The following is a 56,614-nucleotide window of genomic DNA, read 5'->3' on the forward strand; positions in this document are numbered from 1 at the left end:
GATGTGGTCAGGCAGCCGGAACGCGCAGCGCGTCCCACGTCTTGGCTCCGGGCCACCCGTCCGCGTCGCCCCCCGAAAAGCCCTGCTTTCGCTGCCATGCTGCGTACGAGTTCCGGTCCGAGTCGGTCCACTGCGGGCCCGGACCGTCCGAGTAGCGCCCGCAGCCCTCGGTGACCAGCCGGCGACCCATGGCAGTGATCAGCGCGCTACGCGGCTCGTCCCGGAACCAGTCGCTACCCGGGAACGGGGCGAACCCGCCCGCGCTGCCGCCGAACTCACTCAGCAGCTTGCGGAGTTGGAGCGGTCCGGGGATTCCGTCGGCGTTCGCGGTGTCGCCGATCTTGAGCTGGTAGGCGCGCATGGACTCGGTGTCGGCGCTCGTCCAGTTCGGCCCCGGACCCTCGGAGTAGTGCGAGCAGCCCGCCCGGACGAGCGCGCGGCCCATGCGGGTGATGTGCTCGCCGGACGAGCCCGGACCGTAGCTCTCGCCGTCGATGGTCACGGCCCCGCCCCCGGACGGCTCCGGGACAGGCTCGCCCCCGGCGGCCCGCACGATGCCGGGAAAGATCACGTTGCGGAACTGCGCCTGTCGCGCGTCTCCGGGGCACGCAGTTCCGCCGTCCGACCACTGCGAGAACATGCGGTGCGTACCAAAGCCCGGGTCGTCGTGGCTGCGGCAGATGCGCAGCGGTACGCCGTGCGTCTGGTGCATCCACACACCGAGCCGGATCAGCGCGGCAACCTGTGCATCAGTCCACGCGTCGGTGTGGTCCATGTTGCTCGCGGACTCGACCGAAACGGCCCCGGACCCGTCGCTGCGACGGTTGGCGTACATGTTCGCGTCGGCCCTGGTCTCGGTGCCGATGTACTGGAACATATCTCCGCCGAACTCGACAAAGAAATGGCTCTCAAGATTGGTCGAGTCACGCCAGTATTCGTAAGTGCGCTGCCCGGTCCACGGAGCCGCAACACTGTGCAAAATCAACTGTGTTGGGCGGATGGCGGGCTGCGCGTCGCTCTCCGGCTGTAGCTCCCACTTGCGTGCGTTGGGATACCAGGCCATATGTGTTTCCCCCTCGTTTGGGCATGAAAAAGCCCCGCCCGGTAGACCCGGAACGGGGCTGGTATTCGGTGTGGTGGCTCTAGCCAGCCACCTTCGCCACGGTGAGACCCGCGGCAACTACGGTCGCCACAGCGGTAATCAGGGCGACGGGCAACACGAACTTGCCTCGTTCGCTCTCCAGACCCCGTATGCGGGTCTCGTGATCCTCTAGCGTCTCGTCCACGCTTTCCCCCTGCTGCCCGAGCGACCGCACGTCTTCCCGGAGCCCGATCACTTCGTGATAGATCTCGCGGGCTCCGATGCGGACCGCTAGCGGGTCCTGGTCGTCTTGCACGTCTCCCCCTTACTGGGCTCGTCACGGCGGGGGTACAGCCGGATCAGCAGGTAGATCAGGTGTCAGTCCGGAATCCTGCGGCACACCGTTAAACGCGGTACCGCGAAGTGTGAGCGTCTGCGTCACCCGTCCGCTGCTCCCCGAGGTCTTTATCCCAATGACCCATGCAAGGGTGTCAAGTTGGGCCCCGGTCGTGTCTTTCACCCGTACTACGTCCCCGAGTTCAATCCGCGGGTCGGGCAGGATTTCAACGGACTGCATCAGAGGGATGGGGAATGCGGCAGCATTCCGCAGTGCTACGGCCAACTCCATGGCCGAGCCGAGATCCTGCACCCAGCCCTTAACATCGTGCTCATATACCTGCGTCCCGTACAGGCGCCGACTTTCGTCGTTCCATGCTGACCACACATACGAGCCCGGGTCCTCGGACGGGGCAATCGTGCTTAGCTGTGCTCCGTGGTAGTAGACCGGGCTCGCCGAAAGGTTGCGGAACCCGAGCGTGATGGCCCCTGGATCACGACGCATGGAGATTTCGACGCTGGACGGTGTGAGCTGCGAGTCTGCGGCGCTGCCGCTACGGATGACCGCATGGCTCGGGGGCAGCTCGCCTGTCGGCATGAGCCCCCGCGGTGTACGGGGGTCGTTCTTCTTTTCCTCGATCGGGAGAGTGCGCACTAGCGTGCCCTGCGGCGCTATTTCTATCGGGGTAGACACGGCGTCTTTGAGAAGTTCTTCCCCGGCACCGACCACGTTGGACCAGTCCGAGACTCTTACGGTGCAGTAGTTCCGGCACGCGTCGATTTCCTCCGTGATGGTGAGGCCGGCTAGCTCGCGGGCCGACGTCACCTCAAGGTCTGCAACGCTTGGCGGTGCACTCCAGCGTCTGTGATCTCGCCATAGAAAGTAGCCGTCGGCTGTGAACTCCGCGGTTGCCATGGTGGCGCGGGCTATCTCAGTAATCACATCCCACGCGCTACCGCGTACAGCAGGAAGCATCCTGAGCGGGAACTGCGGGGCATCGAGCCGGGCACCACGTTTCCACGTTCCCCTCTGCGTCACCTCCGCGGCCGTTCCCGGGCGGAAAAGTTGCGTCGACACCTGAAAGGCTTCCGCCAACAGGTTGGTGAGCCCAAAGCGGACCTTCTCCAGCGTGCATGCCAGCCGCATGGAAGGAGTGGGCAAACTCCCCTCATTAAGGAACGCCGGAACTCCGTCATCAACCGTGACAACGGGCGTGACGGTCATCTGATCCCGCGTCCAAAAGCGCACCCACCACCCGATGTGCATCCGCTTGCCCTCGGTCTTAAGCGGCGTCCATGTCCACCCAACAGTATTGTTCTTCGTCGGATCGGCGTTGGCGCCGCTGCGCGCGGTGAGCGTGCCCTTAGTGAAATTGACGCTCAAGGTAACATAGTGGTTCGGTCCCGCTTCCGTCTGCCATGTGGTGTGCAGTTCCACTTCGGAATCACCCACCGTGGGCCGCTGGTTGGTCACCCAGTACTCGAACCACAAGCCGGGCCCATTATTGGCGGACGGAAGCACCGCGGGGACATAGGTTGCGTAGTAGGGCGGCCCATATCCGCCTTCCGCCGCACACTCGAACGGGGCGCCGGTCTTGTACCACTCGCCCCAGCCACCCTCGGTGGATTCGAGATAGCCCACATTCGCGGCCACCCCGCCATGCAGGGAGGCGTACAGAATGCTGGTCGGCCGTGGGGGCGGCGCCGTGTGGATACCGGCACCCCGTAGCAAGTGGTCCACCACCCATACCGGGCTCGCGGCCCAACGCGACTGCCAGTAGGTGGCTTTCAAGCTGCCCTCGGGGCGGGGCACCCTGGCGGGCATCCGCAGCCGCTCGGCACCGTCCAGCGCAGACAGCCGCACCACATCGGTACCGCTCTCGGCGCTCCGGGCCCGCACCGACCCCCGGAACGTGGCGAGGCTGTTCCCGCCGACTCCCCACTGATGTGTGACCGACTGTCCCGGGCGGGCAATGTCGCCGGTTGCTCGTGGTGCCCACGGACCGTACAGCGCGGGGGCCGGCTGACCGCCCGTGCCCACCAGGTCCGCGGTGAACTGTGCGCTGGAAGAGCCAGAGAACGCCCGCATCGCTTCGGGGAGATCAGTCGCGTACGACCGGTCTACCGCCCATGAAGCGATCTGCGGACCAACCTTCCTGCCCCCGAGTCGAGTTGAGTGTGTTGCGGAGCGCTCTCCGATGGCGAGAGCGGCGACCAGGGCCGGAGGTGCACCCCTCATGCGGTCACCACCTCCACCAGTTCAAGCCCGATATCCCGGTACGCGCCGTCCCCGTCCGTCGCAACATGCGAGTACCGAGTGATACTGAAAGGCGGGGTGCCCTCGCCCGGCGGTAGCTCGCCGGCCAGCAGCGCCGCCGCGATGTCCCCGGCCGCGAACACCGACGGACCCAACTCCCACACGCCCTTCGCGGTGAACGCCACGTAGGGCTGTACGTATGCGGCGTTCACGGGTGCAGCAGCCACCAGCGGGACACCCGCCGCAGGGGCGGCACTCGTGCTCAGGTACGTCCGTGACGCGTCGTACCAGGCAACGCGGGCGCTCATCATGACTGCACCCGATGCGACCAGCCCCGGCGCCCACCACGTGTACGTCTGTCCCGCCACCACGGGGATGCCGTGAAAGGTCGGGTGCCGCCACTGCAAGTTCGTGTAGCCCACGGCGGGCACGGTCTCCACAGACACCGTGTTCGGGACGTACGGGCTGAGCCCGCCGCCGTACAGGATGATTTCCGATCCGGTCACCGACCATTTGCCGCCCGCCGGGCCGAGTCCGGCCGCCTGGTCGGCGGCGAGCAGGTTCCGCGCGAGCGGGTCCAGCACTGTCACGGGCCCGGGACCATCCACACGCCGCGCGAGCCGGTCCAAGTGGGCCACGTCGTCCCGATGCATCGCGGACCAACTCAACTTGAGCCGGCGAGGCCGGACCGGAGGCGCCCACGTCGTGACACCCCCGTCCAGCGAAACGAACTCAGACACGCGCAGCTCCGGCGACCGGTCAAAACTCCGGGCCCCGTCAGTGATCTGCCGCAGCGCGCCCGGCCGACCGATCCACAATTCCCGTCACCTCCTTGCTAGTTGCCGCTGCCCGTACGCCACCGCACGGGCTACTTCCTGCTCACCGATCCGGACCACGATGTCCCGGTCCCGCTCGCCCTCCAGGGCCCGCAGCACGTCCGCAAGCCCCGTATCCACTGCCGACGCTCCGCGGGGAATCCCCACGGCTCCGGCGGCCCGTACGGCCCCGATATCGGGGACCGTGACCATGGACTGCAAACGGGCGTCCAACGTGCTCTGCTCGGAGTCGATACCGGCAACGATTCCTTGCGGAATCCACCGGCCGATCTCGTCTCGCATGAGCCGCGAGGGCGACGCGATTCCGAGTGCCTTGGCAATGGGTCCGGGAATGATGCGCTTCGCCCAGCCGGTCAGTGTGTCGGCCAGCCAACGGCCCATGCCCTTGACACCCTCCCAGATACCACGCACCAGATCGGCGCCCTTGTCGACCAAGAGTTGCCCGAAATCGCCTAGCGAATCCTTGATCCGCTTCGGAAGGCCGCGCACCCAATCGACGAACTCGCCAAACTTCCGGATGGCATTGGACGAGAAATCAGCGACCCACCGTCCCGCATCGCGGATTCCGGTCGCCATGGATGACAGCCAGCCGATCACGTTGCCTATCCAGCCGATCACGGTTCCGAGGGCTGAGAACAGCCCCGAAAAGATCGGCCCCGCGAGTCGGATGATCACCGGTATCACAGCGCCGAGAATGTCGGCCACAAGTCGGCCGAGCCACGACACCACCGACGTCACAACCTCGATAAGCGGACGCGCTTTCTCGACCACACCCTGTAGCTTTTCACCGATCATCTGCGCCGCCGGAACTACCCGTGACGTCATGAACTCGGCCAGAGCGGAAAAGATCGGTTGCAGATTCTCAAGGATGGCCCCATACACCTTCATCACTGCGGGCCATACAACGTCAACGAGAATCGAACCGATCTGCCGGAATATAGGAAGGACAGCACCACCGATAGCAGACTCCATCTGCCAGAAAGCGGGCAAAAGCTGACCGCTAACGACACCCCAGAGCCCCGACAGGGCGGGCATGATTGACGTCTGAAAAATATCGAACAGCCCGCGGGCCTTGAGCCCGATTCCTTCCAGCACGCCAGCAAAACCGCTGGACGTGATGTCATCACCACCCGCCCTGAATGCGGCACCGAATGCGCGGATTCCGCCGGATATCTCGGAGAGAACCGGGCCGACCGCTCGTTGGGTCGCTTCAAAGGCAGGACCGAAAACCGTCTTAAGAAAGTTGGCGCCAGCGGACAGCGCGGGGATTACCTTGTCCCCTATGAAGTTGGTCAGACCGACTTCAAGTCCCCGTTTGAACTGCTCGATCCGGGCGCCCGCATTGTCGTGCAGTGCGTCGCCCATTTTCTCGGCGGCTCCGGCAGTATCGCCGAGTGCCTTTATGGCACTTGACGGGTCCAATGCGAGGAGCGCGGCCTGCATATCCTCTGATTTCGTGCCGAACAACTCGGTTGCCGCGGCAGATCTCTCTACAGGGTCCTTGATGCTCCGCAGCGCATCCAGGGTCATCGAAAGGGCCCGTTGCGCGGACGGGCCCCCCTTCCCGATCATTGCGAACATCTTGTCTGAGTTCAGCCCAACCATTTGAAAGGCTTTGGCGGACTTGTCGGAACCGGCAACCGCCTCAATCGTGAACTCTTTGATGGCGTCGGCTACCTGGTCCGTATCCCGGGCACCCGCCTGCATTCCCTGGGAGATCAGGCCCATGGATGTCTTTGCGTCTAGGCCAATTGCGCGAAATACGGTCGAATACTCATTGAAGGTGTCCATGAGGTCATCGGCGCGGGGGCCGAGCTTCTGCATTCCAGTCGTCAGAATGTCAAGCGCCTCGGCACCGTCCTTCGCCAGACCCGTTTTCAACATCTGCCCGACTGCGTTACTGGTCTGGCCTAGGTCCAACTCAAAGGTCTTGCTTAGGTCAGTTACCCTCCCGGTTATGGATTCGATCTGTGCGTTTGTCGCATCCGGCGGAAGGATTCCGGAGCGCATGACACCTGATATCGCCCCGGCCGCTTCCTCCACGGAGTCCGTGACACCGCCCGCGTAGAGCTGTCCGGCCGCCTTGCCGTAGCGCTTGGCTTCCTCGGGGGTGCTGCCCAATTGGGCTTGGATCTTGCCGTTAATGGCGCCCTGGTCGAGAGCGTCCATGAAACCTTTGGTCAGTACTGCCGCAGCAGCGAGACCGATAGCGGCAAGTCCGCCTTTGAGGACTCCACCCATTTTCCCGGTGAAGCCCTCGCCGGCTGCCTGTCCGCCCTCCTGTCCCGCTGATTCTGCGGGCCCGGTTACTTGCCGTTGGAGTTGCCCGGCAAAACCTTGTACCTCGGGGACGATGGACACATAGCCCATTCCCACTTCGACAGCCATGCCGGATCACCCCCCGTTTTCCGGCTGAAACTTGGCGAGATAGGCCGCTACCTCGCGCACCTCGCGATTCGTGCCACCGATCCGGCCCGAGCGGACACCAGGGCGGGGAATGGGTTTCGGGCGCCTGGTCGGCGTTTTCGAGCCCGCGTTCCCGCGCTGCCAATTGGCCTCGCTCAAGCGGTCATGCACCGCCGCGAGTAGCTGTGTTTCCAGCGTCCAGACCGCATCGGGTCCGGATATTGCTCGGGCCAATGCAGAGTCGGCGGGAAGACCTGTCACCAAAGCGCGCAAGCGGCGCCACGTCAGCCCCGACCCGGGGCGGAATAGGTTGCGCAGATCGGTTGCGTAATACCGCTGCAAGTCTGCTTCTATGGCCTCGCCGTACTCACTCAGGAGTCGGCAGAGGCCGAGGATTCCCCCAGCGGAATGCCCTCGTGCTTCTGCCACTGTCGGAAAAGCTCACCGAGCGCAGCAAGCGGAGCCGGAATAGCATCAAACTTGGACCACTGGTCGCCGAGCCCGGATTTAAGCAGGACCTCAATGTCTCGGGCGCTCGGGCTGTCCACGTTCACCGTGGACAGGACCGACTTATCCAGCTCGCCGGCTGCGGGCATAGTGAATACCAGCCCGGACAGGGTGAACCGAAACGGTTCCTTACGAGCTTCCTTGACCCATACGTCAAGGTCGAATGCATTACTCACGTGCTGTACCTCTTACGATGTAGGCGGAACGTTTCTGCAATGACTTAAGCGGGCGGGGTACTCGTCCACGCAGGGTCATCGCTGTACTTGATGGCAACCGTTCCGTCAGCGCCCGGGTAGGCGGTTACGGTCAGCTCGTACGCAACTGCCTCGTCGCCCTTGTACGTAATGTCTCCGGTCTCGGTGACCTCGCCGTCCGGAATCACGATGCGGATATGAGAGGTACCGTCGATCACGTCGAAACCGAACGTGCGACGGTCCGGTCCCGGGGCCTTAATAGCAAGCACGCTCTTGCCTGAAGTGGTCGTTACCTTCGAGCCCTTGTGGTACAGCTCAAGAACCGTCTTGCTCGTCTCGATGGCCGTGAACTGGAAGGTCATTTCACTGGACGAAATGACCTTGCGGACTGTCTGTCCGCCCTGCCATCCCTTGATTTCTGTGGTATCCGTCGAGTTGGATTCGGTGATCCCGTCATCCGAAATCCACCCGATATCGGTGAACGCAGCGTCCCAAGGGCTCGTCGCATCGGTCGGAAGCTTGGACTTTGGCACCGCTACATAAGCAGCGCCCGTAACCGCTACGCGCACAGCGTTAGCGTTAAGAGACATGGGTGTCCCCCTGTAGTAAAAGAAAAGTGGTGTTTAGAGAGCGCTTCCGCGCATGTGGATTTCCACGGCGAAAGCGAACCGCGCGGCGCTGGTCTGGTTGTCGGGTAGCCACATCGGGCCCCCGACTTCCGACACCCGGTAGACGGTCACCCCGTCGCGCACCCCGGGAATGTCACCGAGCAGTGCACGCGAGAGCGCCACGAGATCATGAGCGGCCGATTCGCTCTCGGCCCAGCAGTGCACATCGAGCCGAGGACGGTCCGATACGGGGGTCTGTCGTGTGCCCCCGATGCGCTGAACCCGAACGAACGTGGGCGGGCGCGGAGTTGGGACGCGCGAGACGACAGGGACGGGCCGACCTGCACCCTTCAGAGCGCCCCGGAGATAGCCCGTCACCACCGCCACGGCGTCCGGCATGACGATGACGGGCTTACTCGCCATGGGCGCCATCCAGACCGCGCAGCAGATCGCGCCGACTGCCCGCGTGCCCGCCCGACTTGGCGAAGTTGTAATTGCCGATCACTGCGGCTCGCCAACGCCGGGAACCTAGCGCCGAGTCAGTGCGGAACTGCCCCTCGGACCCCGCCGCACTGGCAGCGATCCGGCGCGCGATGCGCTCGACCTCGCGCCCGCTCTCGGGCGTCTTCATGAACGAATTGATGTTGGTCCGGTTGGGCCGGAATCTCATCCCGACACCTCCTTGAGTCGTGCTTCGGTGTGGTGGTGTCGGCCCCCGACGACGTACCGCGCAACGTCCCCGTCGGTGTCGAGCACCCGCCCCACGGCAACTACGCGGTCACCCGGGATCAGGTCGATATCGACTCCGCGGCGTGTGATCAGGCGGAGTCCTGTCGTCACCGCTGGGCGGTCGCCGTCGTCCTCGGCGGACTCGGTGGGCTGCACGGACACCCGGCGGACCGTGGTCCTGGTCGCGCTCGTCCAATCCCGCTCGGTGGTCGCGTTGCCGTACCTGTCCACCACGAACGGAGCCCGGAGGATCACGACCGTCTGTGTGTAGTGGATGGTCACCAGGGCCGCCCCTGGTCGAGCTGCACCACCGCAGCGCGGGGGCGGTACCGGGCGAGCTGGTCCCGCTCGATGGGGGCGAGGCTCGCGCCGATCGTCTCGGCCGCATACGTGACGTTCACCGAGCCGACCGACTCTTGCCGAAGATCGGACGGGTTGGTCAGCACCCGGCCGGCGAGCGTCAGCACGATGGCACGCACGTCCGCCGGAACCTCGGCATATCCGTGGGTGTAGGTGACGACCACGGGCCCGAGCCCGAGCGGGACGAGCCACAGTTGGTCCCGCCACACCCGGTACTCATCCGGGCGCAGCACGCGGCCCCCGCGACGGACCAACTCAACTGACACAACGGGCCGTTGGGGCAGTGCGACCACCCGTCCGCGCGGGGACAGTGCAACGGTCGTTGAGCCCCGGGTAAAGCGCTGCCGTGCCTCGCTCCGCACGATGGCGGACGCGGTGTCGAGCACCAGGGCGGCGCCCTCGGGCAACTCGGTCTTGTCTCGCTGTATCCATGCCGCGAGTTCGTCCACGGTGGCCAATGCGGGGAGTGCCATTACGCGTTGCCTCCCCTGATCAATTCACTGTCTGAGCGCCGCACGCCAGACACCGCGCCACGGTCCGCGGGGCCCCGGAGGAATCGAGAACGGGAAAGCTCTCCACTCGTTCCGGGGCGCCGCAGGAATCCGTGTGCGGAATCTTCGGGGCGGACGCTGCTACCCGCTTACGCGGCGGCATTCCGTCCCCTTCCGTTACGCGGCGAGCACGCCGTTAAGACGAGCAGCACCACGGCCACCGAACACCGCAAGTCCTGTGTAGAACTCAATCCGGGTGCGGTAAGAGGGCTTGGACTCAAGCTCTCCCAGGTCCGTAACCTGAATGCCGCCATTGGTGAGACCGGTCACCGCGCGGTCGTCCTCGGCCTGACCGAAGCGCACGGCGTAAATGCTGCTCGCATTGGTTGCGGTGCCCTGCGTCTCCGTCTGCGGAAGAATGTCAACACCCGCCGGGGTCTGGCCCGGGTCAAGCAGCGGAATACCGTTATAGGTGGCGACCATCTTTCCGGTAAGCGCCTCACGGACCATTTCAAAACCACCGATCCGGCGTGCCGCAGAACGCACCTTCGCAATGACCGCGCGGTTTGCGTACAGCGCACCGTTCGCACTGGTCAGGCCCGGTACCTGCGCAACAAGCTGGTCGAGCAGGTCAAAGAACGCGTGGCTGTCGTTCGCCCCCGCACCGACGATCGGGGCGCCATCCTTGCCCGCCGAAATAACCTGCGCGCCAGTCAGACGCTTACGCAGACCGTCAAACCCCTTGGGGTCGGTGGCAACGTCACCGTTGAAAAACGAATCCTGGAACTTGTACGACGCTGCCTTGATCTTCATGCGCGTCTGGATAGCCCGCTGGTCATTCAGGTTGCCGCGGGTCTTAACGATGAACTTGTCAACGTCCGCGTCGCCGCCGAGGATTACAAGGCTCTCGGACTTCTGGTTAACAGCGCCGGTGCTCTCGGCGTACGCCTCATTCACTGCCCGGAACTGCACGCCCGGCAGCGTCGCTTCCTCGTTGTATGCGTACGAATTGCCCTCGATGGTGAGCAGCGGCAGCCGGTCGAGAATGCTCGACTCCTGAACGAACGTCTCAATAACGCCCCGCTGAAGGTCTGTATTCGAGAGCTTGGCAGCCTCGGGAAGAGTAAGTGCCATTGAGTGAATTCCCCCTGATTTTGGGCATGAAAAAAGGGACGGCACTCAATGCGAGTGCGTCCCTGGAACGGGTGCGAATCGTTTCTGCGAAAAGGGCGGAGCCTATGCGTCGTATGCGCGCCGCAGACGGTCAAGCGGTGTGGCGGGCTCGGGCTCGGTAGCCTCGCGCGGACCGGCGCCCACATCCCCCCACGCGGGGGCGCTGCCCTGGTCGGCCGCTAGATATGGCTTGTCCTTGACGAGCTGGTCCACAGCGGCAGCTACCGCGGCAGCGTCGATATCGCCCCCGGAGCCGGCGAGCGCCGCCACGTCCAGCAGCGCGAGCGCGTCCGCCGGATCACGGAGCCGACCAGCGGCAGCCGCTCGCAGTTCCGCGCGGACGAGCTGCGCCGTGAACTCCTGCCGAATCTCCGACCGGAGCGCGTCAAGGTCCGTGCCCTTGGTCGCAGCGTTCGAGCGGCGGAGCCGTGCCGCTTCCTGCTCGGCCTCGCTCGCGCGCTTCTCGGCAGCCTCGCGGGCTGCCCGCTCGGTCTTCACGTCCTCGGCCTGGTCGCCCTCGGTTCCCTTGCCCGCCTCGCCCTGGTGCTCGGTGCCGGTAGCCGTACCGGGCTCGTCCTGGTCGTTCTCGGGGCTGGTACCCGGGACGCTCTGCGGGTCATCTGCCATTGGTTCCCCCTACGTGATGTATCCGTGCTTTCGCAGCATGGCTATTTGGTTCTCGCGGTTGTCACCAGCGAGTTTGAGAATGGTTTCCGGCATGAGCCGTGCCTCTTTGGCTCGCTCGTAGCGCTGCCCGGGACCCTTCTGAAATCCCGAGTCCAGCGACTTACCGGCGATACCGCGTCTGGTGGTGCCCTCGGTCGTGACGCTCATCGGACCCCGCCCCGTGACAGCCGTAGCCATCCCACGGCGGGCATTGACGAGCTGACCGAGATCGGCACCGTTCTCCAGTGCCTTGACGCCAGCCGGCCCGAGCCGCTTCCGCTGTTCCTCGGGACTCATGGAGTGGAACAGGTCCGCGGGGCTCTGCGCCTGGTGCCATTCGTCCTGCGCCATGGGCTGCATGCCACAGTCGCAGCGTGGATGCCGCTTGAACCCCGTGGAATGCGTGTACTGACGCCCCGACAGGACGATGCAGCGGGCACACGCGGGCAGCCGCACCACACGCACGTACGCCACACAGCGAGGGTGTGCAGTCATCGCTACCGACGTTGCAGCCCGCGCAGTGTCCGCGATCTGCGTGCCCGTCATCATCGCCATTTGGTTGAGACCGCGCAGCGCCGCCATTTCGGCACTCTCACCCGCCGCGAGACTCCGCGCCGTAGTGATGGCGGGCAGTTGCAGCAGCGAGGCGAGCGGACGAGCGTCCGACGCGATCCCCACCAACGCCCTCGGGTTGAGCGTGCCGAGCGGCGCCGCCGCAGCACCCTGCGCGAGCATGGACGCACTGACGAAAGCCTGTGCCCCCTCGGCCGCGGAAAGCTGCCCCGCCATCACAGCGTTGAGGATCTGCCGTCCGGTCTCACCCTGCATCGCCGAGAGAATCCGATCGGCGGGCACGTCCCGCCACAGCCCCTGTACCGCCTCCACAACGCCCCGCGAAATCGACTGGACTTGTGTGTACCGATCGGCCGCCAAATCCTCCGCACGGCCCATCTAGGCCGCTTCCGGAACATCGTCGGCGGTCGGATCAGGCTCGCCCTGGTCGGGCTCGGGCTTAGGGCCGAACAGATCGGCCACGTTCCCGCCGAGGATGGCGCCCGCCGCATCCGTGCGCATCGTCTTCCACCGCTCGATCTCGTCCGGAGTCACACCCGGAATGCGCTCCCACAGAGCCTCATCCGGAACCCCGATTGACTTCAACTTCACCAGCGCATCGGAGTATTGGGCATCACTGCGGAACTGCGGGTCACGCCAGATGACCGAGCCGAGCGCGAGCGATTCCGCGCGCCCCGCCTCGCCCTGCGCCAGCGCCTCTAGCCGCATGATCTCGCGCAGCGCCGAACCGAAATGGCGCTGCCTTTCGTTCACCTTGGCAACTAGACCCGCCTCGCTCGCGGCCACGCCATCCGGGGACACGTTGACAAGCTGCCCCGCTAGATAGCTAGGCGGGGTGCGGGTCTGTGCCGCGATGTGCTGCACCGCGACTTCAATAACGCGTAGGTAGTTGTCGAGATCAGCGGCGGAGAACTCGGCAATGGACGCGCCTTGACTCTCAAGCCACAACAGGCGGTCGGACCGGAAGCGGTCTAGCGGCAAATCCTCCTCGCCGACCACTTCCCCTGACTCTGGGTCCACGATTTCCCGGACGGGCCGGTCCATCCCGAGCACCGCCCGAGCGGGCAGCGCGAGCCCATCGGATGCGGTCATGAGGTGAGCCCAAAGGGTGTTCACCGCATCCTGTAGCGGAAGGACCGTCGCTATCTCACTGCGGGGCTTGCCGTGTAGCCGGCTCCGGTTCGGGAGTTCCACCAGCGGCACCACACCGAGCGGGTTCGGAATGTGACTCGGCTCGCCCCGGGCAAGTCCCGCAGTGCGTCCGGTCCACGCTCCGCCCTCGCGGGTCGGGCGCTGCCACCGGTAGACCATGGTCGGCGTGAACAAGGTTGCAAACTCGGTGTCGTAGTCGCGCCACGTCATGAGCCCCGCCTTACGGAGTCGACGACGACCAGGCACGTACTCAACTATCGCGTTGGACGCGTTCTGAAAGGTGATCTCAACCGGCATCGGTGTTATTCCAGACCAGCGCGTAACTGCGCCCCGTAATGAGCGCTTCCAACAGGGCAAGCCCAATCTCTACATCACATTCAGACCGGCGCCACGCTCTACCCGCAGCCTGGTCAACCGTCCCGTCTTCCAGCCGGAAGCCGATCGGCATGAGCCGTTCAACGGTCGCGTCGGGTACCACGGCACACCAGTTGTCAGAGAACTCGTCAAAGAGCCCGCCGGTCTGCGTACTGAACTCCGGCGACGCGAACAACAGCGGGCGGTCACCCTCATACGCATCGGACCACTTCTTAGCGGCGTGTCTGCGGCGCTGCACCTTGCCGTACAGCCGCTCTGTCATCTGTAGTGGCGTCTCCGCCATGCATCCCCCTCGGACTTATGCGCTCGCCGCACGGGCACGCTTGAGCGGTCGGCGGACATACCCGTCCAGCGCCATGACCGTCGCGGCGATACCGTCAATGCGGGCGCTCGACTTCCCGCGGTCCGGTTTCACCGGACGCAAGTTATCGTTGCCATCCCGGTACACCTCAACCACGCTTGCATTCCAGCGGAGAACAGGGTTACCGCCGTGGTGTATTCGGCCCTCGCGCAGCAGTCTTTCCAGTTCCTTACTGCCAGGGCTCATGCCTAGATATGTTTGCGCGACCGGCACCACGTCCACGCCGCGCGTCTTCTGCTCAATGCGCTGGACAAGCTGACCGGCAAACATCCGGTCATAGCTGATGCGCTGCACGTCCAGCCGGCGACAGTCCGCAATGATCTGTTTTTCAATCGCGCCGTAGTCGATGGCGTCACCCTCAGTCAGCGTCAGAAGGCCCTCATCTACCCACTGACGCAAGGGGACTTGTAGCTGTGCCTCTAGCTCGTCTACGCGTTCCTCGGGCAGCCAGAACCGCGAGATCAGTTCCAACTCAACCCCGGGTTTGCGAGACTCGACAGCGAGCACCCATGCGGAAAGGTCAGACACCGCGGACAGGTCCACCCCGCCCCACGCGCGCCGGTAACGGAATCGCTTTTCGTCCACAGCGCCCGCGTTGGCATCCCATACGGGAAGCGGCAGCCACCGCGAGGACGAGCGCATACGGCGATTCAGCGACAAGCGGCAGAAGGTAGGGAAGTAACTCGGTGTGGACTTGGCCTTGTTCGCCTCACGCCGCATGTAAGCGAGCGAGGGCGAGACACCGAGCCCCGGATTTGCCTTTCGCCACGTCGTCTCGTCGTAAGGGTCGTCGCCTTCCTCGGCAGCCCAAATGACCCCGTAATGCCCGGGGTCGGAGATCACATCGTCGGCGCAGCGGCGGGTATATACGTGCTTCTCGTCGTAAATGCTGCCCTCGGTGCCCTCATCAGCAGTCGTGATGAACACGACCAAGGGTTGGTCGCGGGCACCCGTACCGGTCTCGATGGCGTCGATAAGGTCACGCCGCTTGTGCACGTGGACTTCATCAACGATGGCGCCGGACACATTCAGCCCGTGGGCGGTTTCAGCGATTTTGGAGAGGGCTCGGAACACACCGCCCGTACGGGGCACCCGGATAAGCCCGCGTAGAACCTCTACGCGGCCCCGTATGGCCCTACTGGTGAGCGCCATACGCTTAGCGTCATCAAAGACACGCTCGGCCTGTGGAAGGCTGCCAGCAGCCGCGTAGACCTCCGCGCCAATCTCGCGGTCGGCAAGCAGCAGAACCAGACCGATACCCGACGACAGCGTTGATTTACCCGCCTTACGGGGAACCTCAATCCACACCGTACGGGCGACACGAACCGGTCGGCCCAACTCGGGGTCGAACCACAGCCATCCGAAGATCGGGGCAATGATCCACACCTTTTGCCACGGCGCGAGTTTGAGCGGAGTCCCGCCCCAACGACCTTTCGTGTGCCGCATGGACTCGATAGCCGCAATGGCTCGGCGAGCGGCGGGCACGTCGAAATAGGCGCCCTCGCGCTGCGGGGCCTGGTGGGCGAGGACGAGCGGACGGGACTTGACCGCCTCGCCTATCTCGTCCTCGGTCAGCCCGAGTTCTAGCAGCGCGTCATACGGGACCGGCAGATCCTCAGTCGAAAATCCCGTCATCGTCGCCCCCGCTTTCCGGCGGGGTAATCCGCGTGGCTGACGCAGGGCTGAGCCCCAACTCACCGACCAGCGACCGGAAGTGACTCCGGTACTGGTGGGCAATCGTCACCCACGGGGACTTGACGTTCCCGCGCTCCGTCTCGACCACCAGGCCGGTTCGGCTCAACTCCCTTTCGGCCTGCCACAGTCGGGCGACCGTCACGCAATACTCAATGGCTGTCTCTCGCTGCGGGTCGGTCAGACCAGCGGAATGCACCAGGGCGGGCACCGTCCTCGCCCACACGTCCCGGGCCTTAACCCGCACGTCCTCGGCGGAGCCACCCGGCAACAGCTCGGACCAATCCGGCTCGACCGGAGCCAGAGGGGCGAACGACGCGCCCTCGGAATTGCGGTCAGCGCGGAACGTGCCCTCGCGCACCGCCTGAATATGGGGCTTCGGTTTCTGCCCGGGAACCGCCACCGAAACTACTCCTTATCGAGTTCCGCCCGGAACGCGCAGTCCCTTGCTTCAAGCAGCTTGCGCAAACCGGCGGAACGTTCCGCCCCCGGCGGAAGTACATTCACCATCACTTCTGCCGCAATGTGAAAGGCCATGCGAAGCAAGTCCTCCTCGACAGAAAGGCGCTCCTCATTGGCCTTGTAGTCCGTAAAGTGCTGCATGATGGCACGCGGGTCGTACATAGCGACTCCTCTGGTTAAGTGGGAATTCCACGGAAACGCTCAAATGAGCCATGCGAGTTTTTTGCCTCCCTGCCGATCAGCGTGGGGAGGGGGAGGGAGTACCCCCCTGGTCGGGCTGCACCCTATGTCCGAATTGGTTTCGCATTCGCGGCAGCCCAACCACCAGGTTGGCGTTTCGCGGTCTCTTTGTTGTGACACTGCGTGCACAACGGACGAAGCCTGTTCGGCGCGTCAGGATCGGCAGCACCTTGCGCGACCAACTCACGTCGCGACCAAGGGAAATGGTCGGCCACCGTGGCCATGCGACCGCACAGCAGGCACCACGGGTTGCGGTATAGGTAGGCGCGTCGGATGCGCTGCCACCGTGTGTCATAGCCGCGCTCGGCGCTCGTACCGCGCTGTTGCTCGGCCTCGCGTCGGTGAGCCTCACAGCGACCACCACGTGCAGTCAGCTCGGGGCACCCGGGGATGGAGCAAGGGGGGCGGGGTTTACGGGGCAGGGGGGATCACCTCCCAAGGGGTGGGGTAGTCGGACCTGATCAAGGTCAGTACGGGGCGGCGCCTTTGCGCCACCATGTCGAATACCGGCCATCCCTCCGAGAGTCACCGTCCAGTGACGCTGAGTCCTGCGACGCTCTGAGCAGGTCGACATGGCGTCGAGCGAGGAGGGACTGGGAATGTCTGACGAGGAAGTACCGCCCGTACTTTCGGCACGTGGGGTGCTGCCGCCCTCACCGGCGGTGGCTGGTGCCTACTGCCGAATTGGCGAACAAGTGGGCGTAATCCCCGGCACGGACTCAGGAACTGACGTCCCTGACTCGGTTCTCATCCCGGCAACCGAGGTCAAGCCCGAGGATGTCGGCACACTCAGCCTGCGATACGTGGACAACGTGCCCCAACTCGTCGTCAGCGGCGGGACAGTCATCCCGGCAGGGCTCACGGTTGAGGACGGGGCCGGCAATCCCGTCGGGGCGTATTCCCTCTCGGCCGCTGGAGCCATGACCTCGCGGGGAAAGATCATTGGCATCGACCTCGGAACCACCAACTCGTGTGTATCAGTGCTCGAAAACGGCGTCGCAAAGGTCATCGAGAACGCGGAGGGGGAACATCGTGCCTGAGCCCACGCCCAACTCAAAAGGCACAGCCAAGATTCAGTTGCAGACCGAAGAGACTGCCCCGGCGCCCATCCCATCACCGAGGTCAAGCCCGAGGATGTCGGCACACTCAGCCTGCGATACGTGGACAACGTGCCCCAACTCGTCGTCAGCGGCGGGACAGTCATCCCGGCAGGGCTCACGGTTGAGGACGGGGCCGGCAATCCCGTCGGGGCGTATTCCCTCTCGGCCGCTGGAGCCATGACCTCGCGGGGAAAGATCATTGGCATCGACCTCGGAACCACCAACTCGTGTGTATCAGTGCTCGAAAACGGCGTCGCAAAGGTCATCGAGAACGCGGAGGGGGAACATCGTGCCTGAGCCCACGCCCAACTCAAAAGGCACAGCCAAGATTCAGTTGCAGACCGAAGAGACTGCCCCGGCGCCCATCCCATCACCGAGGTCAAGCCCGAGGACGTAGGCACACTCAGCCTGCGCTACGTGGACAACGTGCCCCAACTCGTCGTCAGCGGCGGGACAGTCATCCCGGCAGGGCTCACGGTCGTTGACGGGGCTGGGAACGCTGTTGCGGCGTACGGGGCGGCTCCTATTGATCGCACTGCCCAGGTATCACCATCAATACCGCTCATGTCGAGTACAACAGCACGATCAGGTAGAACGGCGGCGACAGAACGCAGGAGTCTGAACCCCGACACCCTCACCAACGCAGGAGACAGTCATGTCCGACACCACGCCCAACGCCAAGGGTCCAGCCCCGGTCCAGTACACGCCCAAAGCAACCGAACCCGCGCTCGTCCCGGCCGACCAGGTCAAGCCCGAGGATATGGGCGCACTCAGCCTGCGATACGTGGATGACGTGGCCCAGCTCGTCGTCAGCGGTGGAACCGCTGCACCCGCCGCCATTACAATCGTGGACGGCTCCGGCAGCCCTGTAGGCATCTACACAGTGGGGCTGATCCAGGCGCCCACCATCCAGGCGCGCCGCGCGGTACCCGCCCCGGCGACGGATCCTTCGTTTGTTCTCCGGTTCCAGGACGATTAGGGAACCTGATATCAATGCTGGCCTCTACCGTTGAGAGCCCTTTCCGTCCCGCTGCGAACTGCCCAACGCCCGTGCCGGGGTGATGTCAGAACGGCGGACCAGTGGCCCCCAAGTCCTCGCGCGTCTTGAGCTAGCGGCAACCCTGACACCCGCCCTGCCCCGATGCGAGCTAGCCAACGCCCGTACCGTGGCGGAGCCACGTCCAGGCAGCACCCACCAGTCGTCAGCTCGGGGCACCCGGGGACAGAGTAAGGAGGGCAGGGCTTACGGGGCATGGGGGATCACCTCCTGAAGGGGGCGTAGAGAGTGACCTACGCCATACGCTGTGTGCTCTCAGCGACCCGACAACAACCTGGTGGCGGAGCAGGATTGAGCCCACAAGCCACGACAAGGGGGCAGCACTATGCGTTTCATCCCAAGTGAGGTAGACGGGCTCATCCGTCAGTGGGTGGACAAGGCCCGTGCCGACGCGCGTGCCAACGGCGAACGCTTACCACCGCCGTGGTCTCGCCTGCCCCACTACGAGAGAGAGCCGATGTTCCGCGAGGGAACCCTCTGGTTTCGCCTCGCATCGGGTGACCTACTCGAACAGGCCGTACAACCCCAACCAACCGGAGACGAAATCTCCAACATGCACGAGCACCTAGCCCGTTGCTGCGAACAACTCCACACCATGATGGATGCACGCGGCGACCTCCTGCCCGCCGGAACCCACGAACAGATGGCGGTCATTGAACAGCGCATCGCCATGACCCTGGACACCGTGGAATCCACGCATGGAGATTGGTCAGGCGAGCAGGAAGCGGCTTGGGCGGAGCTGGTCCGATGGGCTTACCTCCTCGGCTACTCCCGAGAAACCCGGAGCGGCGCCGTCGACAGGTGGATGCCCGAAGGGTGGCATCTAGCAAAGAGCGGCCCCGCCTAGACCGCACACCCGAACTCCGTTGAGGTCTTGAGCCCGTGGCAGCCGTGGCACAGCACCTGAACGTTGCTGTCTATGTCCTCGCCACCGAGGGACAGCGGACGCACATGGTCCACGTCCACCCCGCCCGCGGGGAAGTCGCCCAAACACCAGTCACACCACGCCGAGCCCCGTTCCTGCATTCGCCGGCGGAGCCGAGCCGCAGCATCAAACCGCTTCGCGCGCCGCCTACTGCGTGACCGCCGAGCCCGCACCGCAGGACGCTGCTCGTACGCCTGGTCATGAACTACGCAACGCCCACGGCGTGTTGCCGCCTCGCTGCACTCGATACAGCTCGTCATCAGTCACCGCCTGGTGCTCGTTGTTGTGAAGTGCCCGCCCCCGGACTCGAACCGGGGAACTCTGCCGATTGGGTACGGCGCACCTCTACCTGTTGGGTCAGCGGGCTCGCTGCTGTTTCAAGTCGCTTCGACTGCACACTGTGATGCTCTCTTTACGTGGCGTGTGGGTTGGGTCATGATCCGAGCGTGACGACCGGGGAACACCACGGTTCCCGCGTGACTTAGGGAGTGCTCATGGCGGACAGGCAGAGCGGCACCGTGAAGTGGTTCAACGACGAGAAGGGGTTCGGCTTCATCACGCCGGATGACGGCAGCCCCGACCTCTTCGTGCACTTCAGGGCCATCCAGGGATACGGCTTCAAGGCTCTTAAGGAAGGGCAGAAAGTGACCTTCAAAGCTGTTCAGGGGCAGAAGGGCATGCAGGCCGACGAGGTCGAGGCAGCAGGATGACCTGCTGACCGACCGACCCCGAACGGCGTGGGGACTGCACGCGCTTACAACCCCTTTCGGCACGCGCTGGTGCGCGGGTTACTCATGGGCGGTGCAGTCCCCGTACGCGTTGCCTCACGACCCCTGCGACCACCCCGGTAACGCGGGGCGTGTGGTGCACGGGCAACGCTGGTGAGAGTCAGGCACTCGGACCGCCGGGTGTCCCCCTTGGGGTGGGTGCGCGGTAATCCTGCTCTCACTCGTAAGGGAGAGCGAAGGTTTCCCGCACCCTTAAGGCGGTTGAAGCCTCCTCGCTCTCACTCGTAAGGGAGAACGAAGGTTTCCCATGTCCGGAAGAGTGATGCGGTGTCGTCAGAGACCCCGTTCTCTCTTTTCTCTATTTTTTCTATGCGTTCTAAAAAAGTGTCGTAAGTCGTCACCCTCAACACTCTTCGCCCCGCTGTTGGGCTGACCGAGCCCGAGCGCGAGCCGGCGGGTAGCCCCAGGGGCGCCCGTACGCCCGTGTACGGGCATGAGAAAGCCCCGGCGGTCCCGAGGGACTACCGGGGCAAGTCGGGCCGGTCGTACTGCATTCCAGGACGAACCTGTAAGGCACCGGGCCTATCCCGCACACTCCATGTCGGTGCGGGATGTAGTGAGCTTATCGGGGTGGCGAGGGGTCAGCGGTTCGGCCAGTTCGGGACGGGCTGACGCTCGCCCACAGCGTCCACGTACGCGAGAACGTCCCCGAGCGTGTCCGTCTCCTGGTGTTCGTTCAACTGGTCTCGGCTCTGCATGGCGAGGCCGAGGGCGGGAATCGTGTCCTCGGTGATCTCGCCTGTCTCGAACAGCGCGCTTAGCGTGCCCCCATCCTGGTAGGGCCGTAGGGCGTCCCGGACCTGGTGGTCAGTCAGCGTGTCCATGGGGGCAGGATACGAACGGCGAACCCTGCCCCACACCCCAAATTCCCGTACAGGGCAGCCCTGGTGAGCGGTCGCGGGTACGAACAAGCCCCGGCGGTCAACACGGACCAACCGGGGCTGTTGATGGCCTACAGGGGCGGCTACGCGGCTAGCACGGGCTCGGCGAGGCGGACGGACGTACGGCCCACGTTCGGTCCGTCGGGGCGCCCCTGGTCGCCTTCTTGCGCACCGGTCACCTCAACCCCGGGGTCGTGGGCAATGTCCGCTGTGATCACGACGCGTTCGCGCCCGCTCGCCACCGAGTTGACGACCACACGCACGCCATGCGCTTCCAGCATTTCGCGCCGTTCGGCATCGTCCGCAGCCGCGTGCCATTCGTCCGCCACGGTTTTGCCGGTGGGGATGCTGACCCACCCGGCGGGGCGGTCCGGCTGCTTCTTAAGTTCGGTGATCTCGCGGCCGAGTTCGGCGAACCGGGTCCGGAACCACTCGGCATCCTCCGGGGCGTCATAGACACCCGCGTTACGGTCCTCGCGGAGTCGAGTCCGCGAGGACTCCAGCTCGGCTATCTGCGAGGCATAGCCCGTCCCGGGGTCATAGACGGACTTCATGAGCTGACCCGAGCCGTACCGCTCAAGGAACCACGCCGCTACAACCTCATTGAGCTGGAACTGAGCGATCACCACGCCTGCCACGTGCCCGCCATCCTTGACACCGCGAGGGCGACCGCAGAACCAGGACTCTGGAATACCCCGCTGCCTCGCCGTGCAGTGATACGCCGGATACAGGACACCCTGAATTCGGACAGTCGCCGCGCGGTACAGCTTGTCATTGCAGTTGCCGCAGAACGCCACATCGGCAATGAGGTTCGCACCCTTGGGCGTCCGCGAGTTCGAGCGAATGCCCTTGGGGGCTAGTTTCGCCTTGAGTGCTTCATGCGTGGCACGGTCCCAAAGCGGCGGTGCAATCTTGTACGGCTTCCCCTCCTTGTCCAGCACGGGCCGCCCCTTGTGCATGAGGTAGCCCAATGCCGCTTCACTCAGCAACATGTCTTTGAGCCCCTTACCGCCCCACTTCGTTCCGACAGGCTCACGCCCGTACTGCACGCGCAGCCAGTCACGGGGTGACAGTTCCCGGGCACGGTTAAGGCGGGCTGCCTCGCTGTACGGCGTGGTCTTGCCGGTTTGGTCGAGCAGAATGCGCGTAGCAACGTTGCGCATGACTTCCGCGGAGTGCTTCTCATTCTCCGTGTGCGTCACCTTTGCCGTGGGCGACGGGCGAACGTGCTTGAACCCGTACGCGGGACGGTTGGTGACCTGCCCAGCGTCGCGGGCCCGCTTGTACTCCTGCCGCACGCGCTCACGTATGGAGCGGTGCTCCATCTGCGCGCCCATGGCCTTAAGAGTGAGTTCGTTCTCTTGGTTGGAGTCGTTCAGGTCCCACACGCCCGTGTGATCTGCCGTGACGAGCGCACGCCCCGCGCTGTGATTGGCGTAGGCGGTGCTGAGCACGTCCACGACGTTGCGGCCGATCCGGTCCACCGCCGAGCCGGCGAGCCCGTCATACGGCCCCTTCTCCCCTCGGAGCCAGGGACCAAGTTCGGGCCGAGTCATCGGGTCCGTAGCGCCCGAGACCTCCCAGTCATCGGCCCACGCGATGATGTGCCCGCCTACCGCCTCCACAGCATCCAAGATCAGGTTTTGCTGACGCTCGGGGCTGCTCGTTGCGCCACTGACCCGGGACAGTCGCCTGACCCCCAGCAGACACATACCGCAACCGTCGTACGGCGTAACCGGGGCGTCCTGCCTGGTCAGGCCCATGGTGTGTACTCCCCTACCTAGTTCTCGTTCGGTAGGGAGATCGGTGGTTTCCCTTGACTCTGCATAGGCAGACTCGGCGACCTGGGACTCCTGCTCACGGGCCCGGAAGATCTTCGGGGTGCGCCGGGCCGTCCTGGTCAGCCAGGGCTTCCACATCCGCCGGGCGGTCGCGCTGTGCGAGGCCGCCGGGGTCCACTCGTACGGGGTCGCGGTCGACGCCGTGCACGACGTCACCTGGTACTACGGCACCACCCGCGAGGTGTTCGCGGCGGGCAAGGCGGCCTTCGACGCCGCCTTCCGGCCGGACCCGACCTTCCTCGGCCCGCAGGAGACCGGGGTGGCGCGGGCACTGGCCGGATGACGCCGCTCAGACGCGCTCGCCGGGCGGGCCGCCGCGGGCCGTGACCCAGTCGCCGCCGGGGATCGGCGTGCCCTCGGCCCGCAGCCGCCGGGCCAGCTCCGGTGCGGCCAGATAGACCCAGGCGCGGGCCGTGGCGCCGCCCGGCAGCTCGACCGTCCGGCTCACCCGGTCGTACATGTTCCGGGGGTCGTCAGGACCGTGGAAGTCCTCCAACTGATCGAGTACGACCAGGACTTGGGCGTACGCGTCGGGACTCGGGGTGATCAGGGCGCCGGTCACCACACCGTCGCCCGCCGTCGCGTACGGATAGCCGGGCCCCTCGTAGAGCACCGCCCCCGGCAGCCGCGCGGGCACCTCGGCGGCGGTGCGGCCGCGCAGCAGCGCCGCGTGGTAGCGCTCGCCGGGCCGCAGCGTGCCGTACGCGAAGAAGGGCAGCGGCGCCGCGGTCCGCTCTGCCGATGTCACGGGCACTCTCCCTCGGGGCATGGGGAACACGGGACATGGGGACAAAAGGGCACTCCGACCTGGCCGAAAGTCCCTGATCCGACGGTCGGGGCAGGCCTACGCACAGCTGTTACATACCGTCCTGGCTTCCGTGATGAAGCGGTTCTACCGTCGATTGTCGTGGCCGGTGGACCCGGCCGGTCCCCCGCCCCCTGCCACCAGGCCGCCCTCTCCATGATCCAGAGTCTTCGCGCCGCCACGGTCGCCGCTGTCGCGGCCGCCGTCGCCGCGCTCGCCCTGAGCGGGTGCGGCGCGCCCACCGGGCTCAGCGACGGCGGGGCCGCGCCGCCCGTGGCCGCGCAGCCGTCGCCGAAGCCGCTCTGGCCGGACTGGTCCGACGGGTCCCGCAAGCGGCCGGGCCCCGCCGTGCCGGGCGCCCAGCCGCCGCCGGAACCGCTGGCCCACGGTCCGGCGGTGCCGAAGGAGGGCCTTTCGGCGATCGATGTGGACGACGTCATACGGGCCGACCCGCGCGCCAAGCAGTTCGGCGGCCTGGCGCGGAGCGAGCGCCCGGGGCAGCCCGGTATCCGCCCGCCCGTCCTGCGCGATCTCACCGACGACGGCTCGCCCGAGCTGATCATCTCCGCCGACCTGGAGAGCGGCCGTACGGTGCTGGCCGTGTACACGGCCCGCGACGGCAAGGTCGTCCCGATCCTCTACACGGCGGGCAAGCGGCTCGCGGTCGAGACCGTCGGGACCGACCTGGTGGTGCGCAGCGCCTCGGACGACGGCGCCGAGCAGGACGTCCGCTACCGGTGGGACGGCGCCCGACTGTCGTCGGTGAGCGACATCAAGACGTACAAGAACGACGACGCGGACGACGCGGCCGGGGCCGACGGGACGGACCGGGCGGCGAAGGAGGCCGGGCCGTGACGCCCACGCGCGCGTGGCGCTTCGCACGCGAGCAGCTGCGGCGGCTGCGGGCCGTTCCGCAGGGGCTCAGTCTGCGCTGGAAGATCGCGGTGGTGCTGGCCGGCGGCTGCGCGCTGGTCGCGGTCACCATCGGCGCGCTGATGCACCAGGCGCGGGTTTCGCAGCTGGTCGCGACGGCACGGGAGTCGGCGACCATGCAGCTCGCACGGGTGCGCCAGGTCTACGAGTTGACCGGGCAGGTCGACCGCAGCGACATCGACGCGGCCGTCGACGACCTGCGGCTGCCCGCCGAGCTGCGGCAGTCGGCGCTGGCCGGGCGCCGCAGCACCTTCGTGGACCTGGACGGTCCGGACCCGGCCGTGTGGGCCGCGCGGCCGATCGGCGACCAGGTGCTGTCGGTGCGGCGGCCGCTGCTGGCCGAGCGGTCCGACCTGCGGGAGTTCGACCGCGAGCTGATCGCCTGGGGCGCGCTCGTGGTGGCGCTCGCGGCGCTCGGCGGGGCGGGTCTCGCCAGCCGCCTCAGCCGTGAGCTGCGGACGGCCGCGGCGATCGCGCGCCGTATCTCGCGGGGTGAACTCGACGCGCGGATCGGGCAGTCGGCGGCGCCCGCCGCGCGCAACGAGGTCGCGGAGCTCGCCTGCGCGGTCGACACGATGGCCGCGTCGCTCCAGCGGCGCCTTGAGGCCGAGCGGCGGTTCACGGCCGATGTGGCGCACGAGTTGCGTACGCCGCTCACGGGGCTGCACACGGCGGCCGAGCTGCTGCCGCCGAGTCGGCCGACGGAGCTGGTGCGCGATCGGGTGGCGGCGCTGCGCACGCTCACGGAGGACCTGCTGGAGGTCGCCCGGCTGGACGCGCGGGCGGAGCGGCCGGATCTGGAGGTGCGTCCGCTGGCGCCGCTGGTGGAGGGGATTCTGCAGCGGTGCGGGTTCGCGGGGGCGTTGACCGGTGGGGATGCGGTGGGTGCGGATGCGGTGGGACGGGATGCGGGGGCGTTGGTGCGGACAGATCCTCGGCGGCTGGAGCGGATCGTGGCCAATCTTGTCGCCAACGCGCGGCGGCACGGCGCCGAGCCGGTCGAGGTGACCGTCTCCGGTACGGCTGTGACCGTGCGGGATCACGGGGTCGGGTTCCCCGAGCGGCTGCTGCGGGACGGGCCTTCTCGGTTTGTCACCGGGGCGATGTCCCGGGGGCAGGGGACCGGTCTTGGGCTCACCATCGCGCTGGGGCAGGCCGAGGTCATCGGGGCGCGGGTTGCGTTGTGCAACGCGGCCGATGGTGGGGCCTTGGCCACCGTTACCTTGCCGGGAGCTTGAGCGCTCGGCAGGGCGGGGTTCGGAGTTCCGGGTGCGTCGTCGGGTGCGGGTCGTGTGTGGCTGGTCGCGCCGTTCCCCGCGCCCCTAGGTACGGACTCCGCTGGTCGACCGTTCGTGCGCCCCCCGCGCCCCTAGGTATCGACGCCGCTGGTCGACCGGTTTGTGCGCCACTCGCTGCCGTTGGTCGCGCGGTTCCCCGCGCCCCTGCCCCTGACGGGGCTCTAGACATCGGCCTGTCATGTCCACCTAAAATCTGAGGTGGCATCAGATTCTCCCGAGCCACCCCCCATGGAACTCGATCGAGGAGCCCGATGAGACCTACACGGAACGCATCGCGCCTCACCGCCGCCGGGACAGTCGTCGCGGCCGGTGCCATGATCGCCGCCGCGCTCGCCCCCGCTTCCGCCGCCGCCCGCCCCGCGCCCTCCCGGGATCTCGCCGTTCGTGACGGTGACCGGGCCGTCGCCGCGCACGCGGCCGCGCTGGCCGTGACCGCCGCGCAGGGCATGTCCGTACGGGACGTCGTCATCGACCCCGACGGCAGCCGGCATGTGCGCTACGACCGTACGTACCGCCAACTGCCCGTGCTGGGCGGTGACTTCGTCGTCCACCTCTCCCCCGCCGGGGCCTATCGCGGCGCCGACCGGGCCGTCGCGGGCGATCTGGCCGTGCCCAGCGTCACGCCCGCGCTCTCCGCGCCCCGCGCCGCCGACCTGGCCGGTGCCGAGCTGCGCGCCGCGCACAAGGGCGTCTCCCTCAAGCGGCTCACGGCCGAGCCCCAGCTGGTCGTCGACGCCCTGCACGGCGCGCCCCGCCTCGCCTGGAAGACCCGGACCGCCGCGCGGGACTCGCTGGGCAACCCGGTCGCGCGCGTGGTCCTCACCGACGCGAACACCGGCGCGAAGATCGACGCCTGGGACTCCATCGAGACCGTCAGCGGCGACGGCCAGTCGCTGTACAGCGGCACGGTCGCGCTGGAGACCACGCGGTCCGGGTCCTCGTACCAGCTCACGGACCCCACACGCGGCAACACGTACACCGGTGACGCGCAGAACCAGACCGACTTCTGCTTCTTCGGCATCTGCCTCTGGCGGGCGCCCGCCGACCTCTTCTCCGACGCGGACAACCACTGGGGCAACGGCACCAACTCCGACCGCGCCTCGGCCGCCGTCGACGCCCAGTACGGCACCAACACCACCTGGGACTACTACAAGAACGTCCATGGGAGGAGTGGCATAGGCGGCGACGGCAAGGGCTCGTACAACCGCGTCCACTACGGCAGCAACTACAACAACGCCTTCTGGGACGACAGTTGCTTCTGCATGACGTACGGCGACGGCGACGGCACCACGTTCGGGCCGCTGGTCGCGCTCGACGTGGCCGGGCACGAGATGACGCACGGCGTCACCGCCAAGACCGCGGCGCTCACGTACTCCGGTGAGTCCGGCGGGCTGAACGAGGCGACCAGCGACATCATGGGCACCATGGTCGAGTGGTACGCCAACAACCCCTCGGACCAGGGTGACTACCTCATCGGCGAGAAGATCGTGAAGCCCGGCTTCGGCAAGGCCGCGCTGCGCTTCATGGACAAGCCGTCCACGGACGGGAACTCGGCGGACTGCTGGAGCTCCGGCGTCGGCAACCTGGACGTGCACTACTCGTCCGGCGTCGCCAACCACTTCGCGTATCTGCTCTCCGAGGGCAGCGGCGCCAAGGTCATCAACGGCGTCAGCTACAACAGCCCCACCTGCGACAACTCCACGGTCTCCGGCATCGGCCACGACAAGGTCGGCAAGATCTGGTACCGGGCCCTGACCGTCTACATGACGTCCTCCACCAACTACGCGGCCGCCCGCACGGCGACCCTGAACGCGGCGAAGGACCTCTACGGCAGCGGCAGCGCGGAGCAGAACGCGGTCGCCGCGGCCTGGTCGGCGGTCTCCGTCGGCTGACCCGCGCCACCGCACCCGTCCGTACGCCGGGACTCAAGCGGCGTACGGACGGGTCCTCCGCGCGTCCCGCAGCGTCCGGCCCCACCAGCTCAGCTGGTCGAGCAGCCGCTTGACCGCCGCCTCCGCCTCGCTGGGCTCCACCGGCTCGCCGTCCGGCCCGAACCGGTCCCGGGCGTGGTGGAAGCTGACCGTGTCGCGGACCGTGACCGCGTGCAGCTCGGCGAAGACCGGGCGCAGCTGCTCGACCGCCCGCAGACCGCCCGACATCCCGCCGTACGAGACGAAGCCGACCGGCTTGGCCTGCCACTGCGTGTAGTGCCAGTCGATCAGGTTCTTGACCGAGGCGGGGAAGGAGTGGTTGTACTCGGGGGTCAGGACGACGTAGGCGTCGGCCTCGGCGAGCTTCGGCGTGACGGTGTCCAGGACCGCCCGCACCGGGGGCGCCGGGTCATAGGAGAGCGAGGTGGGCAGGGCGACCTCGGCCAGGTCGATCAGGTCGACCTCGAAGTCGTCGCGCTCGCGCAGCCGGGCCAGCAGCCACTCCGCGACGACCGGCCCGAACCGGCCCTCCCGGTTGGAGCCGACGACGACCGCGAGCTTGAGCGGGGCGATGGGGGTGGCGGCAGCGGTGAAAGGCTCCGCGACGGGAGCTGTGGTGATGTCCATGCCGAGGAGCGTCACATCTCAAGTTAGCTTGAGGTCAACCCGCACTACGGTGGCCCCATGAGCGATGCGTATGCCGAGATCAACGGCCGTCCCGCCGACGCCGACAACCTCCGGATCCCCGCCCTGACCGGCAACTACGGCCACTTCAGCGCGCTGCAGGTGCGCGGCGGCCGGGTGCGCGGTCTCGCGCTGCACCTGGCGCGGCTCGACGCCGCCACCCGCGAGATCTTCGGCCCCGGCCTCGACGGCGAGCGGGTGCGCGCGCTGGTCCGCCAGGCCCTGAAGGCGTCCGGCGCCGAGGACGCCTCGACGCGCGTATACGTATACGGGCCCGACGACGACCCGACCGTGATGGTGACCGTACGGCCGCCGCAGGACCTCTCCCCCGAGCCGCAGCGGCTCCTGTCCGTCCCGTACGAGCGGCCCGCCGCCCATCTCAAGCACCTCGGCGGCTTCGGCCAGCTCTACTTCGGCAAGAAGGCCGTCCGCCAGGGCTACACCGACGCGCTGCTGACCGGTCCCGGCGGCGAGATCGCCGAGGGTTCGGTCACCAACATCGCGTTCTGGGACGGGAGTTCAGTGGTGTGGCCGGACCGGCCCGCGCTGCTCGGCATCACCATGGCGCTGGTCGAGGCGAGGCTGCCGCAGTACGGCACGGCCACCGTCCGGCGTCCGGTCACCCTCGACGGCCTCGGCGCGTACCGGGCGGCCTTCGTCACCAACTCGCAGGGCATCGCGCCGGTGGCCGCCGTCGACGCGCACGAGTTCACGGTGGACGCCGAGCTGATGCAGACGGTGTGGCGGCTGTACGCGGAGGTCCCCTGGGACGAGATCTGACGCGGCGGGACGGGATCCGGGCGGCCGGGCGAATGTTCCGGGACCGCCGGGCGAACGGGTTCCCGGGCGGCCGGGCGAACGGGTGACCGCCTCACCCTTTCGCCCCCCGCCGGGGGGCGGCCGTCCGCGTGGGCCACTTACCTCGAAGGGAGAAGCACGGCACCCCGCTCCCCGGAGGACCCATGCGTACTGCCCGCCTGCTGACCGGTTCCGCCCTCGCGGCCGCCCTGCTCGGCCTGGGCGGCGCACCCGCGTACGCCAACAACGACTTCGGGGGCGGTGGCGTGGAGGTCTGGCCCGCGACGGCCTCGCCGGGCACCACCGTCACCGTGAACACCACCGCGTGCGGCCACGACGGCCATGCGACCGGGGACGCCAAGGCGGTCGGCGACGGGGAGTTCCACCTCAGTGTGTCCACCCACAAGGAAGTGCTCGCCGGTCAGTTCGTGGTGCCCCACCACGCCAAGCCCGGGACCTTCGAGATCTCGGTGACCTGCGACAACGGCAAGTCCGCCCGGGGTGATCTGACGATCGCCCACGGCGGCGAGAGCGATCGCGGCGGCGAGCGCTCCGACCACGGGGAGCACGCCGACCACGCGGAGCACGGCGAGCACAATGAACCCAAGGGCCATGTGAAGTCCGGCGTCGGCGGCAGCGTGATCTCCAACCGGACCGAGATCGCGGCCGGGGCGGCCGTGCTCGCGGTGGCCGCCGTCACCGGCGGACTGCTCCTGCGCCGCCGGGCGGGCTCCCCCGACCGCCGGAACTGACCGCCGGTGTCGGCGCAGTCGGCGGAGTCGGTACGGGCCGCCCAGGCCGCGCGGCGGCGCAACGGCTGGCTGATCGGCATCGCGGTGTGCGTCGGGGTGTGGCTGGTGCGCCAGGGCACGGAGGAGGCACAGCCGCCGCAGCCGACGCGTGCGGAGTCCTTCACCGGGTCCGCGGCCGATCCCGCCACCGGCTCGCCCCACGCGCGCGTGGGCGACGCCCGCGCGGGTGACGCCCGCACCGGCGGCGCACTGGCGGGCCCGGGCGACGCGCTGGCGCCCTCCGAGCCCGTACGCATCCGGATTCCGGCGATCCGCGTGGACGCGCCGGTGCTGCCGCTGGGCCTCGCCCCGGACGGCAGCCTGGAGGTACCGCCGCCGGGCCGGTCGGGCACCGCCGGCTGGTACAAGGACGGCCCGGCGCCGGGGTCCCCCGGGACCGCCGTCATGGCCGGGCACGTGGACGACGCGCACGGGCCCGCCGTCTTCTACGCGCTCGGCGTGCTGAAGAAGGGCAGCCGTGTGGAGGTGGCCCGCAAGGACCGGCGCACCGCGGTGTTCACCGTCGACGCGGTGGAGGTGTATGCGAATGAAGCCTTCCCCGACCGGCGGGTGTACGGCCCGGCCGGGCGCCCCGAGCTGCGGGTGATCACCTGCGGCGGCGGCTTCAGCGAGAAGTCGGGCTACCGGGGGAACGTGGTGGTCTTCGCCCACCTGACCGGCACGGCGTGAGAGTTGACCGGCACGGCGTGAAGGCGCACGGGGAAGGCGCGGGCGCGCCCGGCCTCACGCCCGCCCCCGCCCCGCCCTGAGCAGCCTCACCGGCCGCCCCGCACGCCGCTGAGCAGGCCGTTGCTCCCGGGAAACGGGACAGATGCGGTCGGGAAACAGCCGCCGCCCACGCTGATGGCAGCACCATCACCAGCGGCCACCGCGCCCCGCTCACCCACGACGGAGGGTCCTGCCCATGACCACGGAACCCACCGGGACCCCGGCCACGACCGCACCCGTCCCCGTGCCCCGCACCTCCTCCGCCCCCGGATGCGACCGCACGATCGTGGTCGTCGGCCACGGGATGGTCGGCCAGCGCTTCCTCGAAGCCCTCGCCGACAACGGCGTCATGGGCCACGCGCGCGTGGTGGTGCTCGGCGAGGAGCCCCGCGCGGCGTACGACCGGGTCCACCTCACCTCGTACTTCTCGGGCACCACACCGGATGAACTGTCCATGGTCGAAGAGGGGTTCATCGAGCGCCACGGCATCGAGCTGCTGCTCGACGACCCGGCGGCGCACATCGACCGGGCGGCGCGGACCGTCACCACGCGCGCGGGGCGCTCCGTCGCGTACGACGTCCTGGTGCTCGCCACCGGCTCGTACCCCTTCGTGCCGCCGGTCCCCGGCAAGGACCTCACCGGCTGTTTCGTCTACCGCACGATCGAGGACCTGCTGGCCATCGAGGCGTACGCGAAGACGGCGACGACCGGTGCGGTGGTGGGCGGCGGACTGCTCGGCCTGGAGGCGGCGGGCGCGCTGAAGGGGCTCGGACTGGCCACGCACATCGTGGAGTTCGCGCCCCGGCTGATGCCCGCGCAGGTCGACGACGGCGGCGGCGCGGCGCTGCTGCGCACCATCGAGAACATGGGCCTGTCCGTCCACACGGGCGTCGGCACCCAGGAGATCACCGGGGCGGGCGCCGTGGACGGCATGCTGCTCTCCGACGGCTCGCGTCTCACCACCGACCTGGTCGTCTTCTCGGCCGGGGTGCGCCCGCGCGACCAGCTGGCCCGCGCGTGCGGCCTGCCGGTCGGCGAGCGCGGCGGCATCGTCGTCGACGAGCGCTGCCGCACCGCCGACCCGGCCGTCTTCGCGATCGGCGAGTGCGCGCTGACCAGCGACGGCAAGGTGTACGGCCTGGTCGCGCCCGGCTACGAGATGGCCGTCACGGCCGCCGGGACGATCGCGGGCGGCCTGGACAAGTCGTTCACCGGCGCCGACATGTCGACCAAGCTGAAGCTGCTCGGCGTGGACGTGGCCTCGTTCGGCGACGCGCACGGCGCCACCGAGGGCAGCCTCGACGTCGTCTACACCGACGCCCGTTCGGGCATCTACAAGAAGCTGGTCGTCTCCCCGGACGGCACCCTGCTCGGCGGCGTCCTGGTGGGCGACGCCGAGATGTACGGCACGCTGCGCCCGCTCACCGGCCACATCCCGCCGATACCGTGCGAGCAGCTGGTGCTGCCCGCCGGCCTCGGCGCGCCCGTCGCGCTCGGCCCGGAGGCGCTGCCCGACGACGCGGTGATCTGCTCCTGCCACAACGTCACCAAGGGCGAGGTCACCCCGCTCTCCTCGCTGCCCGAGGTCAAGAAGTGCACCAGGGCCGGTACGGGCTGCGGCAGCTGCGTGAAGACCCTGGAGAAGCTGCTGCCGAGGACCGGCGACGGCGGTCTGTGCGACTGCTTCGCCAAGACCCGCCAGGAGCTGTACGAGATCGCGCTCGCGCTGCGCGTCACCTCGTACGAGGCGCTGCTCGACGAGCACGGACGCGAGTCGGCCCGGGGCGGCGACGGCTGCGAGATCTGCAAGCCGGCGGTCGCCTCGATCCTGGCGAGCCTGGGCAACGGCCACATCCTCGACGGCGGCCAGGCGGCCCTCCAGGACACCAACGACCACTTCCTCGCCAACATCCAGCGCAACGGCTCGTACTCGATCGTGCCGCGCATCCCGGGCGGCGAGATCACCCCGGAGAAGCTGATCGTCATCGGCGAGGTGGCCCGCGACCACGGCCTCTACACGAAGATCACCGGCGGCCAGCGCATCGACCTGTTCGGCGCCCGGGTCGACCAACTGCCGCAGATCTGGGCGAAGCTGGTGGCGGCGGGCTTCGAGTCCGGCCACGCGTACGGCAAGTCCCTGCGCACCGTGAAGTCCTGCGTGGGCCGGACCTGGTGCCGCTTCGGGGTGCAGGACTCGGTCAGGATGGCGATCCGGCTGGAGCTGCGCTACCGGGGCCTGCGCTCCCCGCACAAGCTGAAGTCGGCGGTCTCGGGCTGCGCGCGCGAGTGCGCGGAGGCCCAGTCCAAGGACTTCGGCGTGATCGCCACGGCCAACGGCTGGAACCTGTACGTGGGCGGCAACGGCGGCGCGACCCCGCGCCACGCGGACCTGCTGGCCCAGGACCTCTCCGACGCCGAACTGGTCCGCCTCATCGACCGTTTCCTGATGTTCTACATCCGCACCGCCGACCGCCTGGAGCGCACCTCGGTGTGGCTGGAGCGGATCGAGGGCGGCCTGAAGCACGTCAAGGACGTGGTGGTGCACGACTCCCTCGGCATCTGCGACGAGTTGGAGGCGCTGATGGCCGCCCACATCGACGACTACCGCGACGAGTGGGCCGAGACGATCGAGGACCCCGAGCGCCTGGCCCGCTTCGTCTCGTTCGTCAACGCGCCCGGCACGCCCGACCCGACCGTGCGGTTCGTGCCGGAGCGCGGTCAGATCAAGCCCGAACTGCCCGTACTGGCCCTGGAGGTGGCGGCCCGATGACCGAGCCGGCCGAGCTGACCGAAGTGGAAGCCCTTGTTCAGGACGGCAGCGTCCGCGTCCTGCTGGACGACGGCTGGTTCGAGGTCTGCGACCGTACGCGGCTGATCCCCGGCCGGGGTGTCGCCGTACTGCTGCCCGACGGGCGGCAGGCCGCGGTCTTCACCGACCGGGCGGGCCGCGCCTACGCGGTCGACAACCGCGACCCGTTCACCGGCGCGTACGTGCTCTCGCGCGGCCTGCTCGGCCTGTCCCCACAAGGCCGCCCGTATGTGGCCTCGCCGCTCCTGAAGCAGCGCTTCGACCTGGAGACCGGCGCGTGCCTGGACGACGACGAGGTGGCGATCCAGGCATACTTGACTGATCGTTCCACATAGTCGTACGGTCACCGTGTGGCCAGGACCAAGGAATTCGATCCGGACGCCGCGCTCCAGTCGGCCCTAGAGCTGTTCTGGCGGCGCGGCTACGAGGCGACGTCGATGGCGGACCTCGTCGACCACCTCGGCATCGGCCGCGCCAGCATCTACGCGACCTTCGGCAACAAGCACCAGCTGTATCTGAAGGCGCTCGACCGCTACGGCGCGACAGAGGGCGAGATCCTGGTCCACGAGCTGTCCGGATCCGGCTCCGCGCTGGACGCCGTACGAGCCGTGGTGCGCCGGTTCGCGGCCGAGTCGACTGCCACCGAAACCCGCCTGACCGGCTGCTTCGTCACCAACACCGCGACCGAGCTGGGACCGCACGACGCAGCCGCGGCCCGCCGGGTGGAGCAGGGCTGGGAGCACGTCGAGACCCTGCTGCACTCGGCACTCGTCCGCGCCCGGGCACAGGGCGAGCTGCCCGAGGACCGCGATCCGCACGCGCTGGCCCGCATGCTCCTGGTGCTCATGCAGGGCATGCGGGTCGTCGGCAAGGCGAGCGACGACCCGGCCAGGGTGCGGGCGGCGGCGGAGGCCGCGCTGACGCTGCTGGACTGACACGAATGTGAACCGACACGAACGGCGACCGAGTGTCGCCGCTCACTTTTGCCCTTATAACAGAACGATTGGTCAAGAAAAATATGTCTACTGGCCTTCGCTTCACCGACAAGACCGTCCTCGTCACCGGCGCGGGCTCCGGCATCGGCCGGACCGTGGCGCTGGCGTTCGCCGCCGAGGGGGCCCGGGTGGCCGTCGCCGGACGGACGGCGGCCTCGCTCGACGAGACCGTGGCGCTCATAGAGCAGGCGGGCGGGACTGCGGCCGCGTTCACGGCGGACGTGTCCCGCGAGGACGCGATGCGCGCCCTGGTGGCGGCCACCGTCGCCCGGTTCGGCTCCCTCGACGTGGCGGTCAACAACGCCGGGGTGCTGCGCGGCGGCGGGCCCATCGGCGAACTGGCCACCGACGACTGGCGGGCCATGCTCGACATCAACCTCACCGGCGTCTTCCTCGCCCTCCAGGCCGAGATCGCCCAGATGCGCACCCAGGAGAACGGCGGCGCCATCGTCAACATCGGCTCCAACCTCGGGGCCCACAAGCGCATCCCGGGCGCGGCCGGCTACCAGGCCACCAAGGCCGCCGTCTCCGCGCTGACCAGGGCCGCCGCCCTCGACCACATCCAGGACGGCGTCCGTATCAACGCGGTCAGCCCCGGCGCCTCGGCCACCACGATGTCGCTGCGACCCGGCGAGAGCGAGGCCGAGCGCGCGGTGCGCATGAAGGGCGCCTCGCCGCTCGGCCGGGTCTCGACGACCGCCGAGATCGCCGCCGCCGTCCTCTACCTGGCCTCGGACGACGCGGCGTCGGCGGTCGGCACGGATCTGGTGATCGACGGCGGCGCGTCCGCCTGACCCAGGGGCCCCTGCGCTCCAGACCTACCGGACGGTACGGTGGCCGCATGACTCAGGGCTGGAGCGCGAGGGACATCCCCGACCAGAGCGGCCGCACGGCCGTCGTCACCGGGGCCAACAGCGGCATCGGACTCGTGACGGCACGCGAGCTGGCCCGCAAGGGCGCGCATGTGGTCCTCGCGTGCCGCAGCGAGGAGCGCGGCAAGGAGGCGGTGGCGCTGATCCACCGTCAGGTGTACGGCGCGGACGTCGAGTTCAGGCCGCTGGACCTGGCGGACCTGTCCTCGGTACGGGCGTTCGCCGAAACGTATCCGCATGAGCGTCTGGACCTGCTGATCAACAACGCGGGTGTGATGGCGCTGCCGTACGGGACGACGGCGGACGGCTTCGAGCGGCAGTTCGGCGTCAACCACCTGGGCCACTTCGCCCTGACGGGCCTGCTGCTGCCGAAGCTGCGCGCGGCGTCGGCGGCGCGGATCGTCTCGGTCTCCAGCGGCCTGCACGTCCTGTCCGACGTGGACCTGACCGACCTCAACAGCGAGCGCCGCTATCGCCGTTGGATCGCCTACGGCCGCTCGAAGTCGGCGAACCTCCTCTTCATCCACGAACTGTCGAGGCAACTGCGCTCGGTGGGCTCCGACGTGGTCGCGGCCGCCGCCCACCCCGGCTACGCGGCGACCAACCTCCAGACGGCGGGCGCCCGCATGGAGGGCCGCCGCCTGGCAGAACGCATCGCCGAACTGGGCAACCGGGTCGTGGCCCAGCCGGCCGAGTCGGGCGCCCTGCCCACCCTGTACGCGGCCACGGCCCCGGGAGTCCGCCCCGACTCCTTCACAGGCCCCCGCATCCAGGGCTGGCGCGGCGCCCCCACGAGGTCGACCCGAGCGAAGTGGACCCTGAACGACACGACGGGCGAGCGGTTGTGGGTCGCTTCTGAGGGGCTTACGGGGGTGCGGTACGGGTTGTAAGGGGCGAAGCCCCGAGAGGGTGCAGGGGCACAGCCCCGCCCGGGGGTCCGGGGGCGAAGCCCCCGAGAAGGCGTCAAAGGTTCGTATAGATGGCCGCCCCTTCCGCCAAGGCCCCGACAAGAGCGGCCGTATCCCGTCGGGGCGACCGCACGCTGAACAGCATGCTGATCAAGTCGTCGATCCGGGCCGCCGACCCCGCGGCCGAGGAACCGCCCGGGGCAGCCGGGATCCCCGGTGCGTCGGGCACCCCCGCCGTGCCCGACGTCCCGGGTGGCAAGGGCTCCCCCGACCGGCATCGCCTCACCGCCACCCAGGGGCTCGCCGCGCTCTCCCTCGACGCCATGGCCTCCGTCGCGTACGGGCCCGAGGCCATCGTGCTCGTGCTGGCCGCCGCCGGGTCGTACGGGCTCGGGTTCACGCTGCCGGTGACCGTCGCCATCGCCACCCTGCTCGCCGTGCTCGTCGCCTCGTACCGCCAGGTCATCGCCGCGTTCCCGAACGGCGGCGGGTCCTACGCGGTGGCCCGCGCGCACCTCGGGCCGCGCACCGGGCTCGTCGCTGCGGCCTCGCTGATCCTCGACTACGTACTGAACGTCGCCGTGTCCGTCACCGCCGGCGTCGCCGCGCTCACCTCGGCGTTCCCCGGTCTCTATGACAAACGGCTGCTCATCTGCCTCGGCGTGCTCGTGCTCGTCACCGCCGTGAACCTGCGCGGCATCGTCGAGTCCGCCAAGGCGTTCATCGTGCCGACGGCCGTCTTCATCGGTTCGATTCTCGCGATCGTCGTGGTGGGGCTCTTCCGCGACGCGCCCGTCTCCACCGCGACCGCCGACGGGCACGCGTCCGTCCTCGCGGGCAACGCCACCAGCGTCGGCGCGCTGCTGCTGCTCAAGGCGTTCGCCTCCGGGTGCTCGGCGCTGACCGGAGTGGAGGCCGTGGCCAACGCCGTGCCGTCGTTCCGCGCCCCGGCCGCCAAGCGCGCCCAGCGCACCGAGGTGGCGCTCGGCGCGCTCCTCGGCGTGATGCTCATCGGGCTCTCCGTGCTCATCGGCCGCTTCCATCTCCAGCCGGTGGAGGGCGTCACCGTCCTCGCCCAGCTCGCGGACGCCTCCCTCGGCCACAACTGGGCCTTCTATGTCGTCCAGTTCGCCACCGTCGTGCTGCTCGCGCTCGCCGCCAACACCTCCTTCGGCGGGCTGCCCGTCCTCATGTCGCTGCTCGCCCGGGACAACTACCTGCCGCACGTCTTCGGTCTGAAGGCCGACCGCCAGGTCCACCGCCACGGCGTCCTCGCGCTGGCCACCGTCTCGGGCGCGCTCCTGATCTTCTCGAGCGGCGACACCAACACCCTCGTACCGCTCTTCTCGATCGGCGTCTTCGTCGGCTTCACGATCTGCCAGACCGGCATGGTGCTGCACTGGCGGCGCGAGCGCTCGCCGCGCTGGCGCGCCAAGGCGCTGCTCAACGGCTTCGGCGCGGTGCTGACCGGGGTGAGCGCGGTGGTCGTGACCGCGACCAAGTTCACCGAGGGCGCCTGGCTGGTGGTCGTCGCCCTGCCGCTGCTCGTGCTCGCCTTCGAGGCGGTCCACCGGGCGTACGGCAGGATCAGCGACCGCCTCGGGCTCGGCCGCGTCCCGGAGCCGCCGCACCGCGACCGCTCGCTGGTCATCGTGCCCGTCTCGCATCTGTCCCGGCTGACCGGCGAGGCGCTGAACGCGGCCGTGTCCCTGGGCGACGAGGTACGGGCCGTCACCGTCACCCACCCCGACGAGGAGGACCGCGCGCAGACCGAGGAGCTGCGCCGCGACTGGGAGGCGTGGAACCCGGGCGTGGAGCTGGTCGAGCTGCACTCGCCGCACCGCACGGTGGGCCGCCCGGTCGCCGCGTACGTCGACCGGGTCCACCGCTACCACCCGAACACCCGGGTCACCGTCCTGATACCGGAGGTCGAGCCCGCGCACATCTGGCAGCGGCTGCTGCAGAACCAGCGCGGCGCCGTCCTCGCGCACGCCGTGCGGCGCGACACGGACGCGGTCATCTGCCGCCTGCGGTTCCGGCTCTGAACACCCGCCCGGGAGCGGCCGTTTCCGGCCACCCCCGGGCGCGGGCACTACATCGTCGCCGGGGCGGAACGTTCCGCCATCGCCGGCTGACCGCCCCGCAGCAGCGCCGTCCCCAGCGGGGTCAGCGTGTGCAGCACCGCGCTACCGTGCCGCAGCGTCACCAGCAGGCCCGCTTCCCGCAAGACGCCGGCGTGCTGGCTGGCGGAGGCGAGCGACACCCCGGCCCGGCGGGCCAGTTCGCTGGTGGTCGCGCCGTGCCCGATCGACTGGAGCACCGTCGACCTGGTGTGCCCCACCAGCCGCCCCAGCGAGGGGGCGATGCCCGACGTCGTCCGCTCGTACGGGGCGTGGGTGTGCGTGACCGGGTAGACCAGGACGGGCGGCAGCAGCGGGTCCTGCAGCGCCACCGGCGTACGGCGGCAGAAGAAGGACGGCTGCAACAGCAGTCCGCGGCCCTCCAGATACAGGTCACGGTCGACCGGGTAGTCCGCCTCCAGGACCGGCGCGCGCCAGCGCATCATCGGCGGGAGCGAGGCGAGCAGTTCGTCGGCCCCGCCGTCCAGGAGCGCACGGCCGCGCGCGGCCCGGTCGGCGTCGACACGGGCCTGGATGTGCGGCCAGTACGGCGAGATGGCGGCCCGGTGGTAGGCGCGCAGCGCGCCGAGCAGACGGTCCATCGGCTCGGCGCCGCCGTCGGCCACCGCCCGCAGCCACCCGGGCAGCCCCCGGGGCCCCGCGACCCGGGTGAGCTCCTCGTACAGTCGGTCCTGACCGGTCTCGCGCACAGCCTCAAGGCCTGACTCCAGGGTGTGCGGCCCTTCGGCGGGCGTGAGAAAGTCGGGAAAATAGCCGCGGCCCGGCACCACTGCGGAGAGCAGTCGCGTTTCACCGTTCAACCGGGTACGCGTTTCCGTTCGCCATTCACCGAAGACTAGGGCGCCCCGACGGTCTCTTAATCGATGAAAGCTGAGAATCGTTTCCCACAGCGCGTCCGGACCGGGCGCCATGCGCACCCGGGCCAGGTCCACGCCAGTGAAATGAATACGCAGCACCGAATCTCCACCTGTCTCGAATGTTGCAACGTGTTGCATTGTGTTGCATCCGCAATCGTCCCGCCCCTGAGTATGCCTACCGTCACAGGCCGTGACCACCGGCCTTTCAGCCACACTTGAAAGGCCTCGCGAGCAGCCCGTGCGTACCGAAAAGCTGTACGTCGTCGGGCACGACACCGGGCCAACCGGAAAGACGTTGTGAGGACCGTGGGGGGCTTTGCTTCGTCTGGCGGCGGTCGGCATGGTGGCGGCTCCGTGCCCGGCGGGGATGACAGAGTGCGGTTCGCGGATGGGGATCCGTGAACCGCACTCTGCTTTTACGGCGACGAGCTCATGAAATGTCCGCGCTTCAACAGGAATTAAGCGGCCGCACACTCAGGGAACATCCGGCCATCGCCGGGAATCGGATGAGAACAGGCGGAAGGGGCGGCACCCCCGCACAGGGTGCCGCCCCTTCCATGTGATCCGAAGCCGCCGCCGGATCGGTGTTGAGGGTCGGGGACCCGACGGCGGCTCCGGGGCTCTATCGCGAGTCGCTGCCTCGCGACTCGGCGGCCGCGCGGCCCGCCTCAAGGCGCGCCACGGGGATGCGGAACGGGGAGCAGGAGACGTAGTCCAGGCCCACCTCGTGGAAGAAGTGCACCGACTCCGGGTCGCCGCCGTGCTCGCCGCAGACGCCCAGCTTCAGGTCGGGGCGCGTGGCCCGGCCGGCCTGGACGGCGGACCGCACCAGCGAGCCGACGCCGTCCTTGTCGATGGTCTCGAACGGCGAGACCCCGAAGATCCCCTTCTCCAGGTACGCGGTGAAGAAGCTCGCCTCCACGTCGTCCCGCGAGAAGCCCCAGACCGTCTGGGTCAGGTCGTTGGTACCGAAGCTGAAGAACTGGGCGGCCTCGGCGATCTGACCTGCCGTCAGGGCAGCGCGCGGCAGCTCGATCATCGTGCCGATGGTCAGCTTGAGGTCGGTGCCGGTGGCCGCCTCGACCTCGGCGATGACCTGGTCGGCCTCCTCGCGGACGATCTCCAGCTCCTGGACCGTGCCGACCAGCGGAATCATGATCTCCGCACGCGGGTCGCCCTTGGCGTTGCGGCGCTCGGCCGCGGCCTCCGCGATCGCCCGCACCTGCATGGCGAACAGCCCCGGGATGACCAGGCCGAGGCGGACGCCCCGAAGACCCAGCATCGGGTTCTGCTCGTGCAGCTTGTGGACGGCCTGGAGCAGGCGCAGGTCGTTCTCGTTGGCGTCCTTGCGGGACTCGGCGAGCGCGACCCGGACCGAGAGCTCGGTGATGTCGGGCAGGAACTCGTGCAGCGGCGGGTCCAGCAGCCGTACGGTGACCGGCAGCCCGTCCATCGCCTCGAAGAGCTCGACGAAGTCCTTCTTCTGGAGCGGCAGCAGGGCACTGAGTGCCACCTCGCGCTCCTCGTCGGTGTCGGCCAGGATCAGCCGCTCGACCAGCTCGCGGCGCTCGCCGAGGAACATGTGCTCGGTGCGGCACAGGCCGATGCCCTGGGCGCCGAACCGCCGCGCCCGCAGGGCGTCCTCGGCGTTGTCGGCGTTGGCCCGTACGCGCAGGCGGCGTACTCGGTCCGCGTACGCCATGATCCGGTGCACGGCCGCGACCAGCTCGTCGGCGTCGTCGGCGCCCGCGTGCATCCGGCCCTCGAAGTACTCGACGACCGGGGACGGGACGACCGGGACCTCGCCGAGGTAGACCTTGCCGGTGGAGCCGTCGACGGAGACCAGGTCGCCCTCTTCGATGACGGCGCCGGACTGCGTGGTCATACGGCGGCGCTTGGTGTCGACCTCCAGCTCCTCGGCACCGCAGACACAGGTCTTGCCCATGCCGCGCGCGACGACGGCGGCGTGCGAGGTCTTGCCGCCGCGCGAGGTCAGGATGCCCTCGGAGGCGATCATGCCGTCCAGGTCGTCGGGATTGGTCTCGCGGCGGATCAGGATGACCTTCTCGCCCGAGCGCGACCACTTGACGGCGGTGTACGAGTCGAAGACCGCCTTGCCGACGGCCGCGCCGGGCGAGGCCGCGATGCCCCGGCCGATCAGCTCGGCCTTGGCGGACTCGTCGAAGCGCGGGAACATCAGCTGCGCGAGCTGGGCGCCGTTGACGCGCTGGAGCGCCTCGGCCTCGTCGATCAGGCCCTGGTCCACCAGCTGGGTGGCGATCCGGAAGGCGGCACCGGCGGTGCGCTTGCCGACCCGGGTCTGGAGCATCCACAGCTGGCCGCGCTCGATGGTGAACTCGATGTCGCAGAGATCCTTGTAGTGGGTCTCCAGGGTCTCCATGATCTGCATGAGCTGGTCGTACGACTTCTTGTCGATGCCTTCCAGCTCGGCCAGCGGCACGGTGTTGCGGATGCCCGCGACCACGTCCTCGCCCTGGGCGTTCTGCAGGTAGTCGCCGTAGACGCCCTGGTGGCCGGAGGCCGGGTCACGGGTGAAGGCGACGCCGGTGCCGGAGTCGGGGCCGAGGTTGCCGAAGACCATCGAGCAGATGTTGACGGCGGTGCCGAGGTCGCCGGGGATGCGCTCCTGGCGGCGGTAGAGCTTGGCGCGGTCGCCGTTCCACGACTCGAAGACCGCCTTGACGGCGAGGTCCATCTGCTCGCGCGCGTCCTGCGGGAAGTCGCGCCCGGCCTCGGTCTTGACGACCTTCTTGAAGTGCTTGACCAGCTTCTTCAGGTCGGCGGCGTCGAGGTCGGTGTCGACGGTGACCTTCTTGGCGGCCTTGGCCTCGTCGAGGGCGTCCTCGAAGAGCTCGCCGTCCACGCCGAGCACGGTCTTGCCGAACATCTGGATGAGGCGGCGGTAGGAGTCCCAGGCGAAGCGCTCGTCGCCGGACTGCTTGGCCAGGCCCGTCACCGAGGCGTCGGAGAGGCCGATGTTGAGGACGGTGTCCATCATGCCGGGCATCGAGAACTTGGCGCCCGAGCGCACCGAGACGAGCAGCGGGTCGTCGGCCTGGCCGAGCTTCTTGCCCATCTTCGCCTCAAGGGCGTCCAGGTGGGCGCTCACCTCGTCCCGCAGCGCCGCCGGCTCCTCGCCGCTGTCGAGGTAGACCTTGCACGCCTCGGTGGTGATGGTGAAGCCGGGAGGCACCGGCAGGCCGAGGTTGGTCATCTCGGCCAGGTTCGCGCCCTTCCCGCCGAGCAGGTCCTTGAGGTCCCTGTTCCCCTCGGTGAAGTCGTAGACGAACTTCTGGCTGTGCTGGAGGTCTTTGTCTTCCGACACGGGTCTCGACTCCTCGACGACTCGTTGGCTGCCCTGACGGCGAGGAACATACCCAGATCGAAGGTGTCTGGGTACGTCCACTTGCGCGTCATACGGCTTTAACCACTCGTCCGCCAGCAGATCGAAAGTAACTGCAAGGTAACCGGGTGATCGACATTGCTTCACTCCCTGAAGACGGAAGTGCCGAAAGGCGCCCCATTTAGCTCATCTGAGCGCTTCTAGCGCCATCTGAGTTCACTTCTTGAACGCAGAAGGGGTGGCACTCAGTGCCACCCCTTCTAGAGATGCAGCCGCCTCGAAAGTGCTCATCTGAGCGCAACCCCTATCAGGGGTGGCGAGAATCACGCCGCCGGACGGGCCGGAATTCCACGATCCGGACCCTGGATCACGCCATCACAAGACAGCGGGCCGCGAACATCGCGACCCGCTTTCGCCCCACCCTCGACCGTTTCGTACGGGTTCAGCCGCCGGAGGTGTCCAGCTCGGCGTCCGCGCTCAGGCCCGAGCAGTCGTACGGGTCCTTGAGCCAGCCGTCCGGCAGGACGACCCGGTTGTTGCCCGAGGTGCGCCCGCGCGGGCCGTCGGCGCCGTCCGGCCACGACTGGTCCAGATCGAGCTCGCTCAACTGAGCGCTCAGCTCGTCCAGCGACGAGGTGATCGCGAGGCGCCCCCGCATCTCCGAGCCGACCGCGAAGCCCTTGAGGTACCAGGCCACGTGCTTGCGGAAGTCGATCACGCCGCGCGACTCGTCGCCGATCCACTCGCCGAGCAGCGTCGCGTGCCGCACCATCACGTCCGCGACCGTGCGCAGTGTGGGGCGCGCGAAGGAGTCCGTGCCCTCGAAGGCGGCCACCAGGTCGCCGAAGAGCCAGGGGCGGCCGAGGCAGCCGCGCCCGACCACCACGCCGTCGCAGCCGGTCTCCTTCATCATCCGCAGCGCGTCCTCGGCGGACCAGATGTCGCCGTTGCCGAGCACCGGGATCTCCGGGACGTGCTCCTTCAGGCGCGCGATGGCGTCCCAGTCGGCGGTGCCGCCGTAGTGCTGGGCGGCGGTGCGGCCGTGCAGCGCGATCGCGGTGACGCCCTCCTCGACGGCGATGCGGCCCGCGTCGAGGTAGGTGATGTGGTCGTCGTCGATGCCCTTGCGCATCTTCATCGTGACCGGCAGGTCCCCCGCGTTGGACACCGCCTCGTTCAGGATCGCGCGCAGCAGCGGCCGCTTGTACGGGAGCGCCGAGCCGCCGCCCTTGCGGGTCACCTTGGGCACCGGGCAGCCGAAGTTCAGGTCGATGTGGTCGGCCAGGTCCTCGTCGACGATCATGCGGACGGCCTTGCCGACGGTGACCGGGTCGACGCCGTACAGCTGGATCGAGCGCGGCTTCTCGGTCTCGTCGAAGTGGATCAGCTGCATGGTCTTCTCGTTGCGCTCGACCAGCGCCCGCGTCGTGATCATCTCGCTCACGAACAGCCCCTTGCCGCCGCTGAACTCGCGGCAGAGGGTACGGAACGGGGCGTTGGTGATGCCGGCCATGGGCGCCAGCACCACCGGAGGCTGCACGGCATGCGGGCCGATGTTGAGCGTGGTCATCCAGCCATTGTCGCGCATCCCGACGGTAATTAGTTAGACGTACTAGATGGACCATGGTCGTTAGTTAGGCGTACTATCTACGCATGCCCGATCTCAGTCCTCGGCGCCGCATGCTCGTGCTGGCCATCTGCTGCATGAGTCTGCTGATCGTCGGCCTCGACAACACGATCCTGAACGTGGCGCTGCCGACCATGCAGCGCGAACTGCACACCTCCGTCTCCGGGATGCAGTGGACGATCGACGCGTACACCCTCGTCCTCGCCTCCCTGCTGATGCTCGCGGGCTCGACCGGCGACCGCATCGGGCGCCGCCGGGTCTTCATGGCGGGCCTGGTCGTCTTCAGCCTCGGCTCGCTGCTCTGCTCGCTGGCCCCGAACCTGTCCTCGCTGGTCGCCTTCCGCGCGATCCAGGCGGTCGGCGGCTCGATGCTCAACCCGGTGGCGATGTCGATCATCACCAACACCTTCACCGAACCGCGCGAACGCGCCCGCGCCATCGGCGTCTGGAGCGGCGTCGTCGGGATCTCCATGGCCGCGGGCCCGATCATCGGCGGCCTTCTGGTCGACTCGGTCGGCTGGCGCTCGATCTTCTGGATCAACCTTCCGGTCGGCCTCGCCGCGCTGCTGCTGACCTGGCGTTACATACCGGAGTCCCGCGCGGAGCGGCCGCGCCGCCCCGACCCGGTCGGTCAGCTCCTGGTCATCGCGCTGCTCGGCTCGCTCACGTACGCGATCATCGAGGCGCCCAGCGCGGGCTGGACGTCCACGCGCATCCTGCTCTGCGCGGCCGTCGCCGCCGGTGCGCTCGCCGGGCTCCTGCGCTACGAGCCCCGGCGCCATGAACCCCTCATCGACCTGCGGTTCTTCCGCAGCGCACCGTTCAGCGGCGCCACCGTCATCGCGGTCTCGGCGTTCGCCGCGCTCGGCGGCTTCCTCTTCGTCAACACGCTCTATCTGCAGAACGTCCGGGGCCTGGACGCCCTGCACGCCGGGCTCTACATGGTGCCGATGGCGGCCGTCACGCTCGTCGTCGCACCGCTGTCCGGACGGCTGGTCGCCGCGCGGGGGCCGCGGCCCTCGCTGCTGATCGCCGGGGTCACGATGGCGGCCAGCGGGCTGCTGTTCGCCGCGTTCGACGGGGAGTCGTCGACGGGGCTGCTCTTCACCGGGTACGTCCTGTTCGGCCTCGGCTTCGGCATGGTCAACTCCCCGATCACCAACACCGCGGTCTCCGGGATGCCCCGCGCCCAGGCGGGCGTCGCCGCCGCCGTCGCCTCCACCAGCCGCCAGACCGGGCAGACGCTGGGCGTCGCGGTCATCGGCGCGGTGCTGGCGGGCGGTCTTGCGGGGACGGCCGCGCCGGGGGCGTACGCCGCGGCCTTTCCCGACGCCGCGCGTCCCGCGTGGTGGATCATCACCGGCTGCGGGCTCGCCGTGCTGCTGATGGGAGCCGCGACCAGCGGTCGGCGGGCCCGCGAGTCCGCGCGGCGCACGGCGGAGCGGTTGGAGATGGAACAGGAACTGGCTGGTTCGGCGGCGTAACGCTCCGCGGGGGGGGCGCGGATATTCGGCTGCGGACCGTGGGTGGCCGGTCGCTCCCCCAAGTTCTCGACTCCGCTCGAACAGGGGGGACCCCCATCGCGGCGGAGCCGCAAATCGACACAGCCCCGCGCCCCTTGAACGCCGCTACGCGTGCGTGGGCACCCGGGTCGAGAGCTCCTGGAGGCGGGCCAGGCGTACTCGGGTGTCCTCGTCCAGCGGTACGTAGGTGACCAGGCGCGGGCCCGACTTCGGGCCCAGCCACAGGTTGGTGTGTTCCAGGTGGAGCAGGCCGACCAGCGCGTTGCGGATGAACTTCTCGCGGCCGCCCATGCCGACCACCTCGTGCCGCGCCCAGATCTCGCGGAACTCCGCCGACCCGTTCTCCAGACGCTTGAGCAGCGTCTTCCAGGCGGGCTCGGCCAGGTGCTCGGCCATGGAGGCACGGAACTTGGCGGCCATCATGCGGTTGACGTCCGGCAGATCGGCGACCGCCGCCCGCCAGTCGTCGTTGGTGAAGGCCAGCCACATGCAGTTGCGGTCGCCGGGCGGCAGCGCGTCCAGGTCGCAGAGCAGCTTCGCGTACGTACGGTTGTACGCCAGGATGTCGTACCGGCTGTTCTGGATGCAGGCGGGCATCGGCTCCAGCTGGTCCAGCATCGCGCGCATGGCCGGTGTCACGGTGGGGCAGGGCGCGTTCGGGTTCGGGTCGCCGGTGCCGGCCAGGGCGAACAGGTGGGCGCGCTCGCTGGGGTCCATCAGCAACGCGCGCGCGAGCGCGTCCAGGACCTGCGCGGAGACCTGGATCTCACGGGCCTGTTCCAGCCAGGTGTACCAGGTGACGCCGACGGCGGACAGATGCGCGACCTCCTCGCGGCGCAGCCCGGGCGTGCGTCGACGGCGGCCGTGCGGCAGGCCGACCTGCTCGGGCGTGATGCGCTCGCGGCGGCTGCGCAGGAATTCGGCCAACTCGTGCCTGCGAACGTCGGACTGCGGTGCCACAGTGGTCATGCACACCAGGGTGCCGCACGGTCGACCCCATTGCCAGGTAGTGCGAATACCAGGATAACCAGACTCTGGTACCAGGCTGAGGAACCCGCGATCGTGTGATGCGTGAGCAACGACGTGAGTTCTGTTTCGACCGCATCCGCTACCCCACCCAGGTCCGCCACCGTCCCGGCCACCACCCCGGCCGACGTCCCGGTCATCCGTCACGAGGGCGCGGCCATCGGCGCGCTCGGGCTGTTCACCGTGCTGCTCGGCGCGGCCCTGCCACTGATCGACTTCTTCATCGTCAACGTCGCCCTGCCCGCCATGGACAAGGACCTGTCGGCCGGCGCGGCCACCTTGGAGCTGGTGGTCGCGGGCTACGGCGTCGCGTACGCCGTACTCCTGGTACTCGGCGGCCGGCTCGGCGACACGGCCGGGCGCCGCAAGCTCTTCCTCATCGGTATGGCGGGCTTCGGTCTGACCTCGCTCGCCTGCGGCCTGGCGCCGACCGCCTGGACGCTGGTCGGGGCGCGGGTCGCCCAGGGCGCCACGTCCGCGCTGATGCTCCCGCAGGTCCTGGCCACCATCCAGGCCACCACCGCCGGACCGCGCCGGGCGCGCGCGATGAGCCTGTACGGCGCGACCGCGGGCCTGTCCATGGTCGCCGGTCAGATCCTCGGCGGCGTCCTGGTGGCCGCCGACATCGCGGGCAGCGGCTGGCGCTCGGTCTTCCTGGTCAACGTGCCGGTGGTCGTCGTCGGGCTGGTGCTCGCGGTGCGCAGCGTGCCGGAGACCCGCTCGGAGCGCGCCGCCTCGATCGACGTGCCCGGCACGCTCCTGCTGGCCCTCTCGCTGATCAGCCTGCTGCTGCCGCTGACCGAGGGGCGTGCGGCCGGGTGGCCGCTGTGGACCTGGATATCGCTCGGGGTGTTCCCGTTCGCGGCGTTCGCGTTCTTCCGGACCGAGCAGCGCATCGACCGCCGCGGCGGCACCCCGCTGGTCCCGCCGAGCCTGCTGCGCCTGCCGTCCCTGAACCGGGGCCTGGCGCTGATCGTCCCGTTCTCGATCGGCTTCAGCGGCTTCATGTTCGTGATCGCGGTCGTCCTCCAGCAGGGCCTGCGGATGGGCCCGGTCGAGGCCGGTCTCGCCCTGGTGCCGATGGCGCTGGCGTTCTTCGTGGCCTCGCTGGCCGGGCCCCGCCTGATCGGGCGGTACGGCAGCAAGGTGGTCACCGTCGGCGGCCTCATCCAGGGCGTCGGCATCGCGGTCCTGGTGGCGACCGTGCACTACGGCTGGCCGGACCTGGGGATCGCGGCGCTGGCCCCGGGGGTCGCGGTGGCCGGGTTCGGCCAGGGCCTCCAGCTGCCGGTGCTGTTCCGGATCGTGCTCTCGGACGTCCCGGCGGACCGGGCCGGCGTCGGCAGCGGCGTCATGGTCACCACCCAGCAGTCGTCCCTCGCCCTGGGTGTCGCCACCCTGGGCAGCCTCTTCCTCTCCCTCGCCCCGTCGTCGGGCACCCGGGACGCGCTGGTGGTGACGCTGCTCGTCCAGCTGGCGGCGGTGGTCGTGACGGTGCTGCTGAGCCTGCGGCTGCCCCGGAAGCTGGGGGTGACGCCCGGGCGGCCGGGGTGACGCCCGGAGGTGGGGTGACAAATGACAGATGACAGATATTGAAATCTGTCATCTGTCATGTCATGGTGGATGCGGGGGTGCACACCGCACCTCCCCCTCCCCCACCCTTTTCAAGGAGTCACCGCCATGCGCACCCGCACTCTCGGCACCACCGGCCCCCAGGTCTCCGCGCTCGGCCTCGGCTGCATGGGCATGTCCGCGCTGTACGGCGAGGCCGACCGGGCCGAGTCCATCGCCACCATCCACGCCGCCCTCGACGCGGGCGTCACCCTGCTCGACACCGGCGACTTCTACGGCATGGGCCACAACGAGCTCCTGATCGGCGAGGCCCTGCGCAGCGCCCCGGCCGCCGCCCGCGAACAGGCGCTCACCAGCGTGAAGTTCGGCGCCCTGCGCGACCCGGACGGCGGCTGGGCCGGATACGACGGCCGCCCGGCGGCGGTGAAGAACTTCGCCGCGTACTCGCTCCAGCGCCTGGGCGTCGACCACATCGACGTCTACCGCATCGCCCGGCTCGACGAGAACGTCCCGGTCGAGGAGACCGTCGGCGCCATCGCCGAACTGGTCGAGGCCGGACACGTACGGCACATCGGGATGTCCGAGGTCGGCGCTCAGACCCTGCGCCGGGCCGCGGCCGTCGCTCCGATCAGCGACCTCCAGATCGAGTACTCGCTCATCTCGCGCGGCATCGAGGACGAGATCCTGCCGACCGCCAAGGAACTGGGCATCGGGATCACGGCGTACGGAGTGCTCTCGCGCGGCCTGATCAGCGGCCACTTCACCCGCGACCGGCAGCTGGCGGCCAACGACTTCCGCGGGATGAGCCCCCGGTTCCAGGGCGCCAACCTGGAGCGCAACCTGGACCTCGTCGAGGCACTGCGCAAGGTCGCCGAGCACCAGGGCGTCTCGGTCGCGCAGATCGCGATCGCCTGGGTGATGGCGCAGGGCGAGCGGTTCGGCGCGGACATCGTGCCGCTGGTCGGCGCCCGCCGCAGGGACCGCCTGGCCGAGGCGCTGGGCGCGCTCGACGTCACGCTCGGCAAGGACGACCTGGCCGCGATCGAGGCGGCGGTCCCGGCCGGCGCGGCCGCGGGCGACCGCTACCCGGCGGCCCAGATGGCGCATCTGGACAGCGAGCACTGAGTTGTCCACAGGGCCGGACCGGTGTCGTACGCGCCGGGTAACGTCAAGGTCATGAGTACGGAACCACTGACCGCCGAGCGCATCCTCGAAGCGACCGAGGAGGTGCTGCGCCGCCACGGCCCGGCGAAGGCCACGGTCGTCGACGTCGCCCGCCAGCTCGGCGTCAGCCACGGCAGCGTCTACCGCCACTTCCGTACGAAGTCGGCGCTGCGCGAAGCGGTCACCAAGCGCTGGCTGGACCGTACGACGCTGCGGCTCGGCACCATCGCGGACGACGAGCCGAAGGACGCGGAGTCGACGCTGCGCGAGTGGCTGGCGGCGCTGTTCGAGGCCAAGCGCCACAAGGCGGGCGACGACCCCCAGCTGTTCGCCACGTACGAGGTGCTGCTCGCCGAGAACAGTACGGTGGTCGAGGACCACATCGCGGACCTGGTCGCGCAGCTGGCCCGGATAGTCCACGCGGGCGTCCACCGCGGCCAGTTCACCACGACGACCCCCGACACATCAGTGGCCCGAGCCCTCTTCGACGCCACCGGCCGCTTCCACGACCCGGCATACGCACCACAGTGGCAACGCCCGGGAATCGAGGACGAGTTCGAGGCGGTGGTGGACTTGCTGATACGAGGACTGAGGACCCCGGCGAGTTAGGAGCGCCCCAAAGGGGCGCGGGGAACTGCGCGACCAGCCCCCACCGGCCCGCAGCCGAAAGCGCACCCCCCACACCGCACCCACGGCACGCCTACTGCCAGTTGGCGTACCCGGCGCTCGCGCTACCTGACCCCGTCGAGATCGTGAGCATACGAGCCGACGCCGGGTCGACGAGCGCGTCGTCGACATCCCGCACCCCCGACCCGGCCTTCCCCGCCACCCGGTACCGGGACCCCGGCGGCAACGAGACCTCCACGCTCCCCGAGCCGGAGGACGCGCTCACCCGCCGGGGCGGGGCCACGAACTCCAGCGACGCCTGCCCCGACCGGACCCGCACCTCGGCGTCGGCCGACCCGATCGCGGACCCGTTGAGGGACCCGGAGTCGACGGACCCGGTGATCGGCCCGCGTACGCCGTACAGCTTGACGCTGCCCGACCCGGCCCGTACGTCGACGGGACCGGTGAGGCCGGTGACCCGGACCGCGCCCGAGCCGTTCTTCACCTTCAGCTCGACCCCGGCCGGGACGGTCAGATCGAGCTGGACCGAGCAGTCCAGGCCCGTGACGGAGAGCAGGCCGCCGCACTCGGGCCGCAGCTTGAGGGTGTCGCCGTCCCACTCCTTGGTGACCTTGGGCTTGCGCAGCGACCAGGAAAGGCGCTCCTTGACCCGGACCTCGCCGTCCGCGCCGGGTCCGACGGTCACCTGGGCGCTGCCCGAGTCGATCTGGACGGCCCGTACCGCGTGGTGGTCGTTCGTCTCGACGCTGCTGTGACTGGCCTCGCGGCCGAAGAACTCCCCGTACAACCCGAACACGAGAGGAGCGACGACGAACAGCGCGCTGAGGGCGGCGACCAGGATCCACCACCCCCGGCGCCGCGGCCGCTCCGGCCCCGGACCGGAAGCGGGGCCAGGGCCGGGGCCGCTCTCCGTGCGTATGCCCGTGCCCGTGCCCGTGCTCACGACCCGCCGTCCAGGAACCGCAGAACGGCCAGGACGCGGCGGTGGTCGCCGTCGGCCACGGGCAGGTCGAGCTTGGCGAAGATGCTGTTGATGTGCTTGGCGACCGCGCTCTCGCTGACGACCAGCTGCTCGGCGATGCCCGCGTTGGAGCGGCCCTCGGCCATCAGGGCGAGGACTTCGCGCTCGCGCGGGGTGAGGCGTTCCAGCGGGTCGGCGCCGCCGCCCCGGCGCAGCAGCAGCTGGGCGACGACCTGCGGGTCGAGCGCGGTGCCGCCGCCCGCGACCCGCTTGAGCGCGTCGATGAACTCCTCGACGTCGGCGACCCGTTGCTTGAGCAGATAGCCGATGCCACCGGTCTGCGCGGTGAGCAGATCGGCCGCGTACCGCTCCTCCACGTACTGCGAGAGCAGCAGTACGGACGTGTCCGGCCACTGCTGACGGATCATCAGAGCGGCGCGTACGCCTTCGTCGGTGAAGCTGGGCGGCATCCGGACGTCGACGAGCGCGAGCCGCGGGCGGTGTTCCTCGACGGCGGCCAGCAGCCCCTCGGCGTCCTCCGTCTCGGCGGCGACCTCGAACCCCGCCATCTCCAGGACCTTGACCAGTCCTATCCGCAGCAGCACCGAATCCTCGGCGATCACAGCCCGCACGGCAACTCCACAGTGATGACAGTCGGGCCCCCGAGGGGGCTGTTGATCCGGATGGTTCCGTCCACGGACCCTACGCGCTTGGCGAGACCCCGCAGTCCGGTGCCGCCCGCCGCGTCCGCGCCGCCGACCCCGTTGTCCGAGACCGTGATGCGCAGCAGGCCGTCGCGGCAGCGGACCTGGACGGAACAGCGCGTCGCGCGGGCGTGCTTGGCGACGTTCGCCAGCGCCTCGGAGACGACGAAGTAGGCGACGGCCTCGACGGTCGGCGCCGGGCGGCGGTCGAGGTCGACGGTGAGCTCGACCGGGAGCGGAGCGCGGGCGGCGATGCCGGAGAGCGCCGCGTCCAGGCCCCGGTCGTCCAGGACGGCCGGGTGCAGGCCGCGCACCAGGTTGCTGAGCTCCTCGATGGCCTCCTTGGCCTCGCGGTGCGCCTCGTCGATGACGGCCCGGGCGTCGGGCGGCAGATCGGTGAGCGTGGCGCGGGCCAGGCCCAGGTTCATGGCGAGCGAGACGAGCCGCTGCTGGGCGCCGTCGTGCAGATCGCGCTCGATACGGCGGCGTTCGGCGTCGGCGGCGTCCAGCACTCCGGCCCGGCTCTCGGCCAGCGTCTCGACCCTGCGCTCCAACTCCTTGGCTCGGTTGGGGCCGAGCAGGGCGGCCCCCGCGTGGGCGTCGAGGCGGACGGTGGCGGCGGCGAACCAGGGCGTGACGAACAGCAGCAGGACGCCGACGACGGTGAGCAGGACGTACTCGTCGGTCCAGCCCGGCATCCGGTCGTCCATCGGCAGCGCCCACACCCAGGAGAAGACCAGCGTCCCCGCCAGGGCCGCCGCCCACGAGCAGACCACCAGCACACCGGCCGCCGCCGCGAGCGGGGCGACCAGGAGGTGGTAGCCGTACTGCCGCCAGGTCGACTCCGACCGCAGCCGCTCGACGAGTCCGCGCCAGCTCAGCCTGCGGCTGCGCCAGGCGATGTGCGGCACGTCCAGGCCGAGCAGCGACCAGAAGCGGCTGCGCTGGAGGGTGGTGAGGAGTGGATTGACGGCGAGGACGAACAGCAGGGCGCTGGGGGTGTGTCCGGGCGCCGCGACCATGTACGTGAAGGCGGCCGCGGCGGGCAGCGCGAGGGGTACGCCTGCCACGGCGAAGGTGGTGTTGCGCCAGGCCCACGCCGACCAAGGGGCGTGTGCGGCGGCCCAGTCGAATGCGCGCCGCAGCGGGCCGGGAGTTGCCATGTGCATACCGTAAATGCCCAGGTCGGGGCCGCGCCATCACGCTGCTGCCCGCCCGGGGGTATAGCTGGCACCACCCCCGGTTCGGACAGCCGCGCTACTGACCGGGGCGGCCGAAAAGACGAGGCTTGTCACTGCACCCGGCGGACAGGCCTCCGGGCCGGAAGGAGCCGCGCCGCCATGACGCTCGTCGCCCCGCAGATCCGCACCCGCCGTACGACGTCCCGTACCGGTGCCGGTGTCGCGGGCCTTCGCCGGCCGCGTCTGGCGACGCTGCTGACGGGGGCGGGGGTCGCGCTGCTGCCGTGGATGATCGTGCTGGCCCGGACGCTGCCGCAGACCACGGAGGTCTCCAACTGGTCCACGGCCTGGATCGGTCTCGACGCGCTGCTCGCGATCGGCCTGACCGGAACGGGCGCCCTGCTCAAGCGAGGTGACGCCCGGGTGGGGCAGGCGGCAGCGGCGACGGGGGCGTTGCTGCTGGTGGACGCCTGGTTCGACGTGACGACTTCGGCCCCGGGCCCGGAGTTCACCACGTCCGTGATCCTGGCCCTCTGCGCGGAGCTGCCCCTCGCGGTGGCATGCGGCGTGCTGGCGGCGCGGCGGGCGTAAGGGGGGTGCGTTTTCGTCTGCGGACCGTGCTGGGCTGAGCGCGCAGTTCCCCGCGCCCCTTAAGGCAAATGGTCTGGCCCCGTACCACCTGCTCGGCGGTACGGGGCCAGACCTTTGCCCGAATCAGCAACCCAGCAGTCGGCTACCGAGGTAGGACTGGATCTGGTCCAGGGACACGCGCTCCTGGGACATCGTGTCCCGCTCCCGCACGGTCACCGCGTTGTCGTCGAGCGTGTCGAAGTCGACGGTGACACAGAACGGCGTACCGATCTCGTCCTGGCGACGGTAACGGCGACCGATCGCGCCCGCGTCGTCGAACTCGATGTTCCAGTTCTGCCGCAGGTCCGCCGCGAGCCCCTTCGCCTTCGGCGACAGCTGCGGGTTGCGCGACAGCGGCAGCACCGCGACCTTGACCGGCGCCAGGCGCGGGTCGAGGCGCATCACGGCGCGCTTCTCCATGACGCCCTTGGCGTTGGGCGCCTCGTCCTCGCTGTAGGCGTCGAGGAGGAAGGCGAGCATGGAGCGGCCGACACCGGCGGCGGGCTCGATGACGTACGGGGTCCAGCGCTCACCGGCCTCCTGGTCGAAGTACGACAGGTCGCTGCCGGACGCCTTGGCGTGCGCCGAGAGGTCGTAGTCGGTGCGGTTGGCGACACCCTCCAGCTCGCCCCACTCGCTGCCGCCGAACTGGAAGCGGTACTCGATGTCGGCGGTGCGCTTGGAGTAGTGGGAGAGCTTCTCCTTCGGGTGCTCGTACCAGCGCATGTTCTCCTCGCGCAGGCCCAGGCCCGTGTACCAGTTCCAGCGCTCCTGCATCCAGTACTCCTGCCACTTCTCGTCCTCGCCCGGCTTGACGAAGAACTCCATCTCCATCTGCTCGAACTCGCGGGTGCGGAAGATGAAGTTGCCGGGCGTGATCTCGTTGCGGAAGGACTTGCCCATCTGGGCGATACCGAACGGCGGCTTCTTGCGGGAGGTCTGCTGGACCTGGCCGAAGTTGGTGAAGATGCCCTGCGCGGTCTCGGGACGCAGGTAGGCGACGGAGCCGCTGTCCTGGGTCGGGCCGAGGTGGGTGGAGAGCAGACCCGAGAAGTTCTTGGGCTCGGTGAAGGTGCCCTTGTTGCCGCAGTGCGGGCAGCTGAGGTCGGCGAGGCCGTTCGCGGGCTCCTTGCCGTGCTTCTCCTCGTACGCCTCGATCAGGTGGTCCGCGCGGAACCGCTTGTGGCAGGAGGTGCACTCGGTGAGCGGGTCCGTGAAGGTAGCGATGTGGCCGGAGGCCTCCCAGACCTCGGTGGCCAGGATCACCGACGAGTCGATACCGACGACGTCCTCGCGCGAGGTGACCATGTAGCGCCACCACTGGCGCTTGAGGTTCTCCTTCAGCTCGACACCCAGCGGCCCGTAGTCCCAGGCGGCACGCTGACCACCGTAGATCTCGCTGCACGGGTAGACGAAGCCACGGCGCTTGCTCAGGTTGACGATGGTGTCGATCTTGTCGGCGGCCACGGTGCTCTCTTCATTACGACGACGACGAACGGCGAATGCCCCAGGGTAGCGGCGGCCTGCACCCCTGGATCAAATCGGTATCCGGGACCGGCGCAGACGAAGGGTCGCCGAGAGGCCGCCGAGGGGTCGCGGACGGGTCGCGGACGGGCTCGGAGGGTGACCCGGCGAAGGGTTCGGGCCATCGCTTGACGAGGGCTTGGCCAGGGCTTGACGGGCTGTTGTTGACAATCGTTTCCAATTTTGTTGAAAATGAGTGTCATGAACGTACGACGCCTCATATCCGCCGCCGCCCTGTCCAGCGCCGTGGTCCTCGGCCTCACCGCGCTGACCGCGTGCTCGGGCTCGTCCACCGCGGGCAAGAAGGACGGCAAGCTCGACGTGGTGGCGTCGTTCTACCCGATGCAGTACCTGGCCGAGCAGATCGGCGGCTCGCACGTCGCCGTCTCCAACCTCACCAAGCCGGGCGTCGAGCCGCACGACCTGGAGCTCAGCCCCAAGCAGACGGCCTCGCTCGGCGAGGCGGACGTCATCGTCTACCTCAAGGGCATCCAGCCCGCCGTGGACAAGGCCATCGACCAGTCCGGTGTGAAGCACACCGTCGACGCGGCGGGCCTCACCAAGCTGGAGGACCACGGCACCGAGACCGGCCCGGGCCACGAGGGCCACGCGCACCAGGGCGACAACGAGGCCGGCGCGGACCCGCACATCTGGCTGGATCCGGTGAAGTACGCCGAGGTCGCCAAGGGCGTCGGCAAGGCCCTGGAGCAGGCCGACCCGGACCACGCGGCGGACTACAAGAAGAACACCGACACCGTGGTGAAGAACCTCGGCACGCTGAACGACAAGTTCGCGGCGGGCCTGAAGACCACCGCCACCAAGACGTTCATCACCACCCACTCCGCCTTCGGCTACCTCGCCGAGCGCTACGGGCTGACCCAGGAGGGCATCGCCGGCATCGACCCCGAGGCCGAGCCCAGCCCCGCCCGGATCAAGGAGCTCCAGTCGCTGGCGAAGAAGGACCACGTCAACACCGTCTTCTTCGAGACACTGGCCAGCGACAAGACCGCCAAGACCCTCGCCAGGGACACCGGCCTGAAGACGGATGTCCTGGACCCGCTGGAGGGCA

The 56,614-nt window shown here is 68.7% G+C and carries 52 protein-coding genes and 3 pseudogenes (1 of these 55 only partly in view); 24 read left to right on the forward strand and 31 right to left on the reverse strand.

All coding sequences use genetic code 11. From position 1 onward, the window contains the following. Positions 1-7: 7 nt before the first annotated feature. From ACGFRG_RS25515 to ACGFRG_RS25600, 18 genes are all read right to left on the reverse strand, one after another. Complete coding sequence (locus tag ACGFRG_RS25515; protein ID WP_393267542.1) at positions 8-1,063, reverse strand: peptidoglycan-binding protein; 1,056 nt, start codon at positions 1,061-1,063, stop codon at positions 8-10. 79 nt (positions 1,064-1,142) lie between these two features. Next, on the reverse strand, positions 1,143-1,397 hold the full coding sequence (locus ACGFRG_RS25520) for a hypothetical protein (protein WP_393267545.1): 255 nt from the start codon (positions 1,395-1,397) through the stop codon (positions 1,143-1,145). 21 nt (positions 1,398-1,418) lie between these two features. Further along, positions 1,419-3,071, reverse strand: coding sequence for a hypothetical protein (locus ACGFRG_RS25525; protein WP_393267548.1), 1,653 nt, complete (start codon positions 3,069-3,071; stop codon positions 1,419-1,421). 581 nt (positions 3,072-3,652) lie between these two features. Further along, positions 3,653-4,327: a hypothetical protein gene (locus ACGFRG_RS25530; RefSeq protein ID WP_393267551.1), complete on the reverse strand. Its 675-nt coding sequence runs from the start codon at positions 4,325-4,327 to the stop codon at positions 3,653-3,655. A gap of 171 nt (positions 4,328-4,498) precedes the next feature. Beyond that, the gene (locus tag ACGFRG_RS25535) at positions 4,499-6,898 is read right to left on the reverse strand and encodes a phage tail tape measure protein (RefSeq protein ID WP_393267554.1); all 2,400 of its coding nucleotides are present in this window, start codon (positions 6,896-6,898) and stop codon (positions 4,499-4,501) included. Positions 6,899-7,287: 389 nt separating this feature from the next. Beyond that, positions 7,288-7,599 carry a hypothetical protein gene (locus ACGFRG_RS25540; protein ID WP_393267556.1) on the reverse strand — a complete coding sequence of 104 codons (312 nt, stop codon included), beginning with the start codon at positions 7,597-7,599 and terminating at the stop codon, positions 7,288-7,290. Positions 7,600-7,643: 44 nt separating this feature from the next. Continuing rightward, positions 7,644-8,207 (reverse strand): hypothetical protein, encoded by a 564-nt coding sequence (locus tag ACGFRG_RS25545; protein WP_393267559.1) that lies wholly within the window; start codon positions 8,205-8,207, stop codon positions 7,644-7,646. A gap of 430 nt (positions 8,208-8,637) precedes the next feature. Then, entirely contained in the window at positions 8,638-8,895 is a 258-nt protein-coding gene (locus tag ACGFRG_RS25550; RefSeq protein ID WP_393267561.1) for a hypothetical protein, read from the reverse strand. Further along, complete coding sequence (locus ACGFRG_RS25555) at positions 8,892-9,236, reverse strand: hypothetical protein (RefSeq protein ID WP_393267564.1); 345 nt, start codon at positions 9,234-9,236, stop codon at positions 8,892-8,894. The genes ACGFRG_RS25550 and ACGFRG_RS25555 overlap by 4 nt, the downstream gene beginning before the upstream one ends. Further along, a complete protein-coding gene (locus tag ACGFRG_RS25560; RefSeq protein ID WP_393267566.1) occupies positions 9,233-9,787 on the reverse strand; it encodes a hypothetical protein in 555 nt (184 codons plus the stop codon). Before ACGFRG_RS25560 ends, ACGFRG_RS25555 begins: the two co-directional genes overlap by 4 nt. Before the next feature lie 195 nt (positions 9,788-9,982). Then, positions 9,983-10,939: a major capsid protein gene (locus ACGFRG_RS25565; RefSeq protein ID WP_393267569.1), complete on the reverse strand. Its 957-nt coding sequence runs from the start codon at positions 10,937-10,939 to the stop codon at positions 9,983-9,985. A gap of 102 nt (positions 10,940-11,041) precedes the next feature. After that, entirely contained in the window at positions 11,042-11,605 is a 564-nt protein-coding gene (locus ACGFRG_RS25570; protein WP_393267571.1) for a hypothetical protein, read from the reverse strand. Between the two features lie 9 nt (positions 11,606-11,614). After that, the gene (locus ACGFRG_RS25575) at positions 11,615-12,595 is read right to left on the reverse strand and encodes a hypothetical protein (protein WP_393267574.1); all 981 of its coding nucleotides are present in this window, start codon (positions 12,593-12,595) and stop codon (positions 11,615-11,617) included. Further along, positions 12,596-13,666 (reverse strand): phage portal protein, encoded by a 1,071-nt coding sequence (locus ACGFRG_RS25580; protein WP_393267576.1) that lies wholly within the window; start codon positions 13,664-13,666, stop codon positions 12,596-12,598. Further along, positions 13,656-14,027 carry a hypothetical protein gene (locus tag ACGFRG_RS25585; RefSeq protein ID WP_393267579.1) on the reverse strand — a complete coding sequence of 124 codons (372 nt, stop codon included), beginning with the start codon at positions 14,025-14,027 and terminating at the stop codon, positions 13,656-13,658. The genes ACGFRG_RS25580 and ACGFRG_RS25585 overlap by 11 nt, the downstream gene beginning before the upstream one ends. 15 nt (positions 14,028-14,042) lie before the next feature. Next, a complete protein-coding gene (locus ACGFRG_RS25590; RefSeq protein WP_393267581.1) occupies positions 14,043-15,740 on the reverse strand; it encodes a terminase large subunit in 1,698 nt (565 codons plus the stop codon). Continuing rightward, positions 15,721-16,200 (reverse strand): P27 family phage terminase small subunit, encoded by a 480-nt coding sequence (locus ACGFRG_RS25595; protein ID WP_393267584.1) that lies wholly within the window; start codon positions 16,198-16,200, stop codon positions 15,721-15,723. Before ACGFRG_RS25595 ends, ACGFRG_RS25590 begins: the two co-directional genes overlap by 20 nt. Before the next feature lie 5 nt (positions 16,201-16,205). Next, positions 16,206-16,421, reverse strand: coding sequence for a hypothetical protein (locus ACGFRG_RS25600; protein ID WP_393267587.1), 216 nt, complete (start codon positions 16,419-16,421; stop codon positions 16,206-16,208). Positions 16,422-17,419: 998 nt separating this feature from the next. Here ACGFRG_RS25600 and ACGFRG_RS25605 point away from each other — a divergent pair. From ACGFRG_RS25605 to ACGFRG_RS25620, 4 genes and pseudogenes are all read left to right on the forward strand, one after another. Then, a pseudogene (locus tag ACGFRG_RS25605) lies at positions 17,420-17,524 on the forward strand (Hsp70 family protein); the annotation flags it as partial. A 252-nt stretch (positions 17,525-17,776) separates the two neighbouring features. Then, positions 17,777-17,881, forward strand: a pseudogene (locus ACGFRG_RS25610) (Hsp70 family protein); the annotation flags it as partial. A gap of 373 nt (positions 17,882-18,254) precedes the next feature. After that, complete coding sequence (locus tag ACGFRG_RS25615; protein ID WP_393267590.1) at positions 18,255-18,578, forward strand: hypothetical protein; 324 nt, start codon at positions 18,255-18,257, stop codon at positions 18,576-18,578. Positions 18,579-18,981: 403 nt separating this feature from the next. Continuing rightward, on the forward strand, positions 18,982-19,503 hold the full coding sequence (locus tag ACGFRG_RS25620) for a hypothetical protein (RefSeq protein WP_393267593.1): 522 nt from the start codon (positions 18,982-18,984) through the stop codon (positions 19,501-19,503). Here the strand turns inward: ACGFRG_RS25620 and ACGFRG_RS25625 are convergent. After that, complete coding sequence (locus ACGFRG_RS25625) at positions 19,500-19,841, reverse strand: HNH endonuclease (protein WP_393267595.1); 342 nt, start codon at positions 19,839-19,841, stop codon at positions 19,500-19,502. The two genes, ACGFRG_RS25620 and ACGFRG_RS25625, sit on opposite strands and share 4 nt — an antisense overlap. A gap of 234 nt (positions 19,842-20,075) precedes the next feature. Here ACGFRG_RS25625 and ACGFRG_RS25630 point away from each other — a divergent pair, with 234 nt between their 5' ends. Next, the gene (locus ACGFRG_RS25630; protein WP_393267598.1) at positions 20,076-20,291 is read left to right on the forward strand and encodes a cold-shock protein; all 216 of its coding nucleotides are present in this window, start codon (positions 20,076-20,078) and stop codon (positions 20,289-20,291) included. 659 nt (positions 20,292-20,950) lie between these two features. On the opposite strand, the gene ACGFRG_RS25635 is transcribed toward ACGFRG_RS25630, so the two are convergent. Further along, complete coding sequence (locus tag ACGFRG_RS25635) at positions 20,951-21,193, reverse strand: hypothetical protein (protein WP_393267601.1); 243 nt, start codon at positions 21,191-21,193, stop codon at positions 20,951-20,953. 140 nt (positions 21,194-21,333) lie between these two features. Continuing rightward, entirely contained in the window at positions 21,334-23,013 is a 1,680-nt protein-coding gene (locus tag ACGFRG_RS25640) for a recombinase family protein (RefSeq protein WP_393267604.1), read from the reverse strand. Between the two features lie 79 nt (positions 23,014-23,092). On the opposite strand from ACGFRG_RS25640, the pseudogene ACGFRG_RS25645 reads away from it, so the two are divergent. Further along, a pseudogene (locus ACGFRG_RS25645) lies at positions 23,093-23,374 on the forward strand (ElyC/SanA/YdcF family protein); the annotation flags it as partial. A gap of 6 nt (positions 23,375-23,380) precedes the next feature. On the opposite strand, the gene ACGFRG_RS25650 reads toward ACGFRG_RS25645, so the two are convergent. Continuing rightward, positions 23,381-23,860 (reverse strand): gamma-glutamylcyclotransferase family protein, encoded by a 480-nt coding sequence (locus ACGFRG_RS25650; protein ID WP_393267607.1) that lies wholly within the window; start codon positions 23,858-23,860, stop codon positions 23,381-23,383. Positions 23,861-23,998: 138 nt separating this feature from the next. On the opposite strand from ACGFRG_RS25650, the gene ACGFRG_RS25655 reads away from it, so the two are divergent. From ACGFRG_RS25655 to ACGFRG_RS25665, 3 genes are all read left to right on the forward strand, one after another. Then, on the forward strand, positions 23,999-24,751 hold the full coding sequence (locus ACGFRG_RS25655; protein ID WP_393267610.1) for a hypothetical protein: 753 nt from the start codon (positions 23,999-24,001) through the stop codon (positions 24,749-24,751). Continuing rightward, positions 24,748-26,067, forward strand: coding sequence for an ATP-binding protein (locus ACGFRG_RS25660; protein WP_393267613.1), 1,320 nt, complete (start codon positions 24,748-24,750; stop codon positions 26,065-26,067). The genes ACGFRG_RS25655 and ACGFRG_RS25660 overlap by 4 nt, the downstream gene beginning before the upstream one ends. Before the next feature lie 311 nt (positions 26,068-26,378). Next, positions 26,379-28,019 carry a M4 family metallopeptidase gene (locus ACGFRG_RS25665; protein WP_393267616.1) on the forward strand — a complete coding sequence of 547 codons (1,641 nt, stop codon included), beginning with the start codon at positions 26,379-26,381 and terminating at the stop codon, positions 28,017-28,019. 33 nt (positions 28,020-28,052) lie between these two features. On the opposite strand, the gene ACGFRG_RS25670 is transcribed toward ACGFRG_RS25665, so the two are convergent. After that, a complete protein-coding gene (locus tag ACGFRG_RS25670) occupies positions 28,053-28,685 on the reverse strand; it encodes an NADPH-dependent FMN reductase (RefSeq protein WP_393267619.1) in 633 nt (210 codons plus the stop codon). 57 nt (positions 28,686-28,742) lie between these two features. Here ACGFRG_RS25670 and ACGFRG_RS25675 point away from each other — a divergent pair, with 57 nt between their 5' ends. The 9 genes from ACGFRG_RS25675 (at position 28,743) to ACGFRG_RS25715 (ending at position 38,689) form a co-directional block, all read left to right on the forward strand. Further along, the gene (locus ACGFRG_RS25675) at positions 28,743-29,522 is read left to right on the forward strand and encodes an aminotransferase class IV family protein (RefSeq protein WP_393267622.1); all 780 of its coding nucleotides are present in this window, start codon (positions 28,743-28,745) and stop codon (positions 29,520-29,522) included. A 182-nt stretch (positions 29,523-29,704) separates the two neighbouring features. Further along, entirely contained in the window at positions 29,705-30,292 is a 588-nt protein-coding gene (locus ACGFRG_RS25680) for a hypothetical protein (protein WP_393267625.1), read from the forward strand. A gap of 6 nt (positions 30,293-30,298) precedes the next feature. After that, the gene (locus ACGFRG_RS25685) at positions 30,299-31,021 is read left to right on the forward strand and encodes a class F sortase (protein ID WP_393267628.1); all 723 of its coding nucleotides are present in this window, start codon (positions 30,299-30,301) and stop codon (positions 31,019-31,021) included. A 343-nt stretch (positions 31,022-31,364) separates the two neighbouring features. Further along, entirely contained in the window at positions 31,365-33,830 is a 2,466-nt protein-coding gene (gene nirB, locus ACGFRG_RS25690) for a nitrite reductase large subunit NirB (RefSeq protein WP_393267675.1), read from the forward strand. Continuing rightward, the gene (gene nirD, locus ACGFRG_RS25695) at positions 33,827-34,204 is read left to right on the forward strand and encodes a nitrite reductase small subunit NirD (RefSeq protein ID WP_393267630.1); all 378 of its coding nucleotides are present in this window, start codon (positions 33,827-33,829) and stop codon (positions 34,202-34,204) included. Before nirB ends, nirD begins: the two co-directional genes overlap by 4 nt. Before the next feature lie 15 nt (positions 34,205-34,219). Continuing rightward, positions 34,220-34,804, forward strand: a complete 585-nt coding sequence (locus ACGFRG_RS25700) for a TetR/AcrR family transcriptional regulator (protein ID WP_361428959.1) — start codon at positions 34,220-34,222, stop codon at positions 34,802-34,804. An 83-nt stretch (positions 34,805-34,887) separates the two neighbouring features. Beyond that, the gene (locus ACGFRG_RS25705; RefSeq protein ID WP_361428961.1) at positions 34,888-35,658 is read left to right on the forward strand and encodes an SDR family oxidoreductase; all 771 of its coding nucleotides are present in this window, start codon (positions 34,888-34,890) and stop codon (positions 35,656-35,658) included. Between the two features lie 47 nt (positions 35,659-35,705). After that, positions 35,706-36,626, forward strand: coding sequence for an oxidoreductase (locus ACGFRG_RS25710; RefSeq protein ID WP_393267634.1), 921 nt, complete (start codon positions 35,706-35,708; stop codon positions 36,624-36,626). 161 nt (positions 36,627-36,787) lie between these two features. Continuing rightward, complete coding sequence (locus ACGFRG_RS25715; RefSeq protein WP_393267677.1) at positions 36,788-38,689, forward strand: APC family permease; 1,902 nt, start codon at positions 36,788-36,790, stop codon at positions 38,687-38,689. A gap of 47 nt (positions 38,690-38,736) precedes the next feature. Here the strand turns inward: ACGFRG_RS25715 and ACGFRG_RS25720 are convergent, their stop codons facing one another. From ACGFRG_RS25720 to dusB, 3 genes are all read right to left on the reverse strand, one after another. Further along, complete coding sequence (locus ACGFRG_RS25720; RefSeq protein ID WP_393267637.1) at positions 38,737-39,741, reverse strand: ArsR/SmtB family transcription factor; 1,005 nt, start codon at positions 39,739-39,741, stop codon at positions 38,737-38,739. A gap of 523 nt (positions 39,742-40,264) precedes the next feature. Then, positions 40,265-42,988, reverse strand: a complete 2,724-nt coding sequence (gene ppdK / locus ACGFRG_RS25725) for a pyruvate, phosphate dikinase (protein ID WP_361428969.1) — start codon at positions 42,986-42,988, stop codon at positions 40,265-40,267. A 460-nt stretch (positions 42,989-43,448) separates the two neighbouring features. Further along, a complete protein-coding gene (dusB, locus tag ACGFRG_RS25730; protein WP_361428971.1) occupies positions 43,449-44,594 on the reverse strand; it encodes a tRNA dihydrouridine synthase DusB in 1,146 nt (381 codons plus the stop codon). 65 nt (positions 44,595-44,659) lie between these two features. On the opposite strand from dusB, the gene ACGFRG_RS25735 reads away from it, so the two are divergent. Beyond that, positions 44,660-46,117, forward strand: a complete 1,458-nt coding sequence (locus ACGFRG_RS25735) for an MFS transporter (protein ID WP_393267642.1) — start codon at positions 44,660-44,662, stop codon at positions 46,115-46,117. Between the two features lie 144 nt (positions 46,118-46,261). Here ACGFRG_RS25735 and ACGFRG_RS25740 read toward each other — a convergent pair whose 3' ends face one another. Further along, the gene (locus ACGFRG_RS25740) at positions 46,262-47,125 is read right to left on the reverse strand and encodes a helix-turn-helix transcriptional regulator (RefSeq protein ID WP_361428975.1); all 864 of its coding nucleotides are present in this window, start codon (positions 47,123-47,125) and stop codon (positions 46,262-46,264) included. Positions 47,126-47,320: 195 nt separating this feature from the next. Between ACGFRG_RS25740 and ACGFRG_RS25745 the strand changes: the two genes are divergently transcribed. The 3 genes from ACGFRG_RS25745 to ACGFRG_RS25755 all read left to right on the forward strand — a co-directional run bounded on the left by ACGFRG_RS25745 (position 47,321) and on the right by ACGFRG_RS25755 (position 50,527). Next, positions 47,321-48,736 carry an MFS transporter gene (locus tag ACGFRG_RS25745; protein WP_393267680.1) on the forward strand — a complete coding sequence of 472 codons (1,416 nt, stop codon included), beginning with the start codon at positions 47,321-47,323 and terminating at the stop codon, positions 48,734-48,736. Positions 48,737-48,862: 126 nt separating this feature from the next. After that, positions 48,863-49,879 carry an aldo/keto reductase gene (locus ACGFRG_RS25750; protein WP_393267645.1) on the forward strand — a complete coding sequence of 339 codons (1,017 nt, stop codon included), beginning with the start codon at positions 48,863-48,865 and terminating at the stop codon, positions 49,877-49,879. 51 nt (positions 49,880-49,930) lie between these two features. Beyond that, positions 49,931-50,527 (forward strand): TetR family transcriptional regulator, encoded by a 597-nt coding sequence (locus tag ACGFRG_RS25755; protein ID WP_361428979.1) that lies wholly within the window; start codon positions 49,931-49,933, stop codon positions 50,525-50,527. Between the two features lie 91 nt (positions 50,528-50,618). Here the strand turns inward: ACGFRG_RS25755 and ACGFRG_RS25760 are convergent, their stop codons facing one another. From ACGFRG_RS25760 to ACGFRG_RS25770, 3 genes are read right to left on the reverse strand one after another with little or no spacing between them, the layout of a single operon-like run. Beyond that, positions 50,619-51,488, reverse strand: a complete 870-nt coding sequence (locus tag ACGFRG_RS25760; RefSeq protein ID WP_393267648.1) for a hypothetical protein — start codon at positions 51,486-51,488, stop codon at positions 50,619-50,621. Next, entirely contained in the window at positions 51,485-52,138 is a 654-nt protein-coding gene (locus ACGFRG_RS25765) for a response regulator transcription factor (protein ID WP_361428983.1), read from the reverse strand. The genes ACGFRG_RS25760 and ACGFRG_RS25765 overlap by 4 nt, the downstream gene beginning before the upstream one ends. Then, positions 52,126-53,379: a sensor histidine kinase gene (locus ACGFRG_RS25770; RefSeq protein ID WP_393267651.1), complete on the reverse strand. Its 1,254-nt coding sequence runs from the start codon at positions 53,377-53,379 to the stop codon at positions 52,126-52,128. The genes ACGFRG_RS25765 and ACGFRG_RS25770 overlap by 13 nt, the downstream gene beginning before the upstream one ends. Positions 53,380-53,550: 171 nt before the next feature. Here ACGFRG_RS25770 and ACGFRG_RS25775 point away from each other — a divergent pair, with 171 nt between their 5' ends. Next, positions 53,551-53,982 carry a hypothetical protein gene (locus ACGFRG_RS25775; RefSeq protein ID WP_361428987.1) on the forward strand — a complete coding sequence of 144 codons (432 nt, stop codon included), beginning with the start codon at positions 53,551-53,553 and terminating at the stop codon, positions 53,980-53,982. A gap of 123 nt (positions 53,983-54,105) precedes the next feature. Here the strand turns inward: ACGFRG_RS25775 and ACGFRG_RS25780 are convergent, their stop codons facing one another. After that, entirely contained in the window at positions 54,106-55,488 is a 1,383-nt protein-coding gene (locus tag ACGFRG_RS25780) for a glycine--tRNA ligase (RefSeq protein ID WP_393267654.1), read from the reverse strand. Positions 55,489-55,746: 258 nt separating this feature from the next. Between ACGFRG_RS25780 and ACGFRG_RS25785 the strand changes: the two genes are divergently transcribed. Beyond that, on the forward strand, positions 55,747-56,614 hold the 5' portion of the coding sequence (locus ACGFRG_RS25785; protein WP_361428989.1) for a metal ABC transporter substrate-binding protein. Its footprint extends 86 nt past the window's final position; the window shows 868 of its 954 coding nt (coding positions 1-868); its start codon is at positions 55,747-55,749; its stop codon lies beyond the right edge, outside the window.

This window comes from Streptomyces sp. NPDC048696, from assembly GCF_043198895.1.
Classification (GTDB): Bacteria; Actinomycetota; Actinomycetes; order Streptomycetales; family Streptomycetaceae; genus Streptomyces.

What these genes read in the sequence shown, in the direction of transcription:
- ACGFRG_RS25515 (WP_393267542.1), bottom strand. Translation starts at nt 1,063, where the DNA reads ATGGCCTGGTATCCCAACGCACGCAAGTGGGAGCTACAGCCGGAGAGC.
- ACGFRG_RS25530 (WP_393267551.1), bottom strand. Translation starts at nt 4,327, where the DNA reads ATGCATCGGGACGACGTGGCCCACTTGGACCGGCTCGCGCGGCGTGTG.
- ACGFRG_RS25535 (WP_393267554.1), bottom strand. Translation starts at nt 6,898, where the DNA reads ATGGCTGTCGAAGTGGGAATGGGCTATGTGTCCATCGTCCCCGAGGTA.
- ACGFRG_RS25545 (WP_393267559.1), bottom strand. Translation starts at nt 8,207, where the DNA reads ATGTCTCTTAACGCTAACGCTGTGCGCGTAGCGGTTACGGGCGCTGCT.
- ACGFRG_RS25550 (WP_393267561.1), bottom strand. Translation starts at nt 8,895, where the DNA reads ATGAGATTCCGGCCCAACCGGACCAACATCAATTCGTTCATGAAGACG.
- ACGFRG_RS25560 (WP_393267566.1), bottom strand. Translation starts at nt 9,787, where the DNA reads ATGGCACTCCCCGCATTGGCCACCGTGGACGAACTCGCGGCATGGATA.
- ACGFRG_RS25565 (WP_393267569.1), bottom strand. Translation starts at nt 10,939, where the DNA reads ATGGCACTTACTCTTCCCGAGGCTGCCAAGCTCTCGAATACAGACCTT.
- ACGFRG_RS25570 (WP_393267571.1), bottom strand. Translation starts at nt 11,605, where the DNA reads ATGGCAGATGACCCGCAGAGCGTCCCGGGTACCAGCCCCGAGAACGAC.
- ACGFRG_RS25575 (WP_393267574.1), bottom strand. Translation starts at nt 12,595, where the DNA reads ATGGGCCGTGCGGAGGATTTGGCGGCCGATCGGTACACACAAGTCCAG.
- ACGFRG_RS25580 (WP_393267576.1), bottom strand. Translation starts at nt 13,666, where the DNA reads ATGCCGGTTGAGATCACCTTTCAGAACGCGTCCAACGCGATAGTTGAG.
- ACGFRG_RS25585 (WP_393267579.1), bottom strand. Translation starts at nt 14,027, where the DNA reads ATGGCGGAGACGCCACTACAGATGACAGAGCGGCTGTACGGCAAGGTG.
- ACGFRG_RS25590 (WP_393267581.1), bottom strand. Translation starts at nt 15,740, where the DNA reads ATGACGGGATTTTCGACTGAGGATCTGCCGGTCCCGTATGACGCGCTG.
- ACGFRG_RS25600 (WP_393267587.1), bottom strand. Translation starts at nt 16,421, where the DNA reads ATGTACGACCCGCGTGCCATCATGCAGCACTTTACGGACTACAAGGCC.
- ACGFRG_RS25615 (WP_393267590.1), top strand. Translation starts at nt 18,255, where the DNA reads ATGTCCGACACCACGCCCAACGCCAAGGGTCCAGCCCCGGTCCAGTAC.
- ACGFRG_RS25620 (WP_393267593.1), top strand. Translation starts at nt 18,982, where the DNA reads ATGCGTTTCATCCCAAGTGAGGTAGACGGGCTCATCCGTCAGTGGGTG.
- ACGFRG_RS25625 (WP_393267595.1), bottom strand. Translation starts at nt 19,841, where the DNA reads ATGACGAGCTGTATCGAGTGCAGCGAGGCGGCAACACGCCGTGGGCGT.
- ACGFRG_RS25630 (WP_393267598.1), top strand. Translation starts at nt 20,076, where the DNA reads ATGGCGGACAGGCAGAGCGGCACCGTGAAGTGGTTCAACGACGAGAAG.
- ACGFRG_RS25635 (WP_393267601.1), bottom strand. Translation starts at nt 21,193, where the DNA reads ATGGACACGCTGACTGACCACCAGGTCCGGGACGCCCTACGGCCCTAC.
- ACGFRG_RS25640 (WP_393267604.1), bottom strand. Translation starts at nt 23,013, where the DNA reads ATGGGCCTGACCAGGCAGGACGCCCCGGTTACGCCGTACGACGGTTGC.
- ACGFRG_RS25650 (WP_393267607.1), bottom strand. Translation starts at nt 23,860, where the DNA reads ATGCCCCGAGGGAGAGTGCCCGTGACATCGGCAGAGCGGACCGCGGCG.
- ACGFRG_RS25665 (WP_393267616.1), top strand. Translation starts at nt 26,379, where the DNA reads ATGAGACCTACACGGAACGCATCGCGCCTCACCGCCGCCGGGACAGTC.
- ACGFRG_RS25670 (WP_393267619.1), bottom strand. Translation starts at nt 28,685, where the DNA reads ATGGACATCACCACAGCTCCCGTCGCGGAGCCTTTCACCGCTGCCGCC.
- ACGFRG_RS25675 (WP_393267622.1), top strand. Translation starts at nt 28,743, where the DNA reads ATGAGCGATGCGTATGCCGAGATCAACGGCCGTCCCGCCGACGCCGAC.
- ACGFRG_RS25680 (WP_393267625.1), top strand. Translation starts at nt 29,705, where the DNA reads ATGCGTACTGCCCGCCTGCTGACCGGTTCCGCCCTCGCGGCCGCCCTG.
- nirB (WP_393267675.1), top strand. Translation starts at nt 31,365, where the DNA reads ATGGTCGGCCAGCGCTTCCTCGAAGCCCTCGCCGACAACGGCGTCATG.
- nirD (WP_393267630.1), top strand. Translation starts at nt 33,827, where the DNA reads ATGACCGAGCCGGCCGAGCTGACCGAAGTGGAAGCCCTTGTTCAGGAC.
- ACGFRG_RS25705 (WP_361428961.1), top strand. Translation starts at nt 34,888, where the DNA reads ATGTCTACTGGCCTTCGCTTCACCGACAAGACCGTCCTCGTCACCGGC.
- ACGFRG_RS25710 (WP_393267634.1), top strand. Translation starts at nt 35,706, where the DNA reads ATGACTCAGGGCTGGAGCGCGAGGGACATCCCCGACCAGAGCGGCCGC.
- ACGFRG_RS25715 (WP_393267677.1), top strand. Translation starts at nt 36,788, where the DNA reads ATGCTGATCAAGTCGTCGATCCGGGCCGCCGACCCCGCGGCCGAGGAA.
- dusB (WP_361428971.1), bottom strand. Translation starts at nt 44,594, where the DNA reads ATGCGCGACAATGGCTGGATGACCACGCTCAACATCGGCCCGCATGCC.
- ACGFRG_RS25735 (WP_393267642.1), top strand. Translation starts at nt 44,660, where the DNA reads ATGCCCGATCTCAGTCCTCGGCGCCGCATGCTCGTGCTGGCCATCTGC.
- ACGFRG_RS25740 (WP_361428975.1), bottom strand. Translation starts at nt 47,125, where the DNA reads ATGACCACTGTGGCACCGCAGTCCGACGTTCGCAGGCACGAGTTGGCC.
- ACGFRG_RS25750 (WP_393267645.1), top strand. Translation starts at nt 48,863, where the DNA reads ATGCGCACCCGCACTCTCGGCACCACCGGCCCCCAGGTCTCCGCGCTC.
- ACGFRG_RS25755 (WP_361428979.1), top strand. Translation starts at nt 49,931, where the DNA reads ATGAGTACGGAACCACTGACCGCCGAGCGCATCCTCGAAGCGACCGAG.
- ACGFRG_RS25770 (WP_393267651.1), bottom strand. Translation starts at nt 53,379, where the DNA reads ATGCACATGGCAACTCCCGGCCCGCTGCGGCGCGCATTCGACTGGGCC.
- ACGFRG_RS25775 (WP_361428987.1), top strand. Translation starts at nt 53,551, where the DNA reads ATGACGCTCGTCGCCCCGCAGATCCGCACCCGCCGTACGACGTCCCGT.